The organism is Occallatibacter sp. (genome assembly GCF_049582745.1).
Classification (GTDB): domain Bacteria; phylum Acidobacteriota; class Terriglobia; order Terriglobales; family Acidobacteriaceae; genus Telmatobacter.
In genome coordinates, this window is record NZ_JBAUUO010000153.1 from 1 (window position 1) to 57,671 (window position 57,671).

Here is a 57,671-nt window from a genome sequence, read left to right on the forward strand (position 1 = left end):
CCGGCACTTAGAAATCCATCCAGCGCGAGTCCTCGACCAAACCCGCCACTATCGGCGAGGGAATATCCCCATGTCCTCTGAAATCAGCCCTGTGGATTTACAGAATCGCTGTTTTGGACAAGAGTGGCTGGACCCCCAGATTCGCATCGAGAATCAGAGCGGCAACCTGCTCGGTCGTGGCGGATAGCAAAGCAGCCCGGTCGGGCCGCATTGCAATGTCGAAGAGAAAGCCAACCGCGTACAGGCGCTCATGGGCATCACCACCGGGACGCGTATGCATCAGCACGGCTGGGAGTATTCTTTCCACTTCCGCGGGCGAAACGGTGCTTAGAGAATCGCAAATCGCCAAGTACCGATCCTGTTCCACTTGGCGGTCGAATGGATGAGCGGACACACTGTTCAGAAAGCTATCGGCAGAGAGACTCTGGGCCAGCAGACAGTTTGCACTGCCGAGGAATAGTGAGGACACAACCATCATGTAAGTTGTAGTTCGTCTCAAAGTGGCTCTCTTCGATCGCGTCGCCTGTGCGGGCATCTTTCAATCAACATAGGACTGCGGACGACGGGAAGCTCAGCCTTCTTCCGCCTCTCGCAACTTCGCAATCACCGTGAAGTCTTCCAGCGTAGTCGTGTCGCCCTTGATTTCGCCGTGGGTGGCCAGCTCGCGCAACAGCCGTCGCATGATCTTGCCGCTGCGCGTTTTCGGCAGCGCTTCGGTAAAGCGAATGTCGTCAGGGCGTGCGAGCGCGCCGATTTCTTTTGCCACCCACTTGCGCAGCTCGTCCTTCAACGCTTCGCTGGGCTGGTTGCCGCTCTCGAGAGATACAAATGCCGAGATGGCCTGGCCCTTGAGCTCGTCGGGACGGCCCACCACCGCTGCCTCCGCGACCTTCGGGTGTGCAACAAGGGCCGACTCCACTTCCATGGTGCCGAGGCGGTGTCCGCTCACGTTGATGACGTCGTCGACGCGGCCCATCAGCCAGAAGTAGCCATCGGCGTCCATGCGCGCGCCATCTCCGGTGAAGTAGCAGCCGGGAACGTCGGACCAGTAGGTCCTCTGATATCGCTCGGGATCGCCGTAGACGGTACGCGCCATCGAAGGCCATGGCTTGCGAATAATCAACAATCCGCCCGAGCCCGCCGGAACAGCGTGAAACTTCCCTTCCGCATCGGGTTTCGTAATCACTTCAGGCTGGATGCCGAAAAATGGCCGCGTGGCCGAGCCGGGTTTCGTCGGAACAGCACCGGGAATGGGCGCGATCATGATGGAGCCGGTTTCAGTCTGCCACCACGTATCCACAATGGGGCAGCGGTTGCGGCCGATCTTCTCGCGATACCACATCCAGGCTTCAGGATTGATCGGTTCACCAACCGTCCCGAGCAGGCGAAGCGAGTCGAGCTTGAATTTTTCGACGAACTGGTCGCCCCACTTCATGAAGGCGCGAATCGCCGTGGGTGCGGTGTAAAAGATCGTCACGCGGTGGTCGTCGATGATCTTCCAGAAGCGCGAAAAGTCGGGCCAGTTGGGGGCGCCCTCGTACATCAGCACCGTCGCGCCATTCTGGAGCGGCCCGTACACCACATACGAGTGCCCGGTCACCCAGCCAACGTCGGCCGAGCACCAGTAGATGTCGTCATCGTGCAGATCGAAAACGTACTTCGTCGTGATATACGTCTGCACCGCGTAGCCGCCCGTGGTGTGGACCAGGCCTTTCGGCTTCCCGGTCGTGCCCGAGGTGTAGAGAATGTACAGCGGATCCTCGGAGTCCATCGGCTCTGCAGGGCATTCTGTCGGCGCATTGGCAACGATGTCGTGCCACCACCAGTCGCGGCCCGTAATCATGTGTACCGGCGACCCAGTCCGCTTGTAGACAATGACGTGGTTGACGGTGTGGCAAGCAGGCATAGCCTCGTCCACAGTGCGCTTGAGCTGAACTTCGTTGCCGCGGCGATAGCTCGTGTCCTGCGTGATGATTGCCACGCATCCACAGTCGTTCACGCGATCGGCAATCGCATTGGCGGCGAATCCGCCGAAGATCACGGAATGGACGGCGCCGATGCGCGCACAGGCCAGCACGGCGATGGCCAGCTCCGGCGTCATGCCCATGTACACGGCAACGCGATCGCCCTTCTTGATGCCGAGGGTCTTGAGGCCATTGGCGAAGCGCTGCACTTCGGCGTGCAACTCCGCATAGGTCAGGCGGCGAACCTCACCCGGCTCACCCTCCCACAGGATCGCCGTCTTGCCGGCACGTTCGCTGTGCACGTGGCGATCGAGACAGTTATAGCTCAGGTTGAGCTTTCCGCCCACAAACCACTTGGCCGACGGCAGATTCCACTCCAGCACCTTGTCCCACGGCTTGAACCAATGCAGTTCCTTCGCAATACCGGCCCAGAATTTTTCGGGGTCTTGGATGGACTCCTGGTACAGCTTTTCGTATTGCTCGAGGCTCTGGATGTAGGCGTGCTTCGAGAACTTCTCCGGTGGAGGAAAGACGCGGTTTTCGCGGAGAGTCGACTCGAGATCCTGACTGGAGAGGGATGAAACTGACTTGGGATCTGCAGGAACGTGCGCGGAAGACATGAATGAGTCCCTTCAGGGATTGAGCCGCCGCTCTAAAAGGCGCCGACAACACTGGGCACGCTGGCGGGCAAACGTATCGGAGCAACTTTATCGGGGGAGGGCCATAGAGAGCAAGTCAAGCGGATGGCGCAACGCACGGAATCGGAGGCATTTGTCCGCTATTCCGCCGAAGCTGAAGCTGTCAGAGGCGCGGGAACAGGCCATGTCGCCGGCTTTGTCGTCGCAAGCTCTTCCCAGATCAGCGTCCCGCGGCTTTCTTTCAGGAAAATCATGCCCACCACGAAACTGAGCGAAGCGACCGCAACCGGGTAGATCAACCCCGCGTAGATGCTTCCCGTTGAGGCGCAGAGGCTTACGCCGATCATCGGCAGCAAACCTCCGAAAACGCCGTTGCCGATGTGATACGGCAGAGAAACCGACGTGTAGCGTACCTTCGCCGGAAATGCCTCTACCAGATACGCGGCGATCGGAGCGTACGTCAGGATCGAAAACACCGTCTGCAGCCAGATGAGAAAGATAAGCGCGGACTGATTGGGATGGGGCGCCTCAGGTGCTGTATCGAGTTGGCCGCCGGAGGCGTCGCGCGTGAGGGGCGTAAGGTGAATGTCGCCTGTGACCCTGTCTTTGGTTGAGCCCACCGTCACAACATTGTTGCCCGCAGCCTGCTGCATGGCCTTGTATATGGGAAACGCACAGACAACAAACAACAGCAATCCCGCCATCATGATCTTCTTGCGGCCGATTCGGTCAGAAAGCGCTCCAACGATTGGATAGAGCGGTTGGGCTGCAATGATTGCCACGGCAACAATGATGTTTGACGTTTCTGCCTTCACGCGCACGATGTTCTGCAGGTAAAAGAGCGCGAAAAACATTCCCGTATACGAAACAACCGACTGGCCGGCGGCGGCACCGAACAGCGAGATGAGCACCTGTTTGAGATTCACCCACTTCCCGAATGCGTCTCTGATCGGCGCGTTGGAACCGCCTCCCGACGCCTTCATGTGCGAGAAGATCGGCGACTCTTTCATGCGAAAGCGGATATAGAGCGAGATGCCTACCAGCAGAATGGACAGCAGGAACGGCAGGCGCCATCCCCAACGCTGGAAGCTCTCGCCCGGCATCGACTTTTGAGTGGCGAGAATAACGCCCAGCGAGAGAACGAGACCAATGCCTGCTGTCATCTGCAGAAAGCTGGTGTAAAAGCCACGCCTCGTGTCCGGCACGTGTTCGGCGACGTACACCGCCGCGCCCCCGTATTCGCCGCCGATGGCCAGCCCCTGCAGCAGGCGGATAAGAATCAGCGCGATGGGCGAAAACCACCCGGCAGTATGGTATGTCGGTAGCAGCCCGATCGACGCGGTGGCCGTTCCCATGATGCCGAGCGTAGCGATAAACGCGATCCTGCGGCCCACCAGATCGCCGACGCTCCCAAAAAACAACGCGCCGAATGGCCGAACCAGAAATCCCACGGCGAACGTTGCAAGATAGGCGATCAGGGCGAACGTGTCGTTACCGGGCGGATAAAACTTGACGGCCAGAACCGAAGTCAACGAGCCGAAGATGTAGAAGTCGTACCACTCGATCAGGGTGCCGGTAGACGCACCGAGGATGATCTTGGCAAGCCCGCGCGGTGGGGCAGAGACAGTGCTGCCTACGGCCAGAGAAGACATTCGCTGATCGACCTCGCGAAGTGTCCGGCTTATCAGCGGGGGCGCGCACCGGGACTTCAACGCCAACTCTGCTGGCGCCACAGGACCGAAGTCAAGCAAATTCATCGCACAATCGTCTGCTCAAAAAGTAAGGCGCCACGGGAGAGCGACCTGCTGGCGCCTTCAGAAAACATCATTTCGTGCGAAAGGTTGAGATGCGCGTGCCGGTTAGGGAAGATCGATCTGTACGATCTGGCCTGTCCCCGGAGGCGCTGCGCCAAAATTCGAGACATAGAGCTTGCCGTTACGACCGAACGCCATGCCCGTCGGCACAACAAGCCCTGTGGCGACGTCCTCAATGCTCCCGTTGTGATTGACGCGGACCACTTTACCGGCGCCTGGGGTTGGAAATCCTGCAGCGTCGGAAAGTTCGAGCACGTAAAGCAGGCCGTCAGGACCGAATGCAACTCCAGTCACCGACGTAAAACCAGCTTTGGAATTCAGGATGTGCAGGTCGCGCGAGTAACCGCGATCCTCGAGACCCGGAGCAGGGACCTGGCTGCATTCTGCGCGGCCAAGCGTAAGAATGCGCGCTGCCGTGGGCACAATGGGAAACAGGTAGAGGTTGCCCAGGTAAAGCTGGCCGTCATGCGACGTGATCGACGTGGGAACAATGTGTCCCTCCGATGCCGAAACATCGAGCACTGAGTCCATCGAGCCATCTGTACCAATGGAAATAATCTGGCCGTGATTGGGCTCGACCGCATACAGCTTGTGCTCAAACTCAGTCATGCTGAAGAAAGTGCCATCCGGTTCGAAGTCCGGCAGGTTCGGATACTTCACCGGGTGCGTCTGGATGAACTTGCTGAGGTCGGCCACCAGGCTCCACGAGCCGTTTGACAGGTTCACTTTGTAGAGTCCATTGGGGCGGGTTCCGCCGTGGGAACATCCTCCGCCAGCTACAAGGGCATAGAGTGTTCCATCGACAAAAGCGACGCCGGCCACGCTGGATAAATCGCCTGTAGCCGCCACGGTTGACGGAAATCCGCTGGCAACAATTGTGCGCTTGCCGCTCGGGGTGATCTTGGAGATCTGTCCGGTATTGCCGCCAAGGTAAGGCCCGATGGGAGGAATGACCTGCGTGCAGGTTGTGGAAGTGGTCCCCCCCGTCCCGGCCTCGGCGACGTAGAGATTCCCATCAGGACCAAACGTGAGCCCGCGGGGACCGTTGAGGCCTGTAACCCAAACGTGCACATTGGAGGAGGGTTGCGCGGTAAGTGAATTGGGGAATAGGCTTGCGGCCAGTGCCGCAGCTGTCAGCAAAGCGACCTTGGGAATCTTCATATTGGAGTGACCTCGAGTGATTTGGCAGCATTCCGGATGGGCTGCTCAGAACCCAGACTCTAGGCATAAAGCAGAATTGTGATAAGTTCCGGCATGTAACTTACGGCCTTTTCCAGCACGTAACGAACGTCAATTTCTTGACATATTTAGAGGACGCAATGGAGTCGACGCAAACGCCTTCGGCGGAGGATATCCGGGCCGAACTGAATCGCGTGATTGCGTCCGTGCCCTTTGCCAACTCCCATCGCAGCCAGCGGTTTCTCCGTTTCGTTGTCGAGGCCTCCCTCAGCAATGCCGATGAGTCCCTGAAAGAATTTGCCATCGCGGTCGACGTCTTCGAGCGGAACGTCTCGTACGACCCATCCATCGACGCGACCGTGCGTGTGGAGGCGGGGCGCATGCGGGCCCGGCTCCGCGAGTACTATGCCGAAGCGGGCCGAAACGATCCGATCATCATCGACGTCCCAAAGGGCGGATACCACGCCAACTTCATCCGGAATCCTACAACGTTCGAAACGCCTGCACCTGCCGCACAGACACCTTCAACTGCCGTCGAGGCACCGCATTCCTGGAATCGCCGTCCCGTCGTCCTGGGAGCGCTCGCCGTTCTCCTTCTGATTGCCGTCGTTGGGACGATGCTGCTCAGAAGGCGGAACCCCGCTCAGGCCGCCTCCCGCGCGAACGGGCAAATTGTCCTGGCCGTCCTTCCCTTCTCAAACGAGACAGGCTCAGACTCGAACACTTACCTGACCGAGGGAATTACACAAACCCTGATCCGCCAGTTTTCGCAATTGCCTCGCGTGCGAGTTCTTTCGCGCGCGGCTGTAGAACGGATGACCCGCCAGAATGCCGCCACCCAATTCAGTGTCGGGTACCTGCTCACCGGCGCTCTGGTGCGCAACTCCGACGGCGATATGGTGCTCAACGCTGAACTGAGCAATGCCAAAGACGGCTCGGTTCTCATCAGCCGTCAATACATTCCAGACGAAGCGGATCTCAGGCCCATCCAGGCCGACATTGTGCAGGACGTGGTGAACGGGCTGGGCATCCAGCTCAATGCAAAGGATTCCGCTGGCGCACAACAGCCGCTCACCTCGAGTCCCGTGGCCTTCGCATATTTTCTCCGCGGCGAAATGCTGGTCCGGAAACGCGATGATCCCGGCAACCTCCATCGCTCCATCGAAGAGTTTCAAGCAGCCGTCAAACTCGACCCCTCTTTCGCTCTCGCATATTCGTCCCTTGCCGAGGCGCATCTGGAGTTAGGCGTGTACTACGAGTTGCCTCTCGATCACATGCCGCTCGCGCGCCAGTACGCCCAACACGCGCTCTCGCTCGATCCCTCCATCCGGCAGGCGCATGGAATTCTCGGCTTAATCGATCTTTTATATGACTGGAACCTGCCTGCCGCGCAGACCGAGCTCGCACAGGCCGATACCCGGGAAAACGCCATCTGGTCGCTGGGATGTACGGCGCATCTGCTGGCCACCAACGGCCGATATCGGCACGCAGAGGAAGACCTGCAGCGCATGCTCGAATTCGATCCCGACTCCTCCATGCTGATTTCCGAGCTGGGCTGCGTGAAATATTATGCCGGCCAGTATGACGACTCGATTCGCTATTACCGCCAGGCGATGGCCGTCGACTTCCAATCTGTACTTGGCTACTGGGGCCTGGGCCGTGCGCTCACCAAAACCGGCCGCTACAAAGAAGCCCTGGAGACACTTCGAGCATTCAAGCCCGCCAACGGCATCGAGCCGCCCATCATTACTGCGGAGATCGGATACACCGAGGGCGTCTCAGAAGATAAACAATCGGCGGAGGAGACCCTGCGCCAGCTCAAGGAGCAGGCAAAAAAGATTTACGTCGATCCGTACCTGATCGCCGTCGTCTATTTGTCGCTTGGTGACCATGGGCGCACCTATGTTTGGCTCAACAAAGCTTATGACGTACGATCCCCATTCCTGATTTCGCTTGCCAGCGACCCTAAGTGGTCCGATGAGATCCGCGATCCGCGCCTCCGTGCGCTGTGGGACCGCATGACCCATCAACAGGCAGTCGATGCCGTGCACGAAGTTTCTGCCAACGCACTCTGAAGTCTGACCAGTCTGCGCAATCCCACCGGCTCAGGATCGATACCGCTTCTGGTGCCACGCCCAGGCTGTGCGAACAATATTGTCGAGCTGCGTGTAGCGCGGTTTCCATCCCAGTTCGCATATCGCCTTTTCAGAGCTGGCAACCAGCACCGCCGGGTCGCCTGCCCGGCGCGGGTGCAGTTCCGCGGGAATGGGGTGGCCGGTGACGCGGCGGGCCGACTCGATGACCTCGCGCACGCTGAATCCCTTGCCGTTACCGAGGTTGAAGATCAGGCGCGCCTTCACCGCGGCATCGCTCTCGAGCGCCTTTAGCGCCAGCAGGTGTGCATCCGCCAGGTCTGCAACGTGGATGTAGTCGCGAATGCACGTACCGTCCGGTGTGGCGTAATCATCGCCGTAGATGCGGATCGATTTGCGGCGCCCCAGCGCAACATCGAGGATCAGCGGGATCAGGTGCGATTCCGGCTCATGATCTTCGCCGCGAGTAATGCCATCGGGGCCTTCCGGCGCGCCCGCCACGTTGAAGTAGCGCAGCGAAACGGAGAGCAGTCCGTGAATGGCATGGAACCAGTTGAGCATGGTTTCGACGAGCAGCTTTGATTCTCCATAAACGTTGGTCGGCTTGAGCCGCGCGCCTTCCAGGATGGGCACGGATTCCGGCTCTCCATAGACGGCGGCCGTAGATGAAAACACCACGCGATGCGGGCCGTCGGAGATCACAGCTTCAAGCAGCGCCAGCGTGGATGCCGTGTTATTACGAAAGTAGAGCTCGGGATGCACCATCGATTCGCCGGCTTCGATCAGCGCGGCAAAGTGGAGTACAGCCTCAAAAGGCTTTCCCTCTTCCTTGGCGGCCTTGAAGATATTTGCAAGTAGAGCCCGGTCTGCGAGGTCACCCTGGATGAAATCGACCCCTGCGGGAACCATCTCGCGGCGAGCATGACAAAGATTGTCAAAAACCGTGGGCTTGTGACCCATGGAGACGAGCAAGGATGCAACTGTTCCGCCGACATAACCAGCACCGCCGGTAACCAAAGTTCTCACAAAAAGACTGTCCTTCCAGAGCGGATTGGGTTACCGTGAGTCTATTACAGCAGGCAAGCAGGAACGGTTTGCGCCGTTCAACCTAAAGACCGCCTTTAAAGCGGCTTGCCCGAACTACGCAAAATATGAGCACAACAGGTGATCATATTTGGGGTTTGAGGATGGGTACATTCTGCTGGTGGAAGTTCCTTTGTGCCCCGCTCTCCGAAATGAGAATCTGCACCTTGGGTTTTGATGCATTTGGTTTTACCGGGGAGTGGTCCGATGGGTTCGGGTCGTGTTTGTAAAATTGGGTTTGCGGTCTGTTGCCGCAGTTTGGAGCCGAAAACCAATCGGGCTGGCGCTTGCGCCTCCAATTCCGATAGCATAGGGGGAGACATTCGCGTTCCTCCTGTCCCGAACGGGGAGGGTCAGCGTCAAAGACAGCACGCGGGTTTGAGAGGCGCTTCCACCCTCTGCCTTCAAACACCGTATAGCACGCAATGCTTTTCTTTTTGGAATCAGCCAGTTGCCAGAATCAGCGAGGAGTGCTTGCGGCAATTGAAAATGGGTTCTGCATGCCCTGAAGAGGTTGGGGGCAAAATGGCGAGATGGAGTCATTTTCAGGCGTCCCTCCTCAACGGTGTTTTGCCTGGTTCTCTTCAGACTGAAAACGCCCTCTCCGAGGCGAACCCCGAGGTATGAAGATGCAGATGAGTGGCTATCCAGATCGTATGACGTTTGGCTTGCTTCCGGAGCCTGAAGGCCGGTCCGCCTCGTTCTTCACGAGCGTGACCGTTAATATGATCATCCTGGGCCTGGTGATCTATGTCGGCATGACGGCCAAGCGCGTCATTCAGGAACACAAATTCGAGCAGACGGAGCTGATCTTCCCTACCACGCCGCCCCCGCAGCCGAAGTTCAAGACTCCTCCTCCGCCCAAGCTTCCCGATCTGCCCAAGCCCAAGCTTGAGATGCGGATGGAGCAGCCCAAGATCAACATGCCCAAGATCGAGCCGAAGCCGGCTCTGAAGCCGCTGGAGATGGAGAGCAAGCTGAATGCGCCGCAGATCAAGGCGGCCAGGCCGGCGATCATCCTCGCACCTCAGCCCAAAGCGGCGCTGACCGCAGCGATGCCTGCACAGAACAAAACGGTGAAGGCTTCAACCAAGCCTGTGCACCTGGGCGAAACCTTCGGCGTCACGCCGAATCCGAACGCGAGCCGGCCGGCGACCGTGGCCGCGATCGGCAATCCCTACGGTGGAATGGAAGGTCCGGCGGTCGCTCCTCACGGAGTGGTGGGCTCGGCCGGAATCGGCAATGGATTGAAGTCCGGTTCCAACGCCGGCGTCGTCGGCAAGGTTGCGCAGGCTGGAATCCCCGGCGGAACGGGAACCGCAACGACGGGTTATGCGACGGGCGGCAAAGTTGCAGCCGCGGGAATCCAGACACAATTGGCGACCGTTCCCGCGATGCAGCATTCGCCCGGTGAGGTGGCGCCCACCAACCTCGAAGTACTGTCAAAACCTGCAGTGCAATACACTCCGGAGGCACGTCAATTGCGGGTTCAGGGCGACGTGATTCTGCGCGTAACGTTCACCGCCGCGGGACAAGTCATCATCAAGAGCGTCGTTCACGGGTTGGGTCACGGACTGGATGAAGAAGCCCGCCGCGTGGCTGCGCAAATTCGTTTTCGTCCCGCCACACGCAACGGACAGGCAGTGGATTTAACGACCAACATCACCATCACGTTTCAGTTGGCATAGCGTCCAATTTGCACCAATGATCACGACAGTGCGCGAGCAGAAGCAACAGACTCTGACACTGTCTTAGAAATGCAAGATCGAATCATCCTAGGAGATGACATGAAGTACAGAAAGATCGCCCTAACCCTCCTGACCATGGCGCTTGGGACATCCGGGGCGTATGCGAAAAAAACTCCGGTCTACGAGCAGGCCCACCAGTTGACCCCGGATCAGGCCGCGCTTGTGCAGAAAGCCATCGGGCAGGAAAAGATCCTGATCAAGGCGATCCAGCAGCGCACTCCGCTTGTAGAGACCTACATCCAGAACACGCGCCCCGATGTGAAGCTCTACCAGGTGCCCACAAGCGATCAGTACACGCTCAGCCGCGTTGACTTCGGCAAAGGCTTCTTCGACAAGACCTACGAAGCGAAGGATGTCAGCGGCAAGAAGGGCTGGTTCAAGGGATCGTTTGGCGCCATCACCGGGCTCACGAAGGCCCTGGGTCTCGATAAGCACTTTACCTATAACCCGACCGGCTTCATGCAGATGATGTTCCTCGATCCCACGGGGTTCGATCAGCAGCACTACGTGTTCAGCTTTGTGCGCCGCGAATTCCTCGGCTCCGTGCGCACCTGGGTCTTCGACGTGCATCCGAAGGTTAGCGGCATGGGCCGCTTCTACGGCCGCATCTGGATTGAGGACCAGGACGGCAACGTTGTCCGCTTCAACGGAACTTACACCGGGCCGCGCTCCGAGGATGATTCCCGCTACTACTTCCACTTCGACAGCTGGCGCATGAACGTCCAGCCGGGCATTTGGCTGCCGGTTGCCATCTACGTTGAAGAATCGAACCGCGCCGGCGAAAAGGATGAAGGCCTCAAGGCGCAGACCCACTTCTGGGGTTACAGCCTTAAGCTGCCCACGCGTGACAGCGAGAGCGTGAGCATGAAAGTGGAAGACGCCGAGGACAAGAGCGACGACTCGCAGGACGTGAGCCCGCTGCAAGCCTCGCGTCAATGGGTTCTGCAGGCCGAAGACAACGTGATCGACCGCCTCGAACAGGCCGGCCTGGTTGCGCCTCTCAGTCCCAATGGCTTTGAGCAGACGGTGCTCGATCAGATCGTCACCAACCTCGTGGTGCCGAACAACATTCCCCTCAGCATGCCCGTGCACTGCCGCATCCTGCTTACCGACACCATCGAGACCACCACCGTCGGCAACACCATCCTCATCAGCAAGGGCCTCATCGATACCATGCCCCGCAATGAGGCAACCATCGCCTCGGTCATCTCTATGGAACTGGCGCACATCGCGCTCGGCCACCACATCGACACCCGCTACGCCTTCAACGACCGGCTCATGTTCCCCGATGAGGCTTCGTTCCGCCGCGTCAACATGAACCACACCGATCACGACAATCAGGAAGCGGCCGCCAGGGCCCAGCAGTACCTCGACGCGTCGATGTACAAAGATCAGTTGTCGACCGCCGGCCTCTTCTGGGAGCAGCTAGCCGATCGCGGCCAGGTTCTCAAGGCGCTCAACACGCCGAAGCTTGGCGACTCGTTGCTGAAACTCGACGGCACACCGTGGATGACGACGCTGGCCCACAGCGCCCCCAAAATCAACTGGGACGACCTGGCGCAGATTCCGGCTCTTCCCCTGGGAAGCTGGCTGAAGACCGATCCGTGGGATGACCACGTGCACCAGTTGAACGCCAAGATGTATGCTCCGCTCAACCCGCGCGACAAGATGCCGCTCGAAGTGACGCCGGTTTACTTCAGGCTGCAGCGGTACGACGAAGCACAATCGCAGGCGGCAAATGCGGCGGCTGCGGCCAAGCCAAAAGCGGGCGCAGCAGTACAGCCCGCGGCCGGCGATCCGCCTCCCGCCGCTCCGCCGGCCGGACAAACCACCGGTGGAACGCCGCCTCCCGTCGCTTCAGACCAGCCGGCGCCTTCACAGGCTGAGGGCCCCCAGCCACAACAGACACCCAGTACGCCGAACCCGCAACAGCCAAACCCGCAGCAGTAAGTTCAATTTCATCGGGCTCAGGGTCGAATAGCAGAATCCCGCTATCCGCCCTGGGCCTTTATACTGAGTGCCGATTTCGAGTTGTATGGTCAACCGATTCACTGCGAGGAGTGAACCATTTCCCTTCCCATGAGAAGAATTGCAGTTTCTGTTTTCATCTTTTTGATTTGCGCTGCTGCTTCTTTGCATGCGCAAGTGGCGCCCTCGGCATTTCGCGGCCAGTTATCGCTGACCGCGGGCGGAATGGGCTCCGTTTTCCAGCCGGACTATGCGGGCGGCGGCCTGCCCCAGTCCAGTCCGCAACGCCTGTTCGGATTCGGCGCTTACGCAGACCTGAAGATGACGCGCTGGATCCAGATCGAAGCAGAAGCGCGCTGGCTGCGTCAGAATACCTACGTCGACATCAACGAAGACAACTACCTCATCGGGCCTCGCGTGCCCATTCATGAATTCAGGCGGCTCGGCATTACGCCCTACGGCAAAGCGCTCGTCGGACTGGGCAGGATGAACTTCGAGTACAACCAGGCCTACGGCCGCTTCACCGATATCGCTCTCGGTGGCGGTGTCGACCTGAAGCTGAGCAAGCACTTCGTCGTCCGCCCCTTCGACTTCGAGTACCAGTTCTGGCCCAACTGGGTCAACAACGACGTGCTGAAGCCCTATGGCGCCAGTGCCGGCATCGCCTACAAGATCTTCTGAGTGCAGAGTTCAGATTTCGTAGTTCAGGGTTTCGAGTTCCGAGGTCTTGGCTATTTGTGATTTAGTGAGATTGTCATCAAACGTAGTCGCTTCGGGCCCGCGAACGAGAATCATCGGGGGTAAGCGGAGTGAAGGACCTGCTTTTCGTGTGGTGGCACTCGGCCTTGGTAGCTCGGAGATCTTTTATTTCTCGCTGCTACAGTCCTTATCGCTGACGCAGCACTTCCGGCAGCCCGATCAATACAGGATTTGAGAGCCGAGTTGGCGAAGAAGATTGCCTGGTTCATCGGCTCTGATCCGCCGAATTCTGTGTACGCTTCGGTTCGAGGGGAGCTATAGTTTTTGGGCAAGCAGTTTTGTCCCTGAAACTCGTCTCCACAATCCGATCCCAACAACCGCCAGGATGCCAAGTGTCATACCATCAGTTCCTGAAAGGCCTCAGGAGGAGTCAATGTCCGATCCCACGAAATCACCGCGCTCTTCACCGGAAACTCAAGATGAAAATCACGGCATCAGCCGCCGCGGCTTTCTGAAGGGCGCCGGGTTGACTGCCGCCGGAACAGCTTTGCTCGACGGAGTTCAGGCATTCAGCCGTGAGACAGCGGCGACAACGAACCCGGGTGTCACAGAACTGGGACCCGGTCCAGTTCCCGTTCGCCTCAAGATTAACGGCAAAGAGCACGGCTTGGAGATCGAGCCCCGCACCACGTTGGCCGATGCGTTGCGGATCCATCTCGGCATGACGGGAACCAAGGTCATCTGCGATCGCGGAGCCTGTTCGGGGTGTACGGTCTGGCTCGACAAGATGCCGGTGAACAGCTGCATGACACTGGCGGTGGATGCGATCGGTCACGAGGTGACGACGATCGAAGGAATTTCCGCCGACGGCGAGCCACATCCCCTACAGGCCGCGTTTGTGAAACACGATGCCATGCAGTGCGGCTTCTGCACGCCGGGCATGGTGATGAGTTGTGCGGCGCTTCTCGAAAAGAATCCCCGTCCTACGGAGTCAGATGTGCGTCACGCGATTTCAGGCAATCTGTGCCGATGCGGAACCTACCCCAAAATATTTGCCGCTACTCTTGAAGCAGCCGGAAACACGCGAAAGGCCTAACGGAGGTGATCATGCCGACTCATCGGAATGAGGAATCGATGCTCCAGCAACCCGATGCCGCAGCGGGTGGAAAATCCGACAAGAAAACCGTAAATGTGCCGGTGGGCGTGCCCGATTACACGCTGCACGATGAGCCGCGCGAAGTGCCGGTCACTGAGCCTCCGGTCTGGCCGATCAATAAGGATTTGAAGTATGTCGGAAAATCTCCCGAGCGATGGGATGGTCTTGCCAAAGCCACGGGGCGTGCGCGTTACACGTCTGATATACAACTGCCGGGAATGCTCTACGCGAAATTCGTGAATGCCAACGTGCCTCATGCAAAGGTTGTCTCCATCGACACCTCTGCAGCGGAAAGTCATCCGGGTGTCCGCGCCGTTCACGTAATTGAGCATGTGCTGGGCAGTGCCTCTTTACGCGATCCGTCGCTTGAGCACTCGAATTTTCCAGTGGTGCGCTATGCAGGGCAACCGATCGCGGCCGTTGCGGCCACCAGCCCCAATGCAGCAGAGGAAGCGGCCGCTCTCGTGAAAGTGAAATACGAGTCGCTTCCCTTTGTCGTGGACCTCGACAAGGCGCGCGCTGCGGACGCTCCGCTTGTTTTTCCGGGCGCTGCAGACCAGGGAGGTACTGCGGGAGGTGGTGGTGGCCCACATGGTGTGCCTCAAACCGGCAATGTGCATGGGCCCGCCATCCGCAAGGTTGCGGATGTCGAGCAGGGCTTGCGGGACGCCGATGTAGTTGTCGAAGGGCATTATGTTACGCAGGTGCAGACACATTCGGCCCTCGAGACGCATGGCGTAGTAGCCGATTGGAAGCCGGAGTTGTTGACCGTTTGGGCCTCGACCCAGGGGGTCTCCGGTGTGCGCGAGGAACTTGCAGGGTTCTTCAAAATCCCGATGACTCAAGTTCGCGTCCTCACTGAGTTCATGGGCGGAGGATTCGGGGCGAAGTTCGGAGCCGGCAATCATGGCGTGGTCGCAGCGACTCTTTCAAAGAAGGCTGGAGCTCCGGTCCGCCTGATGCTTGACCGTGCGGAGGAGCACCTCTCGGTTGGGAATCGTCCGAGTTCCGACCAGATGCTGCGCATCGGCGCGAAGAAGGACGGTACGCTTACCGCAGTTCACCTGGTCAGCTACGGCACCGCAGGTTGTGGGACTGGAGCGGGATGCGCAGGTCCGGCCTCGAATCTCTACAAGTACGCCTCGCTCCACACTGAGGAGAATGACGTATTCACCAACGCGGGTCCGGGGGCGGCCATGCGGGCCCCGGGACATCCGCCGGGTGCTTTCGCGCTGGAGCAGACAATCGACGAACTTGCAATGAAGCTGAATCTTGACCCGCTCGATCTCCGCGAACGAATCGACCTGCATCCGGTGCGCAAAGTTGAGCGCCAGGTCGTCCGCGAAAGCGCGCTTTGGAAATCACGAAACCCAGTGGCCAATGCGGATCGCGGTCCCATAAAACGCGGCGTGGGATTTGCGCAGTCGGTGTGGTATCGCTTCGTGAACATGGATTCAGCGGCGGAGGTACGCGTCCACAAAGATGGATCGATCGAAGTGCTCTCCGCGGTGCAGGACATCGGTTCCGGCATCAAGACTGTAATGGCGCAGATGATGGCGGAACAGTTTGGAGTGCCACTCGATAAAATTGCGGTCAAAGTCGGCGACACGAATTATCCCGTAGGACCGAGTTCCGGCGGCAGCATGACCACACTCTCGCTCACGCCTGCCGTTCGCGATGCGGCATGGCAGGCTTCGCAGAAATTTCTGGAGGAGATTGCTCCTGCATTCGGAACGACAGGCAGCGAGCTGGAACTGGTGGACGGAGAGGTTCGCAGCAAGTCCGGGAAGATGCAGCCTGTCAGCTTCAAACGTGCAGCGGCCAAAATGAAGACCGATCAGATCGCGGTCCAATCCAAACGCGTTCCCGACTACGATCGCAGCAAATATCTGACCTACGGCGGTGTCGACGTTGCGGAGGTCGAGGTTGACGCAGAAATCGGGCGCATTCACGTCAAGCGGATTCTTTCCGTGCACGACTGCGGGCGCCCGATGAATCCAGCGCAAGTAATCAGCCAGATCAATGGTGGAGTTCTTCAAGGAATCTCGTACACCTTGTTTGAGAACCGCCTGCTCGATCCGGATTACGGTCTAATGGTGAATCCGAATCTGGAGCAGTACAAGATCACCGGCTCGCGCGAAACACCTGAGATCGATGTGCGGCTGGTGGAGGCGTATATCGGGCAGAGTTCCACCGATGCATCGGGAATCGGCGAGGCGGCCGGCATCGTCTCCGTTGGAGCCGCAATCGGCAACGCGGTTTATAACGCACTCGGCGTGCGGATTCGCCAGACGCCAATGACGCCCGCGGTGGTTTTGGCCGCGTTGAATCAGCCTGTATCGGGGAGGAGTTTGGCATGAACAGTTTTGCTGTAGCAGATTGCACAACCGTTGACGCGGCCTTGTCGCAGTTGAAGGATGGAGCGGTCATCAAGGCCGGCGGTGTCGATCTTCTCGCACGGATGAAAAACGGTACGATTCAGCCGTCGAAGCTCGTGAATATCCGCAACGTTTCGTCGCTGCGCGGAATCCACGAGACAGAGAACGGCCTCAGCGTCGGCGCGCTTGCCACGCTGGGTGAGATCAGCGACCACCCTCTCATTCGCGAGAAATATCAGATTCTTTCCGATGCCTGCGGGCACGCAGCAACACCCCATATCCGGAACATGGCGACGGTGGGCGGGAACTTGCTGCAACCCGTTCAGTGCTGGTATTACCGATCGGCAGACTTCCAATGCATCAGGAAAGGCAAGGAGTTCTGTTTCGCAATCACCGGGCTCAACCAGTACCACGCCATCATGGATTACGGCACTTGCCCTGCGGTAGCGCCGTCCTCGGCTGCCGTGGCGCTGCTCGGACTCAATGCCAGCATCGAGCTTACCTCCGCGAAGAATGGCAAGCGGACCCTGGCGATCAAAGACTTCTATGTTCAGCCCGATGCAAACCCGACGAAGTTCAGCGTCATCCAGCCCGATGAACTGCTGACAGCCGTGACCATCCCGAAGCTCGCTCCTGGCACGCGCTCGGCCTACCAGAAATACGGAGAAAAAGAGAGCTTCGACTGGGCAATTGCCGATGCGGGAGTGGTGCTGGAGATGGACGGAAACGTCTGTCGCAAAGCCGTGATCACGATGGGCGCAGCATCCCCGGTCGTTCGCCGTTCAAGTGAGGCGGAAGCCGTGCTTACGGGCAAACCGATTAACGAAGAAACGGCGCGTGCGGCGGGCAAAGCCGCTATGACAAACGTGCAGCCGCTCTCGATGAACGCGTACAAGGTCGAGCTTTTCCCTGTCGCCATCTATCGCACCATTCTGCTGGCTGCCGGACAAATGGACCGCGACCCGAGCGCGGCAGGCTAGGAGATACCTTATGAACACAGTCGATACAAAACCGCTTCCCTGCCAGTGCCTGCGAACCAAAAACCCCTACGGCTCCACTCCGTCAGACGCGGAGTCCTGGCTTCCCGGCGTTCACTCGGCCTCAAGCTACTGGTGCCTGCGCACCATGGGCCCGGCAGGTCCCGATGAAAACTACGTGCATCTCGCCCGCTGTGTACCGGGGCGCAAATGCTATGAAGTGGCGGACGAATAGAACCGGCCACTTTCAGACATAAATGGTTACCGGGATGCCGGCGGAATTTGGAGCGTGAGACATCCCGTCGCCCTACAATCGCTGCGCCTCGTCTTGCCCCAGTTCGACGAGGCGCAACTTACAAGCGATAGCGGGTTTGGTTATCGCTTGACGATTCTGGCCAGGCGCGGATCGGGCCATAGCGCTGCAAACTCCTGATCTTTGTAAACTCTGGCGAGTTCGGGGAAATGGCCGTTCTTGGCCCGCGTCAAATACTCAAGAGCTCCGTCGAGATTGCCGCGCTTGGCATAGGCTCTCGCGATCAGGTAGGAAACACGGGCACGTTGCTCCGGCGTGGTGATCTGCGCCGAAATTCCATCCTGACTCTCGGCCAGAATGTCCGCGTCCAATTCAAGTGCTCGGCCGTACTCGGTCATTGCATAATCGACCTCGCCCATCGCCATCCAGGCCTCCGCGAGGTTGAGATGGGCAGGAGCACTGGTTTCATCGAGTTCCAGCGCCTGCTTGAAGTACTTAACAGCCGGCTTGTATTTTTTGTTGAGAAACGAGACGGCTCCAAGATTGTTGAATGCCGATACGTTTCTTGGATCGTATTTCACTGCCTGGCTGAAGTGCTTGCGGGCCGGACCCCTATCGCCCAATTTCAATTCGGAGATACCAAGCTTGTTGAGAAGCGTTGCATTGTGCGGATCCGCGTGCACAGCCTTCTGATAGTAGCCGACCGCCAACACATAGTTATTGTGAGCGCGCGCCAGATCCCCTTTTAATTCTGCGGTCTTGGCTACCTCTTGCGGCGCGGTTTTGGATAAGTCAAGAAAGGAATCTGCCTGCACATACGGAACTGCACAAATCACCAAACTTGTTGCTGCGAGAATCATCCTGAGTCGCTGCATGGTAGTTACCTCCTCCACGACGGAGCGTCTCCCGAAGCAGCATTTGCGTATTCGGATCTGCTCACGTCAAAACCTAGTAGAGGCCTCGCTGCTTGAGCAGACAACGCTATACCGGCTACTTAGCTGTTATGACGGGGTTACATTTTCAGAGAATGTTGACGTATTCCTCATTGATTGCGGGACTTGCGAGGCTGGCAGATCCGAGTTGGCGACGCTTCAAGAAGGCGAGGTGGAGGGTTTACATGCCGTTACATGCGCTCTGGTTCCACTATCTACACCGTTAAATCCACCCGGCAACAATAAAGTGGAACTAAGATTAGGCGTACTTCGAATATGAGAGTGGGCCTCGGAGCAGAAAGCGTCGCAAGGTGACGATAGAAGCTATAGATTCGACCGAACTTGAAGCGCGGCGGGCAGAGTTGCAGGCGCTGCTTCAGTCGACGCACTTCACCCGCGCACCCAAGCTCGCATCTCTATTGAGTTACTTATGCGAAAAGGTCTTTGCTGACGAAGCCAATCAGATCAAGGAATATTCCATCGGGCTGGAAGTCTTTCACCGGGGAGCCTCGTTCGACCAGGATTCCGATTCCATCGTGCGGGTTGAGGCTAATCGGCTCCGCCGGAGACTGGCCGAGTACTATGCTGGAGAAGGCTCATCGCACCCCCTCCGGATCACCATTCCGCTGGGACAGTATGTCCCCCGATTCGAGCCGCGCGCTGAGCAGTCAGCGGGGAAAAAGCCCATCTCCGCAGGTTCTGATCCTTCGCCATCTCAAATTGCCCCCATATTCCGTAGCATGTGGTGGCTCATCGCAACGCTTGCGCTTCTGGTCGTGGCTCTCAGTGGTATATGGATTCATTTCCGTCCGTTGGGGCACCCCACGGGGTTGGTCCGGGAGAACGAACCTGCCCTTATGCCCGCGGAATCGCAGTTCGGACCGCCCGTGGGCCAAGAGATCAGGATTCTGGCAGGCGCACAGCGTAGTTTTGTCGATCATGCGGGCAAACTATGGAACGCCGATAGCGGCTATTCCGGAGGCACAGCGGTCAAAAGCAATGTACAGAACATATGGCGAACGCAGGATCCATGGTTTTACCGAACCAGTCGTCAAGGCCAGTTTCGCTACGACATACCGCTGAATAAAGGAATCTATGAACTCCGCCTCCACTTTGCAGAGATGACGTTTGGACCGGAATCCACGGGAGCTGGCGGCGAAGGAAGCCGCATCATGACAGTGCGCGCAAACGGAACGACACTCCTGGCCAACTTCGATGTTGTCGCGGACGCAGGCGCCAGCCGAACCGCCGACGTCAAGGTCTTCCCTGATCTTGCGCCCGCAGCAGATGGCATGCTGCACCTTGAGTTCTCCGGCGACGACGGGAAGCAAGCCACGCTGTCAGCCATAGAGATCTTGCCTGGTGCTCGCCATCACATGCGTCCGGTGCGCATCCTGACGCGACAATCGCCGTACTATTCCAACGAAAGCCAGTGGTGGAGTCCAGATAACTATTTTCAAGGTGGACAGCTTGCCACGTACGCGCCCCCTGTGGGAGGAACCGACGATCCTGAACTCTACGAAACTGAGCGATGGGGTAATTTCTCCTACGCGATTCCTGTCTCGCCGGGAAAATACTCTGTAACACTCCGCTTCGCTGCGCGCCACGGAGATTGGGATCGTCCTTCATCGGGCGGTCACGAAGAAAATGTGGTCGCCCATACATTCAACGTCTTCTGCAACGGTAAAGTCCTGCTCCAGAATTTCAATCTCGTGAAGGAAGCACGCCAGTCCGACGTTGTGACACGCAAATTCATCGGCCTCGAACCAAATGCGCAAGGGAAATTGCTTCTGGAGTTTGTTCCGGTGGATGGCTATGCAACCGTAACCGGAATTGAGGTCGTAAGCCTGTAGCTCGCCGTCGTCCAGGCACTCGGGGAGCGAACTGCACCGTCCTCCAGACTTCTCCTCGTTTTCACAGCGTTCTCCCCGAAGTCCAACTCGCTGCACGCCCTCCCGGCTAAATCGATTCGGCAGCCCGCGGGGTGTGCGACTACCATGGTGTCGAGCCAAAACCTGCCAGTCCAGCGGCTTCAAAGCAATTGCATGGACCGACTCAGGAGACAGCTAATCGGGTCTGCCGAATCAGAGAGCAAAATCCTCGATTCTTCAAGGCAGATGCGGTTTGCCCGGCGCGCACTTTTGCCCGAGCGCGACTCACGGAGAATAGATGACGACATCAAGAAGAGATTTTCTGAAGACAACGGCGATTGCGGGTGCGACCGTCGCCGTGGATGGATTATCGGCTTTCGGCGAACCCGGAGGAACGATGGAGGCGGCAACATCCTCTTTGACAGTGCCTGCCGGGGCAACTGCGAAACCAATGGAATACACGCGCGGCGTCGGCGTTTATCCCGGAGAGCCCGCGGCCCACTTCGGCCCCACCCTCATATCCGACACAACCAATTACCGCAATCTCGCCCTGCTGCGCCCCGCCTATCACTCCAGCAGTTACGACTACAACCTTACGGCCCAGCTTGTCACCGACGGCATCAAGGCGAGCAATCTGCCCCAATGGATCGTCGTCTCCGACACGCTCCAAGGCCCGATCTCCAAAGAAAATCGCGAAGTCATCGTCGACCACGCGCCCATGAACACCATAGAACTCCGCGGATCTCCTGCCCATGTCGACATCCAGCTTGCCGGCGGCGATGCCGCACCGGAAATCGACCGGATCCAGCTCTTCGTCGTTTCGCCATTTCAGGCGTCGCCCGCTACGCTCACCTTCACCGTATCGGTCTCTGAAGATGGTCGCTCCTGGCAAGTTGCGGGCACCATTTCGGCCCCCAAGCCATCTTCAACAGCCGGTTATCCGCCGGAATTCGCTTCTCCCAATCACTTCTTCACGCCCTCTATTCCTCTCAATGCCGTTAGCCGCAGTCGCTTCTATCGAATCGAATGCGCAATGGGCGACGGCAGGACCGCGTCAGCCTTTGAAACAACGTGGCGGCTGGGCCAGGTGGCCTTCTTCAAGGGCGACCAGCGCGTTGAGGTCGGCGGTCCATACAGTTTCACCAGCGCCTGGATGAGCGCCGGTTCAGGCATGGAATGGGTCTATGTCGACCTGGGCTCGCTCTGCCAATTCGACCACGTCGAGCTTACATGGATCGCCCGCGCCGCCGAAGGCTCCGTGCAGGTTTCCGACGACGCGGAAACATGGCGGGATCTCGTATCTCTCTCCGGCAGATCGGGTGCCGTCGATGTCTTGAAACTGCCGCAACCGGCAACCGGCCGCTACGTCCGCGTTCTCATGACCCGCCCGTCCACGCCTTACGGCTACATTCTCAGTGAGATCGAGGTCTTTGGCCACGGCGGATATACGGCCAAACCCGCGCCAGCTCCTGCAGTCGGTTCGGATCACAGGCAGCTTCTCGCCGGTGGATCGTGGCGGATTCAAAGGGCAAACTTCGTTCAGGACGCGGGAGAGGCCCTTTCCAAGCCGGGCTTCCACGATGCGGACTGGCTGGTCGCCACCGTGCCCGGAACCGTGTTGACCTCCTATGCAAATGTCGGCGCAATTCCCGACCCCAATTTCGGCCAGAATCAGCTCCACATCTCGGACTCCTACTTCTACTCCGACTTCTGGTATCGCACGGAATTCAAGGCTCCGGCGAAAACTTCCGAGCAGTTCGCGTGGCTCAATTTCGACGGCATTAACTGGAAAGCCGAAGTCTATCTGAACGGCGTGAAGCTGGGCCGGATTGAAGGCGGCTTCATGCGCGGCCAGTTCGATGTATCGCAAAAGATTCTGCCGGGCCAAATGAATGCGCTCGCAGTGCGAATCGAGAAAAATGCAACCCCCGGCAGTTGCAAGCAGAAGACATACGAGGTCTGTGCCAAAAATGGCGGCGGCCTCGGATCGGACAATCCCACCTATCACGCCTCCATTGGATGGGACTGGATCCCGACCATGCGCGGGCGCGACATTGGCATCTGGGGCGATGTCTCTCTTTCCGTGACAGAAGCAGTCACGATCGAAAATACCTTCGTTTCCAGCAAGCTCCCGCTTCCGGATACGTCCTCCGCGGACCTCACAGTTCAGACCGACCTCATCAATCGGCAGAACCATCCTTTCGACGGCACACTGCAATTCCAGCTAGGCGATATCAAGGTGCAGCAGCGCGTCCAACTCGCAGCAGGCGAGCGCAAGACCATCACGCTTGATCCGACCACGAATTCCGCGCTCCACCTGAAGGACCCGAAACTGTGGTGGCCCGTCGGCTACGGCGATCCGCACCTCTACGACGCGCAGATCTCCGTCGAGGCTGGCGGAAAGCAGATCGACAAGAAGGCATTCAAGGCCGGCATTCGCTACATGACCTACAGCGAAGACGGTGGCGCTTTGCGCATCTGGATCAACGGCCGCCGCTTCATTGCACGTGGCGGAAACTGGGGTTTCGGCGAATCGATGCTCCGCTATCGTGCGCGCGAATTCGATGCCGCTGTTCGCTACCACCGCGAAATGAACTTCACCATGATCCGCAATTGGGTCGGCCAGATCGGCGACGAAGCATTCTACGAAGCCTGCGATCGCCACGGAATCGTTGTCTGGCAGGACTTCTGGCTCGCCAATCCATGGGACGGCCCCGAACCGGATGACAACGAACTGTTCCTCTCGAATGTGAAGGACCTCGTCCTGCGCATCCGCAACCATCCGTCCGTCGGTCTCTATTGCGGTCGCAACGAGGGCTTCCCTCCTCCTCCACTCGAGCAGGGCATCCGCAAGATTCTCGGCGACCTGCATCCGGGGTTGCACTACATCCCGAGTTCTGCCGACGAGGTGGTCAGCGGTCACGGGCCGTACTGGGCAAATCCCGCAGGCTTCTACTTCGCAGTCGCCGACAAAAAACTTCACAGCGAAATCGGCGCGCCGAATATTCCACCCCTCGACAGCGTGCGTATGATGATGCCCAAAGATGCGCTCTGGCCGCAGGCACTCGATTGGGGCCTGCACGACTTCTGCCTGCAGGGCGCGATGGGTGGCGCCGGATTTCGCACCATTGTTGAAAACAGCTACGGCGGTGCGACGAATGCCGAAGAGTGGATCCGCCTCGCTCAGTTCATCAACTACGACACCTACCGTGCCATGTTTGAAGCGCAAAGCCGCTACCGCATGGGCGTCTTGCTGTGGATGAGCCACTCCTGCTGGCCGTCGTTTGTCTGGCAAACCTACGACTATTTTTTCGAGCCGACAGCCGCCTACTACGGGTGCAAGAAGGGTTCAGAGCCGCTGCACATCCAGTGGAACTGCGCCGCGGAAACCATCGAAGTGGTGAACTACAGCGCAGGCAAGACCGCAGGCCTCACCGCAAGCGTTGAAATCCTGAACATGGATGGAAAGCAAGTGGACGTGAAGACCGCCGCTCTGGACAGCACTGAGGACTCGACAACTACCTGCATCGATATGAAGTACCCAGCCGGGCTGTCTTCGGTTCACTTCCTCCGCCTGGCGCTCAAGCGGGGGACCGAAACGCTCTCAACGAACTTCTACATGCGCGGATTGCAGCAGAATGATTTTCGCGCCATCCGCCAGTTACCGGCGCCCAAGTTGGCTGCCACAACCAGCGTGCAGCAGAAGGGAGATCGTTGGGAGATGTCCACCAACGTTCACAACACCGGAACGTCGCCCGCCTTGATGGTGCGTGTGAAGGCCGTGCGGCAAAAGACAGGTGATCGCATCCTGCCCGCAATCTACTCCGACAACTACATCGCTCTGATGCCCGGCGAATCCCGCACCATCGTCACCGAGGTCAATGAAACCGACACCCGAGGAGAAAAACCTACAATCGTGCTGGCTTAAGTCACCGAATCCACAAAGAAGGCCAGTTGCATTGCTGCGACTGGCCTTCAATTCTTGATTCAATCCATCGTAAAGCGTCGCGTTCAGAACGTAAACCGCGATCCAAACTGGAACTGGCGCGGACTATTCACAGTGTTCGTGATCTGACCGAAGACCGCCGCAACGTCGGGCTGCGTCTTTACATCGAAGGCGCTCGGCACGCCCGGCATTCCAAGTTGCGCCCGGTTCGCGATGTTGTATGAAGATATCTCGAAGCGAAGATTCCTCTCGCCGCCCAGCGAAAAGCTCTTATACAACGAGATATCGAAGTCATTTGCGCCCATGGTGCGAACGTGATCGAGATATGCAGGTGCAGTCCCAGGTACAAACGGGTTCGCCGGAACGGCGAAGCAGTCGGGCTTGAACCACGTGTCGGCCGTATGCGGCGCCCCTTTGCCGGGGTCGCAAACCATGTCGGCGCGTTGGTTGAAGTAGGACGGCGATAGTCCTGAACCAGGCGAGGTCACTGGAATGCCGGTGCTCAGATAAGCGATGACGTTCGCCGTCCAGCCGCCGAGAACGGCATCTCCAACGCCATTGAGGTTCACGGTTCTTCCACTGCCGATCGGCAGGTCGTAGGATGCCTGTCCGGTGAACTGATATTTCACGTCCTGCGGGCTGACGGAGTGCTCGAATCGCAGATCTCTCCAATCCTGCGCCGCGCCTCCGTGCGAACCTACGAAGCTCAACGGCGGATTGCCATCATCGGTCATCAACTTGGCCCATGTAAAGCTCGCCAGCGCGGTGAAATGGTGCGTCAGTCTCTTCTGCACCTTTGTTTGAAGAGAGCTGTAGTCCGAATCGCCGCCGGGATAGCCGCTCACATTCACTCCATTTCCGCCACCATAGCTGCCATTGCCGAACTGGGGATATTCCTGGAGCGAGACCCACAGCGGGACCATATCGGCGCCATAGTTTGAGTTGGTGGCCGGTAGGATTCCAGCCCAGGTGTTCGGAACCATCTCGCACGCCGGATCGGAGGGATCGACGCAAAGAGTTGCGCCGTATTTCGCAATCGTTTCGAGGCTCAGCTGATTCAGATCAACCCCGCCGAGCGGCAGGAAAAGTCCGCGGCTACCCACGTATCCCGCGCTCACAATCACCTGGTGCGGAAGCTGGTACTCCAGGCCAAAGTTGAAGTTGTACGTGGTGGGGGTGCGCTGAGAGTGAAGCATCGTTGCCAGGGAATTGCCAAGATTGTTTCCCAGCCCTGATGGAGAGCTGATGAGAGGAACTACACCTTGCGGAAATGGGTTGCTCAAGGAATAGATACCCGTATCGCTGGGCGCCGGGTCACCAGGAGATGCTCCCGCGCAGGCCGATGTGCCGTTATATATGGTGTTGCCGTCAGCGTTATAGCAGGTTGCGTCCCAGTTTGTGACCGACGCAAAACCATCGCTGTTGAGCGATGCGCTGCCAACCATTTGCGGACTGGGACCGTAGTAGAAGCCGGCCCCTCCGCGCACCACCAGCCTGTCAACTGGCTGCCACGAGAATCCCAGTCGAGGTCCGAAATTCTTCAGGTCTGTGGTGAAAGGTGAACGATTCCCGCCGTTAACATAGACTTCCGCGCCCTTGTACGAGACGCCATTGACCGTGTCTGTCGCATTCGGATCGAAGTATTCAAGCCGATTGTGCCGCTCCGTGCGTCCTCCGAAAATGTCCCAGCGCAAACCGGCCGTGATCGTGAACGATTTGGATGGGTGAAACGTGTCTTCCACGAACGACGCATAATACGGACTGGCTTCCGCCACGAAAAGGTCTTTCGTGAAGTCATATCCTTCGCTTCCAGGCGTCGATCCCATTCCGATCAGGAAGGACGCAAAATCGCTGCCTCCTCCTCCGTCAGATACACTCTGATCCGTTGCCGTGACGTCGAAAGCGTAGGCTCCGGAAGGCGCCGGCGGCTGGCCCACGTTCAACAAGCGCTTCATAAATTCAAACCCGGCGCTGATCTCGTGCTTGCCCAAAACCTTCGTGATGCTTGCGCTCGCGTCATTGTTCTCGCTGGCATATTTGAATGTGTTCCAGTTGGCCGTACCGCCAATACCGCCGCCCACATCCCAGAAATTGACGTACGGCAGGGTTTTGTAGACCTCCTCTGCCGCCAGGGACGATGGAAAACCGAGCGATGTGAGGTCGTATCCGATCTGCCGCGGGTCGCCGCCCTGGTTCTCGTTGTGGCGCACGAACGAGTAGCGCAGTTGCAGAACCGTCGAAGCATTCAACGTCAGGTCGTCCGCCAGAAGGACGTTGCGACCGTTCGTCGTGTTCTGTGCATAGTTGAGATCCCACTCATTGCCGAATGCGTTCACCAGTGAGAAGAAGAGCCGGTCAAACGAGAATCGGCCGAAGATGCGCTGTCTCTCGCTCTTCGCCCAGTCCATGCGAATGTCAAATTTCTGCGCGGTCAGCGGGTCCAGCCCGGGCACGCGCAGGTTGTTCGAGGCTCCGGTCGTATCTGAATCGCAGTTCGCCGGATAGTTGCACTTCGGAAACTCGGAAAGAAACTTCAACGCAATGGGATTCGGATCCGAGATCACATTATTCGGGAAAGGCTGGCGCGTGCCATCCGGATTGTCCGGCAACCGTGGATCGTAGATTGTAAAGTCGTCGGCCGAGAAATCCCCGGTGCGTTCCGCCGTGGTGGGCACCGTGAAAACGTTGGATCCATCAAATTGCTTCTGCTGGGTGGCCTCGTAGTCGGCAAAGAAAAACAGTTTTTCCTTCTTGATGGGTCCGCCGATTGCCCCGCCCTCCTGGTACCGGTGGAATGCCGGAATTTGGTTCGGCGCTCCGCTTGCCAATTGTGTCTGCTTGTTAAAGTATTCGTTTGCCGCCATCACGTCGGGGCGGAATACACCGAATACGTCTCCATGGAACTGGTCGGTGCCTGACTTTGTGACCAGGCTGATTACACCCGCGCCACCGCTTTGATAAGAAGCCGGAGTGTTCTGTGTCTCGACGCGTGTTTCCTGCACGCCATCTTCAGGAATCTCGAGCGCGGGAATAATGGCGCCCGCATTGTTTTCCGCGATGCCCAGCGGACTTCCATCCACCATGTAATAGACCGAACCGATAATGGCGCCGTTGATCGTGTACGAAGAGACGTCAACGCCAGGGCGACCGCTGGTAATGCTGGAGATCTGCTGCGAACTGGAGGAATTTGGTGTGCCATTTGCAGGCGTAACGCCGGCGCTGAGTTGCACCAGGTCAAAGACGTTGCGCGTCAGCAACGGAACACGGTCGATGGTATCGGCCGAGATGAGTTGTCCTACCGTGGAATTGGTGGCTTCAACCAGCGCCGTGGCCTCATTGACGGTCACCACCTCGCTCACTGAGCCGATCTTGAGCGCCAGGTTCACTGTCGAACCCTGGTCCACCGAAACCGCAATGTTCTTCTCCACCAGCGTATCGAAACCCCGGGCAGTGCCGGTGACCTGGTACATTCCCGGAGCCAGCGACACAAAGGAATACAACCCGGAAGCCGACGACACCGTGGATAGCTTCACACCCGTCGCCTGGCTCTGGGCCACCACCTTCGCTCCGGGAATAATCGCACCTGTCGGGTCCGTGACAAGTCCACTGATTGAGCCTCTTCCGGCCTGGGCCAAGGCTGCGGAAATAAACCCGATAATCATGCAAATGACAAAAATGGACCGCATATACGCAGTCCGCGCACAGAGGACGTTCATAGCCACCCCCGGGTCAAACGCCTTATTCAAACGTTTGAATCTTCTGACGAATGAATGTAAGATTGTTCCTTCTGCTATGTCAAGCAGAAAGTATTCTGCCGGCCTGGTGGCAACCGCCGGCGTCATTTCACCAAAACAAGCCGACTGGCCTCTGTGACAAAATGGCGCTGGATTCCCTGGCGGCAATCCGCGCGAAAGGAGACGAAACAGTGCAACGCAAATCCGGTCACGTGACGCTCCTCGATATCGCAAAGGCCTGCGGATACTCCGTTTCCACCGTCTCCATCGTGCTGAGTGAAGCGCCGTTGTCGCAAAACGTCGCCGCCTCCACGCGTGACCGAATCCGGAAGATGGCGCAGCAACTCGGTTATCATCCCGATGCGTATGCCCGGTCTTTGCGCAGGCGCCGCAGCCAGACAATCGCGGTGCTTGCCTACGATCTTTCCGATCCGTTTTGTATCCCGATCGTCCATGGCATTCAGGAAGGCCTGCACCCGGCCGACTATCTGCCTCTCCTGGTCGATGCGCAGACGCAGCGCAAGCTCTTCGACAGCTATTTGAAGATGATCCTCGAACGAAGAGCCGAGGGCGTCATCGTCATCGCAAGCTGGATCTTCCAGGAAACAAATCTGCTCGAAGACATCGAAAAGAACCGTGTACCCATTGTGATCGTCGGCCGCGACCTGACCAACAGAAAAGTCAGTTCCCTGCTCGTGGACAACGAGGCCGGAGGAGCGCTTGCCCTGTGCCATCTCATCGAACTCGGTCATCGGCGCATCGCAATCGTCCGCGGTCCCGAAGAACTCTTCGACACCGAACCGCGCTGGGCCGGAGTACGGCGGGCCGCGGCCGAGAGCGGGATCCAGATCGATCGCAAACTGGTGTTTCAACTGCCCAACCTCATGGATTCAACATCGGGCTTTGAAGGAGGGCTGCGCTTTTCGAAAGAAATGCTGGCATCGGGACGCCCGTTTACCGCGGTGCTTGCGTTCGACGATCTCACCGCCCTTGGAGTTCTGCGCGGGTTGACCGAGGCTGGTCTGAAGGTTCCCGATGATTGTTCCGTGGTCGGTTTTGATGACGTACTGCCGGCGGCCGTTTCCACACCGGGCATCACGACCATCCGTCAGCCATTGAAAGAAATGGGCCTGCTCGCCGCCGAGTGGACCCTGCGGGCGATCAACTCCCGCGACCAAAACGCAGACAAGCCGGTGAACCTATACAAGGCCCCGCCCGAACTCGTTGTGCGCATGTCCACTTCGCGGCATGTTCCGGCCATGCGCCGCGCCGGCCCTGCAAAATCGCGCTTGACAACCTAGTCCGCGCAAGCGATATTCCTTGATTCAAACGATTGAATTAATCCAAACAACCGCAAACACCTCGAACAAGATCGCGCTCCAGCAAAGAAACGCCAGGTGCCTATGAACCCGAAAGCCATTCTTCTCCCTCTTGCCTTCCTCGCTGCAACCGCTTCGATGACCGCGGAAAACACGACGCCTCTTCGCGATAACTGGCAATTGATGTCCGCCTGCAAGGCCACGGACTCCGGCGAAGTGATCTCGACCCCGACGTTCAAAGCTGATAGCTGGCTGAAGACGTCGGTTCCGAACACAGTGCTAGCTGCGCAGGTCAAAGCGGGCGTCTTCCCCGATCCCTACTTCGGCGACAACCTCCGTCGCATTCCCGGCGCCAGCTACCCCATCGGCCACAACTTCGCCAATCTGCCCATGCCTGCCGATAGTCCCTATGCCTGTGGCTGGTGGTACCGCAACGAATTCACGGCGCCCGCTCTCTCCACAAAAGATCATCGCCTCTGGCTGCACTTTGGCGGTATCAACTATCGCGGCGAAATCTGGATGAACGGCCACAAGATCGCGGATTCAACCACAGTAGCCGGTGCCTATCGCACCTACAACTTCGATATTACCGACGTCGCTCTTCCAGGCAAGCTGAACATCCTTGCCGTTAAAACCACTGCGCCATCAGAAAAAGATCTCGGCATCAACTGGGTCGACTGGAATCCCTGCCCGCCCGATAAGGACATGGGCCTGTGGGGCGAGGTAAATCTCGTGCAATCGGGCCCTGTCACCGTCCGTTCGCCTTTGGTCGTTACTCACTTCCCTGATGCATCATTGAGCCGCGCCGATCTCACCGTCTACGCAGAGCTGCACAACGCAACCGGCAGCCCAATCAAGGGAATCGTCTCGGGAACCGCCGTCGGCGTGAAGTTCGAGAAGCCCATTGAACTCGCAGCAAATGAGGATCAGACCGTCGTCTTCAGTCCCGAACAGTTCCCTGCCCTACGCGTGCAGAATCCAAAGCCTTGGTGGCCCCGCCAGATGGGCGAGCCGCACCTCGAGCACCTCACCGTCAGCTTCACCACGGACGGACACATCACCGACGAACAAAGCGCGAACTTCGGAATTCGCGAAATTACATCCGAACTCACATCCAACGGCAGCCGCCTGTTTCGCGTAAACGGCAAACCGATTCTGATTCGTGGTGCGGGTTGGTCGCAGGACATGCTTCTCCGCACCGACGACAATCGCCTGCGCAACCAGTTCGATCTCGTCCAGGACATGAACCTCAACACCATCCGCCTGGAGGGCAAGCTCGAAACCGACGAGTTTTTCCGTCTCGCCGACGAGCGCGGCATTCTCGTCATGCTTGGCTGGTGCTGCTGCGATCACTGGGAACACTGGAAAGAATGGACTCCGCAAGATCTGACGATTGCTACGGCATCGCTGCGCTCGCAGATGCTCCGCCTGCGCCACCACGCCAGCCTGCTGGTATGGCTCAACGGCAGCGATAATCCTCCGCCTCCCGACGTAGAGAAGGACTATCTGCAGGTCGAATCAGAGACGCACTGGCCAAATCCGATCCTCTCCTCCGCAACCCAAGCGCCGACAACCGTGACCGGTGAAAGCGGAGTGAAAATGACTGGCCCCTACGACTACGTCGCACCCAGTTACTGGTACTTTGGAACTCACTACGGCGGCGCCATTGGCTACAACACCGAGACCAGTCCCGGCCCGGCCATTCCCTCTCTCGCAAGCCGCAAGCTCTTTCTACCGGACCCCGAAGCGTGGCCGCCTTCTGCCGACTGGAGCTTTCATTTCGGTAGCGGAGAATTCGCAAACCTGAAGGTCTTCGACTCCGCCATGGAAGCGGTCTACGCCAAGCCCAACTCCGCCGCTGACTACGAGCGCATGGCACAGACCATGGAGTACGACTCGGAACGCGCGATGTTTGAGGCCTACAGCAGAAACAAATACACCTCCACCGGCGTCATCCAGTGGATGCTCAATAACGCATGGCCGTCGATGATCTGGCACCTCTACGACTACTACCTCGACACCGGTGGCGGCTATTTCGGCACCAAGAAAGCCTGCGAGCCGCTGCACATCCAGTACTCCTACGATGACCGCGCCATCGATGTGGTCAACAGCACCTACGCAGACGCAACGAATCTTCGCGCCACCGTTCATGTGTACGGCTTGGCCTGGAACGAACTCTACACCGCGCAATCAGCCGTCGAGGCCGGCGCCGACAGCGTACAGCGCGTATTCACGATTCCTGAGAAACTCTACTCCAGCCCAGAAAGAATCTTCTTTATCGATCTGTCGCTCGCAGACTCCAGCGGCCGCGTCGTGAGCCATAACTTCTACTGGGTTCCCGGAACCCTCACCACGTTCGATTGGGAAGCCACCGATTACACCCACACGCCCGCAGCACGCCATGAAGACCTCACCGCGCTCACGCATCTCCGTCCCGCAAAGGTCGACGCGCACGCCGAAATCGAAAACACTGCTCACGGCCGCGAACTTCGCGTCCATCTTTCCAACCGCTCCAACGCCCTCGCATTTCAACTTCGCGCTGCGGTACGTACGTCGTCCGGTGGACTGATCGCCCCCGTATTCTGGTCAGATAACTGGATCGAACTCACTCCAGGCGAGAGCACAGTGCTCACGGCAAAATTACCTGAAGGCGACAACAACTCCATCCCCACCATAAAAATCGATGGCTGGAATGTCGCACCCATTTCGCTCACGCCCACCACCACTTTCGCAGCACGTTAAGGATTGGAATGGCCGCCACCTCCGGCTCCGGCACACAATCCGAAACGATCGGACTCAAGCGCACTCTGCGCTTCCGCGATCTGATCCTCTACGGAATCATCCTGATCCAGCCGACCGCGCCCATGCCCGTCTTCGGCGTGCTCTATCAGGAGTCGCACGGTCACGTCGTCGCCGTTATCCTGCTGGCCATGGTCGCCATGCTGTTCACCTCGGTCAGCTATGGCCGCATGGCGCGCGTCTATCCGCACGGCGGCTCTGCCTTCCTCTATGTCGGCAAGGAAATTCATCCCAGCCTCGGCTACATCACCGGCTGGTGCCTCGTTCTCGACTACGTCATCAACCCGCTCATCTGCGTCATCTGGTGCAGTCGCGCCGCCATCAATTTCGCGCCGGAGATTCCCTACGTCGCATGGGCCATCTTCTTCGCCGCACTATTCACGATCCTCAACTGCAACGGCGTCGAAACCTCCGCACGCATAAACGCCGGCATGGCCGCAGCGCTCGGTGTTGTCATCGTTCTCGTGCTCATCGCTTCAGTTCGCTGGATCATTCACCTCTCGCATCCCACCGCCGGCCTCTTTCTCGATCCTCTGTACAATCGCGCCAGCTTCAACTCCAGCGCAGTTCTCCACGGCACATCCATCGCGGTGCTCACCTACATCGGCTTCGACGGAATCTCCACTCTCACCGACGAAGCCAAAGACCCAGCGCGCAGCGTTCCGCGCGCCATTGTGCTCACCTGCCTGATCACCGGAATTCTGGCCAGCATCGAAGTATATTTCGCGCAGCTCGTCTGGCCTCGCGGAGCAGCTTTTCCGGATGTGACCACGGCATATGTTCATGTGTCAGGGCGCATGGGCGGCCCGATCCTGCTGGCCATCGTGAACGCCTCGCTGCTTCTGGCTAACATGGGCTCGGGGATGGCGTCGCAACTCGGCGCCGCCCGGCTGCTGTATGCCATGGGGCAGGATGGCGCTATTCCCCGTCGCTTTTTCGGCGCAGTCAGCTTGAAGAATCGCATTCCCAGAAACAACGTACTTCTCATTGGATCCGTCTGCCTCTTCGGAGCCCTGATCCTGAATTACGACCTTGGCGCGGAACTGTTGAATTACGGTGCGCTTTTGGCCTTTATCGGAGTCAACCTCGCGTCCCTCTTGCGCGGATGGCGTCACGGCCGCTGGTCGCAGACACTGCCCATGCTCATTTCGCTGGCCGGCATGGCTACCTGCGCCGTGCTGTGGTGGAACCTCAGCCCAAAAGCAAAGCTCGTCGGCACGTGCTGGGCCATCGCCGGCATTCTCCTCTGGCTCGCACGCCGCCGCTATACGGTGCTTCCGGATGCAGCCGCATAAGCGTTCCCCGACGCATATTATGATTGCCCCATGCCGGCTCATCATTCATGTGTTTCTCCGCTCGCTGCGATGTGTCTCTTGCTTCCCCTCGTCACAACGAGCCATGCGCAGCGCGCAACCGCACATCCCGACCCCGACAAATTCCGCCCTCAATTCGAATCGATCTTGAACCAACACGGCGTTATCGGCGGCGGGTTCGCGCTGGTGCGCGGTCAGGGGCCAGCACAAACCATCGTGCTCGGCGAAGCCCGCGCCGAAACCCATCGGCGCATCGACGACGCGACGGCCTACAACTGGGCCTCCATCACCAAGACCATGACGGCCATCGCCATCCTGCAACTCCGCGACCGTGGCAAACTCTCGCTCGACGATCCGGCCGTTCGCTATGTCCCCGAGTTGCGCGAAGTACACGACACCTTCGGCAGCATTGACGCCATCACCATCCGCCAGTTGCTCACGCACAGTGCGGGCTTTCGCAACCCAACATGGCCGTGGGATTGCGACGACCCCTCCAACTGCGACTGGCAGCCGTTCGAACCGACCCGGTGGTCGCAAGTTGCCGCAATGCTCCCCTACACCCATATCGCCTTCGCCCCCGGCTCACGCTGGAGCTACTCGAATCTCGGCTACGTCTTCCTCGGCCAGATCATCGAGCGCCTCAGTGGCGACGATTTCGAAGTCTACATCGACAAGAACATCCTCAAGCCTCTCGGCATGACCGACAGCTACTTCGACGTTGCGCCATATTTCCTCGAAGACCACGTCTCCGCTAGCTATCTGCGCGCCGGGCCGAAGCTCACCCCGCAGCCTTTCAATTTCGACACCGGCATCACCACGTCCAACAGCGGACTCAAAGCCCCCATCGCCGACATGGCGAAATACCTCCGCTTCCTCATCGGAGATCCCGCCAACCCACTCTACGAAATTGTCCTCAAGCGCACTTCGCTTGAAGAGGCATGGACGGGCGTGTTGCCGGCCATCGAACCCGGCCAGCCTGCAACTGCATACACCGCCGGACCGCATGGCAGCCAGCCGAAGATGGGCCTTGGTTTCTTTATCGTTGAAGTCAGTGGACACCGCTACATCTATCACGATGGCGACCAGGGCGGATTTTCATCCGAATTGCTGATCGATCCGGCGAACCACTGCGCGAGCATTCTCGCCGTAAACACAACGGATACGGGTGCGCCGCCACCAACGCCCGAGTTGCACCCGCAGTCCAACACCGAGCCCGATGCCAAAACCGACCTGCGCCAGACATTGCGCACCATTCTGATCGAGCAGATATTTCCGCCAGCGAATTGAGCCACACTATCGAGTCAGTCAGACCCCTTGCCGATATCCATCGAAGGCGAGATGGGATTTCGCTCGTCGATATACTCCTCGATGCACTTGTGCAGAATGCCCTTGGCCTCGAGAATGAATTCAACCGCATCGCGACCCGCGCCATATCCGCCCGCGTTCGGCGTCACATAATGCGCCTCGGCCTTCACCTGCTGACGCGCGTTCGCTACCGCAACCGCAAAGCCGCATTCACGCATCACCGGAAGATCGATGACGTCATCCCCGACATAAGCAATCTCCTCAAGCGTCACGCATTCCTTCGCCATGATCTCGCGGACCGCCTGCATCTTGAACGCCTGCCCCATGTAGACAAATTCAAGCTTTAGATCGCGGGCACGCGTCGTCACGGTCTCGCTCACGCGCTTGGTGATCACACCGCATTTCATCCCGCCCAGCCGTGCCAGCGAAATCGCCGTACCATCGTGTGCGCTGTAGCCCTTGGCCTCCATCATCGTTGCCGAGTGAACTCCGAAACCAACCTGCCCTTCGTGCTTCGAGAGATGCGACTGCGTATCAGTGCTGCCCGGGCCCGGGTTCGGAGCAGGTACCAGCCAGATGGTGCCATCGGTCAACACACCATCCACATCAAAAAGAATAATCTTGATGCGGCGGGCGCGATCTTGCGCGGTCAATGTCATGATTCGATTCTAAATGTGGGCCGCTGCGCTGGGCGAAGGCTGCAACGTATCAACGAATGCCGGTCTGAGAGAATGCAGGAATGGATGGCGATGCTCCCCCGAAGCCGACAGTCCCGGCCCAGCAACTTGACCCCGAGGACTTCTACTTCGACGGCCCGTACATGGTCTTTACCGCCGCGTACCTGCTGAAGCGCGGAACATGCTGCGGATCGGGCTGCCGCCATTGCCCCTATCGCGGCACGGAAAAGGATAGAAACCCGCCCGCCTGATTGCCTTCATATCTCGTCCTGGACAATCCCCTCTTCAGCAGCATCGGAAGTTTCTTCCTCCGCGGATTCCGAATCGCGATGCTCTTCCACTTCTGCTTCCGCCTCGTTCGAATCCCGGCCAACAGCCAGTTCTTCGCTCGCAGAAATCTCGGCGCCGGCTGATTCTTCTTCTTTATGTCTCAATCCCGGCTGTTCCAGGATGAAGAGCACCATTCGCGCAAAATCCTCCGGCTCCAGAGGATATCCGGTTCCTTGAGCTCCCTCCCGCGCGATCTCCCAGCGATGATGCAAACCGGTTTTCACTAGCCCGGGCTGAATACAGGAAACCAGAACTTCGCTGTCGACCAGCTCCGCCGCCAGCGCATCTGAGAGCGCCTCAATTGCCCGCTGCGTCGCCGCATACGGAGTTGGCCGCACGCTGCTGCCAAGGACGCTCGACACGTTCACCAGGTGACCCGCTCCTTCGGAAACAAAATGCTTCACAAACACATAAGCAACCCGAAACGAACCCTCCACATTCACGCGCACCATGCTGCTGAGCCGTTCGATATCGACGGTCTCAATAATTCCCGCCTCGAACAGTGCCCCGTTGTTGAAACAGATATCGCATCGCCCAAACCGGTCCAGCGCAGCATAGAGCAGCGTCTCCGGCAGCGACTCATCGCTCAGATTGCCCTCGACCACCGTGCAAGGCCCCTTGAGCTGCGCAGCCAGGGCGCTCAGCTTGTCCATGGAGGGCGCAGTCAGGACAAGCGAGTAGCCGGCCCGGGAAAGAGTACGCGCGACCGCCGCGCCCACGCCTCCCGTAGCTCCCGTAATCACTGCCACCCGCCCTGTTGTGTCGCCGTTCATTTCGCCCCTCCGCTCCAGAATACGCGGAACGGCCAATCCGAACTGTTGCAGGATTTGAGTCTACTTCGTCCCCACCGCGCCGGAGCCCGATGCGGCGGAGGCGGGCACCGTGGGAGTCGCATTTGCGGCGGGTTCGCGCACCAGCACAGCAAAACGCGGGAACGCAAAACTCCCGCCCGCGTCGTCAATCACATTCAGCTGGCACACGTACGATCCCGGTTTCAGCCCTTTCAGCGGCACATCCAATTCGACGGCCACCGCGTCCCGGCCTTCCACATTCACCGCTTTCGCCTGCACCAGCGGCGTCTCGTAGACCTTCGTCGAGCCCTGGATCAATTCGAGGCTGCTCAGCACATCGATCCCAGCTTTGGTTCCCTTAGGCTGACCCTGCGCGAGTTTTTCCTTCGTAGGACCATACACTTCGTAGAGCAAATAAAGATGCTGATTCTGGCGGAAAACGTGGCTGATGTTGGGGATGTATTCTTCGCCCGCGCGCACCAGCGGCGACGTCTTTTTGCTCGCCTGCCGCGTCGAAGCCAGCACAATCGAGCTCATCTTGAGCGGCTGCTTCTTCATATCCGGCAACGTGATATCCGCTTCGAAGGAACCCATGCGGCCTGTCTGGTTCTCGCGCACCACAAACTTCAGATGATATTTTCCCGGCGGCAGGTTGAAGCTCGTGGTGTACTCGATATTCTTTTGCCGCGCCTGCAAAGCCGGGTCGAGATTGAGCTTCACCGTCTCCCGCGCGCTTCCGATGGGCCGCTTCACCTCGTCAATCACTTCGCCAATAATGTCGAGCGTGGCCTTGTCCTTGTCTCCACCCTTGACAAAAGGAATCTGCGATCCCGGCACGATCAGCGAAACCGGCACGAAGAATCGATTCTCGTCCAGCCGGAAGTACATCGCGTCGAGATAGACGGCTACGTCAGTAGCGGGCAGATCGCTCGCCAGTTCTTCCTCCAGTTCGCGCTCGCGGTCTTCGCGGCCTGCATGCTTGAAGTCCGCAGGCGCATAGTAACCAGGCCGGTATTCGAGCTTCATGCCGGGCCGATTGATCTTGATGGTTAGCTTGCGATACTTGCCATCGCGCGCCGGATTCGATGAGTGGAACCCGATCGCGTAGTAGGCCGAAGTGTCCCGCTGCACCTGCGCAAATGCCGGCGCAAAATCGTTCGAGTCAAAAAACGCCTTGCCGCCCGTATCGGAACTCAGCGTCGCCATCACTTCCTGCGTGGCGAAATTGGCGCTCATGTTGTTCGCAAGCGCGGCACCGTTGAATGCTCCGGAACCCCGGGTGCTACCCGTCGATGCATCCCCAAGCGGCGAAATCGCCTGCAAACCGCGCGTATCCACGCTGTAGATCGAAAGATTGGCGCGCACCGCAGAATTAATAGCCGCCCGCAGCGACGCCTGGTTCTCGATGCCGTCCCGCGAAACGCCGCCCGAAAAATACAGCAGCGACTTCTTCTCCGTAATCCGTTCGAGCGATTTTGAAATTGCCCGCAGCGCAAACAATTCGCGGTCTGTATTTAAATCGTTGTACTCGCTCTCGTCCGGCGTGTAACCTGTCGTGTCCTCCACTTGGTTCGAATTCGCCGTTGCCCCTTCCGCGAAGCCCTGCCCCTCCGTGCCGTTATAGATCCCGACCTCATTGGCGAGCGCTGTCTTGTCCGAAGTAAAATCCTGGTCCACCTTGAGCGTTTGATCCAGTGAAACCAGCGCAACCAAGTCTGCCGGCTGCATCTTGTTCGTCAGAAAATCGCGCGCCGCCTTGACGCAGCGGTCCACGTCCTCAGGTTGCATTGAGGTCAAATCGAAAAACATCACAATCAACCGATGGTTGAGCAGATCTTCGGGCTTAGCGACAACGGCGGCCTTCGTTCCCGGTCCGTTCACACCCGCCGCCAGCCCCATGACTGTCGCTTCCTTGAGCGGCGTCGCCATATCCACCGACTGAAAATCGAATGTCGATATCTGCTGCGGTTTTCCGTTTTCGAGAACTTTGAAGTCGCTCTGCTTCAGGCCGCGCACAAACTCGCCTGTCTTCGCATCGCGCACCACTACATTCGTCAGAACCAACTCCGCATTGGCCTTGAAAACATAATTGTCCTGCCCCGCTCCTTTCGCCTCCTGTGCCGGCGCAATCTGCCCGCCCGGGAGTGCAAGCGCGCATATCGCCGCCAAGGCCGCCATCTTCCGCTTCCAATGCGCCATCAGAACCTGAACCTCGAAGTGAATTGGAACGACCGCATGGAGCCCGCGGATGTCACTTGTCCAAATGTAGGTGAAGCAACATTGGCATCAACGCCCGAATACTGAACAGTATTGAATGCGTTGTTCATCGTGGCGCGAATCTCCAGGCTCCGCGTCTCGCCCAGTTGCATTGTCTTCGAGAGAGCCATGTTGTTCTGCACCGTCCCTGGCCCGGTGATGAAGTTTCGAGGCGCATTCCCGAACACGCCGCACGGGAACTGCTGGTTCGACGCCGGTTCGCTGAATGCTGCAGGGTTGAACCATTGCCGGCCTGAACTCAAATTCAATGGTGTTCCCGTAAGATTCGGCCGAAACGTTCCGCCGGTACCGCAAGCCACGCTGCTCTCAGCCGCATCGAAAACAGGCGTGAGCGGTGTCCCGCTCGCAAACGTAAAGCTGCCCGAAGCCGAGAATCCCTCCAGAATGTGCGAACCCGAACCGGTCGTCATCCAACGCTTATCCTTGCCGAAAGGCAATTCATACAGGTATGTTCCGCTCACCTTGTGGCGTTGATCAATCGTCGAGTCGCCCTCTTCAGCGGCTAGATCTGTCCAGTTCTGCGCCCCCACGCCGCCAACGCTGCCCAAAGCGCCCGCATCATCGATCGAATGCGAATATTGATAGTTAGCTCCCAGCGCGATTCCGTTCGACATCCGTTTGTTCAAGCGCAGAGTGCCTGCATTAAATTTCGAGAACGCTGCCGCCTGTTCGTATCGAAAAATCAGATTCGTCGGATCGGTATTCGGGCTGAACGCAAGTGCGCGCGGCGCCGTAACAATATCCAGATGGTTCCCCTTCGAACCGTTATAACCGACATTCAGCATGATGCCCCACGGCAGCGTCTTCTGGATGTCGAGATTCCAAACCTGCACGTAAGGCAATCGGAAGTGCGGATCGAGCGCATAATTCCCAACCGTTGCCGGAGCCGGAAATCCCTGCGCCAGGGTAAGACATGTGTCGCTTTGCGCGCATGTCGAAGTCGGCGCTCCGTTCGCATCGGTCTCCTGGTTCGTCTGCTCATTTGCAAAGGGCGGTTGATGCGCCATCGTCGTCGCAAATGATGAATACGAGCCAACTGTGTAGTTCATCCCGAAGCCCGCTCGAATCACGGTCTGTTTCAGCTTCGGCACTCTCCACGCAATCCCGATCCGCGGAGCAAGTGCCTTGCCGTACGGATCGACCAGCGACGCCGGCAGCCCATTCTGTCCGGACTGCACTTCTGTCTGCGAAGTAAACCCCTCCATGGGATTGGTGGCAACCTCGGCAAGCCGCCCAAACTTCTCCGTATAGGGCGCGAAAAATTCATACCGCAGACCGTAATTCAACGTGAGGCTCGGCTTCCAGCGCCAGTCATCTTGCCCAAAACCGTCCAGCACGTTATCCCGCAGATAGCTCTTGTCGCGCGCCGCATTGAGAGCAGTCTGCTGCGGAAGCCCCAGAAGAAAATCTGCGAACGAGGAGCCCGTGTTTGTATCGGTTGGGGTGTCCTGCGTGAACAGCCCTGTAAATGTAAAACTCCCCGTCGCATTCGAGCTGGAAAGAAAATCGTTGTGCACCCGCCGATAATCCCCGCCAAAGCGCATATTGTGTTTGCCGTGGATCCAGCTCACCGTCTCTGAAACCAAAATCGTCTGCGCAACGGCCACTCGGGGCTGCTGCTCATTCAATCCCGAAATATCGCTCAGCACCACGCTCGGCAATCCGTAATTCAGCGGCGTCGAATTCAGCGGATCCCCATCCGGCCCAAGAATGCCAAGTTGCGTCTCGATGTCCGGCCCATTGGTGAAGAAATTGATCACATTGCTGTCCGAACGATTCCAGTTCACGTTGAAAATATTCGTGAACTTCTTGTAACCCAGCGTGTACCCGGCTTGCAGCGAGTAAGAGTTGGACGCAGTCTTTCCACCCAGTTGCGGAAATAGGTTCACGTTGTCCGACGCCGAGTGGCTCCAGTTGTAGTTGGCGTTCACGCTCTGCCGCAAGCCCTGGCTCTGCTGCGCACGCCGCCCGCCGCCACCACCTCGGCCGCCCATGCCGAATGGCGAAGCATTTGCCCCGATGCTCCGCATGTAGCGAATTCCCGCCTGCGTCGAATTCGACTGCTCCGTCGAAAGCAGGTGATAGTTCTGAATCGAATTCGGAATATTCGGTTCGGGAAAATACTTAAGCAGCGCTTTCGCCTGTTGTGAAATGCGCTCGGCGGGAATAGCATTCCCCACGCCGTTCGAGGTGAACTGCTGAAGCGTGGTCGGATCGAAAATCGCCGGCAGCCCGGCAGCCGAAAAATCTCCCGCACGTTCAGCATCCGTCGGCACCGTCGCATATTCATCCAGCGGGTTCGAACTCCGCGACCCTGACAGCGTCAGAAACACCGTATCTTTCCCGCTCGGTTTCGTCAGTCCCGGAATATAAGGCGCGCTGATGAATGTGAGCCCGAATCGATTCGTTCCCGAAGCCGGTTGCTCCTGCGCCTGGCCACGCAGGCTGAACGGCTCGGCATTCAGCGCTGAGTTGCTCCCCATCCAGAAGATTGCGCCGTGGGGCTGGCCCGGATTGAAACCGCGGAAATTCCCGCGTCCACCAAAGCCCCCGCGACCGCCCCCAAAGCCTCCGCCCCCAAACCCTCCCGGCCCAAATCCACCGCCAAATCCTCCACCGCCAAACAACCCGCCGCCCGGCCCTCCACCATTGAAGCCACCTTGCGCGCGCATCGTCTCCATCGCATCGCGCAAGCGATCCATGTCCACGCCTGCCAGCGGACTCACCGATCCCGCCTGGCCGCTGATGGCAACCGATTCATCGCTGAAGTCGGAGTTTTCCGCAATCGATGGCAGCGCCGCACCACTCGTGCCTGCGGCTCCGCCCTGCGTCTCTGTATCCCCAGCCAGTGCGCTCACAAGGTTCAGCGCCTGCGCACCGCTTCCCGCCAACTGGCGAATCGCCTGCGACACCTGTCCTGACTGCGCTACTTCGCGCTGTTGCTGCTGGGCCGCCCGCGAAGCCAGCATCAGTTGAAAATCGACGGCCTGATCATGATTGGCCGCATTCAGCAAAGCTTCCTGATCGCCCTGCGCAAATGCCGCAAACTGGGTGCGGATCACGTACCGCCCATTCTGCGGAATCGTCAGCGACCACGCGCCGGTCACGTCCGTCGTCGTCGAATAGCGCTTTCCTGTGAGCGTGTTCTGCGCCGTGATCGTCACACCCGGCAGCGGAATCGCCGCGCTCTTCACAGTTCCGTGAAGCCTGCCGCCCGTTACCGGCATTGGAGCATCAGGAGTGCGCGCGGAAGTCGAGCCTGTCAAATTCACCGCGGCACGGGCAGCCGGTGCCGGAGGCGTCGATTGTGCTCGCGCGCCAACACCTGCGACCACACACATTGCCGCGGCGACAGCCCGGCATATTGCCCCTCGCCTCATCCATGCTCCCAGACTCGAACCTGTACTCAGACAGACGAGCAGCGCACCATGAAGGTTTACGCCGACAGCAATCTAAGTGCTTTGTCGACTTCGGGAGTTCCGCACCTGCCTCAGAACCAGCAGAAATCGAAAAAGTAACCCGATCGCAACCGAAGCACTGTTTCCTTCTTGGTTTACATCATGGTTACTCCGGTTATTTCATCTTCAGATTTCCGCTTGCGCTCTCTGTGATGCCATGTTTACTCTTACGCCAATAACTCAGTGGTAGCTACCGTGAGCTCTTCCTACGCACGGAAGCGGGAAAGGCAATGGCGTGATGAAGATCGGCACCACCATCCGTGCGCATCGGCTGCAAAAGGGGCTCTCCCAGGGGGACATCGAAAAGAAAACCGGCCTGTTGCGCTGCTATCTGTCGCGGGTTGAAAACGGACACACCGTTCCTTCCCTCGACACGCTTTCTAAAATCGCGCTTGCGCTCGACCTGCCCATTGCCCAGTTTTTTGCCGAGGATTCGCTCAACGGCGGCGTAAACACGCAACACCTCAGCGACGAGGAACTCCGATTTCTTACCCAGATTCGCCGCTACTCCACAAATCTCAATGACAGCGATCGCAAGTTGCTGCTCGCTATGGTGAAAAAGTTCGCCTCAACCGCAGTTCGATAGTTCTTGTTTCAGGCCGCGCGGGGCTTTGGGCATCATGGCCAGTGACGCACCAAGCCCCGGTGCTAGACATCATTCCCCAGGTGAAAGATAGGCTCGGCGCCATGCGCGCCTGCCAATAGCGCCTGTTCTTCATGCGGCTCCAGCGGCTTGTAGTTCTGCGCCACATCCATCGCCAGCCTGAAGTAGCGTTCATCTCCCGGCGGAATCGCCGCCGCGATCGGGTGTCCCAACGTCCAGCGCAATCCCATTGAAGCCTCATCCGGAAAACTCGCCGGCTTGTACCAGCACTTCGGCTCCGGATGGTCCTTCTTCTGATCATCCGGCCACACCGTCTTTGCCATGCTCTTCAGCGCCAGGATTCCCATCTGCTTTTCCTGCGCCTTCTTTAAAATCTGCGGCCCGAACCCCGCCTGCGTGTAGAGCACGAAGTTCAGTGGAAAGAGAATCGTGTCGAAGTTATACCGATCCATCGCCGCCACCGCGGTCTCCGCCGAGTGCACGCTGAATCCGATATAGCGGATCTTCCCTTCCTTCTTCGCCGCCTCCATCGTCTCCATCGCTCCGCCCGGACCAAGCACCTTGTCGAGTTCCGCCATCTTCGTCAGCGCATGGAATTGATACAAATCCACGTGATCCGTTCTCAGCAGCCGCAGCGACTCTTCCAGTTGCTTGCGCGAGTCGTCCTTTGTGCGGCCTTCCGTCTTGCACGCCAGAAAACAGTTTTTGCGATACGGGGCCAGCGCCGGGCCGAGCCGCTCCTGGGCGTTCCCATAGCTTGGAGCAACATCGAAGTAATTGATTCCGCGATCCACGGCTTCTGCCACAATATTCGACGATTCACCGGTGCTTTCATTCATCACCACGATGCCAGCGAAGGCAATGATCGAAAGCTGCTCACCCGTTCGCCCCAGCGTGCGCCGGACAATTGGATTTGCGGGAGTTTTCGCTTTAAGTTGGCTTGAGGCAGCAATGGCGGCAGCAGTTACGGCAGCCTGTTTCAGGAATTCTCGACGCCTCACGGTCTTCCTCCAAGGATGGGATTAGACGAGCAGCGGTCCAACTAATTTTCGCACGATCCACGCCAGGAATTCACGAACGGACTGAAACGGTCTCTACGCCGTCACGATCGTGATAAAGAACCCAAATAACACCAGGATGCCGACGATCATACCGACGGCAATCTGCAGGCGCGTCTGGAAAACATTTCGGGGATTCCCGATGCGGGGCACCATCGGCGCGGCAAACAGCAGTCCGCACAGCACGCCGCCAAGATGCGCCGAGTTATCGATGCTTATTCCAGTGCGCGACGAAACAACATCCCAGCTGATAGCAAGACCGATCACCAAGTTAATCGCGGCGAAGTAGATGACCGACTTCCGCAGCCTTTTCAACTCCATCGGTGGCACCGGAAGACGATCGGACTTCAACAGCACGATGAGTGCGCCCGCAATGCCGAACACAGCGCCCGATGCTCCAGCGCCCGGTGAGAAATAGTTCAGTGGATAGAATGCCTGATGCTGCAACTGTTGGTCGAACAGACTCACGCTCAAATGCCGGGCGTTCCAGAACACAGAGAGCAGGTTGCCGGCAGCGCCCGTCAGGATGTACACAGCCGTGACTCCGAATGACCCCATGAGCGGTTCGGCCAGCAGACCCAGGTTCCACAAACACCACATGTTGGTGGCCAGGTGCAGGATGCCCACGTGAACGAACATCGCGGTGATAATCCGCCACCACTGGTCGCTAATCAGCACTGAGCCAGCATTATTCGCTCCCCAGAACATCAACTGGTCGGCAGTCGGACCGAGCGCGCTCACCCCATGCATCACCATTGCCAGAAACACGGCGCAGTTAATCCCTACCAGCACGTAGGTCGCCGGAGCCGTGGCCCAGAATGACCGCCGCCTTCGCACCATCGGTTGCGGAGTCGGAATGTATCCCTCGGCCGGTCGAAGAATCTCCGGCTCAACATTGGACTGACTGCTGAGGGACCCAGCCCCCGGGGGCGATGGGGGAACACTGCTCATATCATCACTCTACTTCATTACATGCATCGGGTTACGCACCGCAGAAGCCCTCCCTGCGGTGCAAATCACCGCACAAATCCCGCCCGGCCTCTCGTTGTAGTCTGTTCTTTGGTCTTCGCACCCTGCGCCCTTTCGGCGCGCTAATCCATCAACCGAAGATCGCCAGGAGCGCTACCGTGAGTTCTTCCACAAGTACGGTCAAAACAATTCGCCGGGCACTGCTCAGCGTTACAGATAAAACCGGGCTCGTTGAGCTTGCCAAAGCACTCGCCGGCTTCGGCGTCGAGCTGATCTCCACCGGCGGCTCGGCCCGTGCCCTGCGTGATTCCGGACTGACCGTGAAGGACATCAGCGACCTTACCGGCTTCCCCGAGATGCTCGATGGCCGCGTCAAGACCCTCCACCCGCGCGTGCACGGCGGCCTGCTCTACATCCGCGGCAATGCCGAACATGAAGCCGCCGTGGCTGCTCACCAAATCCAGCCCATCGACATGGTGGTTGTGAACCTCTATGCCTTCGAGAAAACCGCCGCGCAGCCCGGCGTCTCCTTCGGCCACCTCATTGAGAACATCGACATCGGCGGTCCATCGATGGTCCGCTCCGCCGCCAAAAACTTTGAAGACGTCGCCATCGTCACCCGCGTTTCCGATTATCCCGCTCTCATCCAGGAACTCGTCAGCAATCACGGTGCCATCACACGCGAAACACGTTGGCGCTTGGCAAAGCAGGCCTTCGCCACCACCGCCGCCTATGACTCCGCCATTGCCAACACCCTCGACTCGATCGCCACCGCGCCCGCTCCGGCAAATGCCGCTTCTCCAGACACAAATGCCTTCCCATCGACGCTACGTATCAACATGCCTCTCGCTCAATCGCTGCGCTACGGCGAAAATCCTCATCAGCGCGCGGCGCTCTACAGCGACGGTTCCGGACTCGGTGTAGCCGGCGCCACCCAACTTCAAGGCAAGGAACTCAGCTTCAACAACCTCGTCGATCTCGATGCCTGCTGGGAACTCGTGCAGGAATTCGACGATCCCGCCGTCATCATCGTGAAACACACCAACCCATGCGGTGCCGCAACCGGCCACTCTATCCTCGAGGCCTACCTGAAAGCCCTCGCCTGCGATCCGGTCTCGGCATTCGGGAGCGTCGTCGGCATCAATCGCGCGGTAGATGCTGAAGCCGCCGCCGAAATCGCAAGACTCTTCGTCGAAGCGATCGCCGCGCCGGCCTTCACCCCGGAAGCCCGCGAGCGTTTCGCCGCCAAGAAGAACCTTCGCCTCGTCGAAGTCCGCAACGCCCCAACCCGTCCCGTCGTTAAGCACGTATCCGGAGGCTTACTCCTGCAGGACGCCGATACCGGCCGCGTCACCGAAGATGAGCTCAAAGTCGTCACCTGGCGTCCGCCCACGGCCGAAGAACTCCGCAGCCTCATCTTCGCCTGGCGCGTCTGCAAGCACGTCAAATCCAACGCCATCGTCTACGCGCGAGACGGCCAGACCGTCGGCATCGGCGCCGGCCAGATGAGCCGTGTTGACGCCGCCCGATTCGGCGCCCAGAAAGCCGTCCTCCCGCTTAAGGGAACCGTTGCCGCCTCCGACGCATTCTTCCCGTTCCCCGACGGACTTGAGACCGTAGCAGCCGCCGGAGCCACCGCCGTCATTCAACCCGGCGGATCCGTGAAGGATGACGACGTGATCGCCGCCGCCGACCGCCTCGGGATCGCCATGGTCTTTACCGGAATCAGGCATTTCCGCCACTGATCCCGAGCCTATTTCACGACGTAAGCCCTATGCGCGCAGGCTCAAGCCGGGTTCGATGGATACAATCTCACGGCGGATCGGCTTTTCCGCCCGAAATATATCCGTTACCAGGCTGGCGAAATCCCGCGAATCGGTTAGTTCCCTGCGACTATTCACGGGTAAAATCGTCTTTAACAGCAGGCGGGCTGGCCGGTACGCCGTCGGCATCAAAGCTCTTGACTGGCCAGACAGGTGGGGTATCTACCTAGCCTGAAACTGACACACTGGATCCCCGAGGATCATGAAAATAAAAACATTATCGCCATTCCTATGGCTGCCGCTTGTCGCTTCTCTGGTTGCAGCGACCGCCGTGTCGGCACAATCCGATGCCACTCCGCCCCACAGCACTCCGCCACAGCCGGCTTCGCCGCCAACGGCCAGCGCTACCAGCGGCAACGCCGACCAGAAGCCGGCATCTGCTTCACCTTCCACGGCCGTCCCTGACCGCGCCCAGTCGTATTACCACTCTGCCCTCGCGCACATTTACGAGGAGCAAGCCATCGCCTCCGGCCGGCCCGAATACATGCGCCACGCCGTTGAGGAATACAAGACCGCGCTGAGCGCCGATCCCAATTCGCCCGAATTGAATGACGAACTGGCAGATTTGTATCTCCGCACCGGGCAGGTGCGCGATGCCGAGTCGACCGCCCGCGGCCTGCTCAAGAGTTCCCCGAACGACATTGATGCGCATCGTCTACTCGGCCGCATCTATTTGCGTCAATTGAGCGAAGCGCAGAACGCGGTATCCTCTTCGTCCCCCAACGGCAACACCCTGGACAAGGCCATCGGCGAATTTGAAACGATCGTTTCGCTGGATCCCAGGAGTGTGGAAGATCGCATGGTGCTCGGCAAGCTCTACACGGTCAAACACCAGAACGAAAAAGCCGAAGCGCAGTTCAAGGCTGCCCGGGACATCGATCCCGATTCGGAAGATGTGGTTCTGAATCTCTCCCGCCTGTTTGCCGAGAACGGCGACCTTGCCCACTCCGCGAAGGTCATCGAGTCGGTCGCTGTGTCCGAACGCACTCCCAAAATGGAGTTCGCGCTGGGAGCGGTCTATGACCAGTTAAAGCGTCCCAAAGACGCGATTGAGGCATACAAGCGCGCCACCGATCTGGACCCCGATGACGTGCATACCATGGGGGCACTGGCGCAGGCGCTGCTCAACGACAATCAGCTCGACGCCGCTCTCAAGGAATTTCAGCAAATCGCAGCGGCAGACCCCGAAGACGCAGGCGCCACGATTCACATCGGCGAAATCCTCCGCCGCCAGGGCAAGTACGAAGAAGCGCTGACGACCGTGAAGAAAGCCGTGAAGAAGGACCCTGATTCGCCCGAGGCCGGTTACAACGAGGGACTGCTCCTCGACGTTCTTGGCCGCTACGACGAGTCGGCGCAGGTCTACGAACACATGGTCGACCTGACTTCTCATGCCAACGGCGCTTATACCGCGGACGAAAAGAACAATCGCGCCATCTTTCTTGAGCGGCTGGGTGCGGTTTACCACGAGCAGAACAAGGTCGACGAAGCCATCGCGACCTATCAGAAAATGATCGAACTCGGCGGCGATTATTCCTTGCGCGGATACCAGGGCGAGGTCGACGTCTACCGCGACGCAAAGATGTTCGATAAGGCCATCGAAGTTTCGCGCAAAGCCGTCGAAACCAATCCAAAAGATCGCGATCTCAAGCTCATGCTCGCCGGTGAGCTTGTAGACCAGGGCAAGGAGGAAGAGGGCGTTGCCATGGCCAAGGGCATGCTCAAGAATACCTCCGACGATCGCGAGGTCTGGTTGGCCCTGGGACAAATCTACACCCGCGTCCACAAGTGGAAGGAAGCGGAGGATGCCTTGAACAAGGCGACCCCGCTAACGACCAAAAAGGATGACAACATTTACCTGTTGTTCCTCAAGGGCGGTCTGGCCGAGCGCCAGAAGCACACCGAACAGGCCGAACAGTACTTCCACCAGGCGCTTGAACTCGATCCTAACAACGCGGCTGTCCTCAACTACCTCGGCTACATGCTTGCCGATAAGGGTACTCGGCTGCCTGAAGCGCTCAAGATGATCCGCAAGGCCGTTGAAATCGAACCGATGAACGGCGCCTACCTCGACTCGCTCGGCTGGGCCTATTTCAAGCTCGGCCAATATGAGCTGGCCGAGGAGAACCTGCGCCAGGCCGTTGAGCGTGATCAGACCGATCCCACGGTCCACGACCACCTCGGCGATCTCTACGAGAAGACCGGGCGCATTCGCCTCGCTGCGGCGCAGTGGGAGCTTTCCTTGACCGAGTTCTCGAAATCCGCGCCTCCCGATGTGGAGCCGACCGAGGTGGCCAAGGTGCAGAAGAAACTGGAAACTGCTCGCGTCAGACTCGCCAAACAGGAAAATACAACAAACCAGAACAAACCCGAGTAGCGAAAGACACGCTGAATGCCTGGGAACAAGAAGGGCGGCCAATCATCTGGCCGCCCTTCATGTTTACCGCCGTTGGCTGAGGAAGCCCGGCACGGGCTATGCAATTCCTGCAAAGCGGGCCGTTTCGCTTGTGGGCAATGGTTCAGCCGGGGGCGGGAGCGTTTTGTGATGCGTCAATGAGCGCTTCACAATAAAAACTTCATCTAGATAAATCCGTGCATTCCCTTCCAGATCGAGAAAACCTGTATTGCTGTCCCTGCAGAGGTTCTGCGCCTCCTCCGTCAGAACAGGAGCTATCAGAACCGGCGTTGTCTCGCCGGGGAATCGCGCATGCAGCGTTCGCAACTGCAGAAACGTGCGCTGCAGTTCGATTGGGGAGCAGTCGCACACCAGCTTGCAGACCAGTCTGTGCGCATGTCCATAGATTTCGACATGGGCAAGGATGGTGCTATCTCCGCGATGCCGATGCGATTCCGTCTTGATTTCCTTGATCTTCACCACGGAAATCTGACTCAGGGTCTGCCGCAAAGCTTCTATTGCTTCATTCTCTAGTTGCTTTTTCATAGAAACCACGCTTTCGTAGCGGAAAAATCCACCGTCCTGCTCACTCTGATTTATAAACGGCAACTAAAGGGCGGTTGATCCCGCAAAAAATCATGCTGCCACAGCTTTTTTCGGCAGCTCAAACCCGTACCATTCACACTGACGAAAGCGGCCCCATGCCGAACATGCTGTCTTCCTTTTCGTTAGACGGACGCAGCCTGAATGCGTTGTTTCCGGCTGGGGTCATCGCCAGCCGGCGATCGTTATGTGCGCCAACCCGGTGGGAGACCTTGGAGTTAAGCCATACACAAAGACGTGGATCGTGGATCTCCGGTTCCCCGCGCCAGAATTCCGGAGACAAGCCGCATTGAATCTCTAGATGATCCAATCGCAGCTCAATGACTCGAATGCTCTTCGGAAAATATCGGCGCACGTTCCGTGAGCCGACGCACAGTCCGGTGACTTCGGTGCCCGTCAATTGTGTTTTGACCACCATCGCTCGCCTCGCATTCTTTTCCCGGAATTGAGCGTATCGAGCCCGGTCAATCACCACATTGACTGCTTGCACAATCCCAGCAGAGAGTCGCGGAACCACGCAGAACAGCCCATTTGCTGCTTATGTTGGACCCATTTTCGTGCCACGTCAAGTGGCCCTCACGCAGCTTTGATCAGATATTCTTGGAATCGATTTACCGTAGTGTTTATGCCGTTCTCAAATCCATCCATGCAATTCTGCTTCCACAAAAAATGCTGCAGCTTCCAATTCTGTGAAGCTGCCGCCGACTCCGATATTCAGTTCGCCAAAAGACTGCGATCTTTGCCTGTGCACTCGCTACTGGTGTGCCGCTGCCGATGCAATGTACGCATCGACATTACGCTTGTCCACGAGCGATGTGCCCGTATCCACAAATACTGGGAATGGAGAAAACGCATCCTGGCTATAATCCGTCGTCAGCGACGGCGGCGGAGAATGGAATATCTCATCCAGCGAACGTAGGCCGACATAGCCCATGGTGAATGGCTTCTGCGCCACCGTTGCGTTGATTGTCCCGCTCTTGATTCCATCCAGCGTATCCTGGTTCACGTCCCAGGCAATCAGCAGCCTGTCGGTTTGGCCGGTTCTCTTGATCGCGTCCGACACCATCTTGCCCGAGGCTGATTCAAGGCAGACAAATGCGTCGATCTTCTTGGGTCCCGTCAGCGCCATCAACTGCTGCGTCTTGTCGAAAGCCGTGCGCGCATCGCTCTTGATGTCGATCACGTCAACAACATGAATATTCGGCCGAGTGTCCAACACATCCTTGAAGCCCTTCAGCCGCTCTTCCATGTTCGGCTGTCCTGAAATCGTGAAGAAGACCACGTTGCCGGAGCCGCCCAATTGCTCAATGACGCGGTGGCCACCCATCCTGCCGGCTTCCAGATTGTTGGTGCCGATAAAGAAAAGCCTCTTGCTGCCCACCGCATCGGAGTCGATCGTAATCACCGGAACCCCGGCGCCGATCGCCGCATCAATCGCAGGCCCCAGCACTGAAACATCGGCCACGGAAATCAGGATGCCGGCAGGCTTTGCCGCAACCGCCTTCTGCAGTTCAGTCAGTTCTGCCTGCGGATCGTAGTTCTCAGGTCCCACAACCTTCGCGGTCACCTGGTACTCTGCTGCCGCCTTGTTAAACCCCTTTGCGGCTGTTTGCCAATATGGCAATGCCATGTTCGACGAAACCAGGTAAAAAACTTCCTTTTTTGAATGCCTGCCGCAGCCTGTCGTGAATGCAACTCCAAGGGCCACGAGGGCCAATCCAACACATTTCATCGTCTTCATTCTTGCCTCCTGTGCGAATGTGAAGAATTTCGGAATGCGCGAAATTTCGACGCCTGCCCGCGCACTTTCTAAAATCGGCAGGATCGTACTCCCGGACCCGGGCGATTGTCCAATTCTGCCGCAGCATGGATTCTATAGCACTCCACATGGTGCAGCATCGTGACTATCAACACGTTCATCGCAATTTCTCGACAGAACCTGTCTTGATCTGTCTCACAATCCCAAGTCGCCGTGCATACGCACCCTCCGCTGCGATATAACCAGACCAAGACCAATTCCGGATGAATTCTCGATCCAAACAAAATGAAGCACTGCCGCCCGACATTGCCGTCGACCAAAACGGCGATCTCGCTACCCGCATTCATCCCGAGCCGCCGCATCCCTATCGGTCTGCCTTCGCCCGCGATGGCGCCCGCATTCTTCACGCCCGCGCATTCCGGCGGCTGGCAGGAAAAACCCAGGTCTTCTCCCGCCTCGCGCGCAATCTGCCCGGCGACCACTCCCGCAGCCGGCTAACCCACACGCTTGAAGTAGCCCAGATCTCCCGCACGCTCGCCGCCGCTCTCGGCTTGAATCGCGAACTCGCCGAGGCCCTCGCCCTTGCCCACGACATCGGTCATCCCCCCTTCGGCCATGCGGGCGAAAAAGCCCTCGATACCGCTTTGCGGCAGCATGGCCTCGGCTTTGACCACAACCTGCACGCTCTCCGCATCGTCACCTGGTTTGAAGAGCGCTATCCGGCCTGGCGCGGCCTCAACCTCACCCTTGCGGTGCGCGAAGGCATCGTCAAGCACTCGCGCGACTACTCCAGCGCCACTCATCCTGAACTCGCGCCGTACTTCCTCGATCTGCGTCCTCCGCTCGAGGCGCAAATGATCGACCTCGCCGACGAAATCGCCTACCTCACCGCCGACTTCGACGATGGCCTCGACTCCGGCATCCTCACCGTCCAAGGCGTCTGCCAACATGTGCCGCTTTTCCGTCGCTTTTACGACGAGGTAACAGCGCAATATCCCCATGCACTGTCTAAGCAGGCTATTTACGAAACCCTCAACCGCATGCTCAACGCGTTGGTCACCGATCTGATCGAAGAAGTCCGCAATCGCGTGGCCGCCATCGGTGCCACTACGCTCGACGACATCCGCCGCGCGCCCAACAGAATCGCAGCGCTCAGTCCCGCCATGGAAGCCGAACGCGCCGCCGCCAAGAGCTATCTCTATACCCACTTTTACAACTCGCCCGGAATGGAAGAAGAGCACGAACGCGCCGCCCAGGTCGTTCAGGGACTCTTCGCGGCTCTGATGGCCGATCCAACGCTTCTGCCCGCCGACCACCAGTCACAGATTCCAAGCGAAGGCCTGGCACGCACCGTAGCCGACTACATCGCAGGCATGACCGACAGCTACATCGAGCAGCTGTGGCTACGGCATTGCCAGTCATAGGGCAGCCGCAGACCTCGAACTCGACTATCATGATGCTGGTCCCGATATGCGCAAATATCTGTTCGCTTTAGCAGCCATTGCCTTATGCGTGCCAAAGCCTTTAAGTATCGCGGCCCCCCGAACGCAACGAACCCCGGCCGCCGAAAATGCCGAAAATCCTCAATCTCCAAACGAACCGGAGTTCACAACGCTCCGTGTCACTACGCGCGAAGTCCTGGTCGATCTGATCGCACTCGATCGCCGCAACCAGCCGGTCCTCGATCTTAAGCCCGCCGAACTTCAGGTGTCTGAGGCAGCAGAATTCGAAACAACTAAAAAGCGAAAACACCGGGCATTTCGCTCCATCGCATCGCAATCCTCCGAGCCCATCAGCAGTTTTTCCATCGTAGACCCCACAAAATCGCCCTCTTCCAAAAACGATGCAGAGACCGGCGTCCGCATTGCCACAAGCTGTCTTGAGCGCTCCACAGTCCACTATCTGCTCGCATTCCATCCCGGGCCAGATGGGTGGACGAGCGGTCATCACCGTATCGCGATTTCCAGCAGTCGCCCTCGAATCAAACTCTTCTACCGTCACGAATACTACGTTGGGCTCGCCGTGCCGCCCCCCGATGCTCCCGTTCTAAAAAAAGAAACAATAGATCAGATTCTGCGACAATCGGCCTGCTATTACCCCGTCACTCCACTCTCCTTCACGCTTCAGGCCAGCCTCGTCAACACCGGGCGAACCGATGTGTTCCGTTACCTCGTTACCCTCGACGCCAGTTCGCTTTCTTTTCTCACACTCCATAGCGATCCAGAAGATAGAGGTTTTACGGGGATCGATCGCAGAGTCGATCTCGATTACGGAATCTGCAATTTCGATGACACTGGACATCCCATCAGCTATTACCATGCACCGCTTGAGAAAATCCTTACCTCGGCCGATTATGCTCGCACCCTCGATCGCGGGTTTCCCCATCTGCTCGAGTTTCCCGCGTCAAAGCGCATTGCTTTGACGCGTGTGGTTGCCCGCGACCGCGCAACCGGCAATCTCGGAGCCGTAGACGTTACACTCGCTCAGTCCGAGACTGCGCCGGCCTCGGAGGGTTCATCTGCCGACTCGCAAACCGCCGCCGATCTCAAAACCTATCAGGATCGTCTGAATATTGAATGGGGATCGGGTACTCACAAACAACCTTCGGCCTGGATACATGATGTGGCTGGACCGATCGGTTCCTTCGGCTCCATCGTGGCGTCCCCACACTCTTTCTGCGGGGACGTTTATGAATTGCCGGATGCCTCCGCCCGTCTTCCCGACTTTCGTGCGCTCGATCCAATCGGAGCAATCTACACGTCGTCGCTTGATGTCCCCAACCAGACCTTTTCAAACACGAGCGGCATACCCGGCGTGACTCCACGCACAAACCTCTTCGGAATTGACTATCACGCAGCATTCTGGGTGCAAGATGCCGGCGAGTACCAATTCCTGATGGCTTCAGACGATGGGGCAATTCTCCAAATCGACGACCAAGCGGTCATCGATCTCGACGGACTCCATTCCGTAAACGCGGGCGCCGCCCACGTTCAACTTGATCAAGGTCTCCACACCATCCACGTGCCCTACTACCAAGGCGCGGTTGATTCTGTTGCCCTCGAACTGTGGGTAAGAAAACCCGGAGCAACAGACTGGGTCCTCTTCAATTTGAGTGATTACAGCGCACCAGGTTCCAAAGCGAACTAACCCATCAGCGAAGCGGCCCTCTCTCCAGGCGCCATGTTCTCCCTCGTCAACAGCGACGAATAGCAATGATGCGATCTGTGGACTCCCGAGTGCAAATCACGCGGGGAGAACAGACCACTGCTTCACCGTTTCACTGTTCACTGTGTTTTCACTGTTTCACTGTTTCACTGCTTCACTGTTTCACTATTCACTGCACCGTCCCCTGCGGCCTCAGCCGTCGCAGGTCCAGCGCACACTCCACCGCATTCTGCGCGTACAGGCGCAGATTGTCTGAAGCCGCCCACAACCACAGGCGCGACGATTCATTCGCATTGCGCGGACCAGGCTCCAGCCGCAGCCGCACCAATACATCGTTCTGTCCCGTTGCCGTCAGGTTTGAAGGCGAATCCGTGTCTTCAAGCACCAGGTCGACATGATCTCCGCTCAACGCATCCTCCAGCGCCGACACATCCACCGGCCGCTCCAGCTCCGCAAAAATCGAGAATCCATGACCGTGAAATACCGGCGCGCTGATCGTCTGTATTGCCAGAGCCGGCAGCCGTCTTCCCGCCAGGGCCGCATACTGCCGCCGAATCCTGCCGTCTATCGCAAGCATGCTCGCCTTGGCATTTTCGCCAAACCCGCAGAGCAGGTTGTACGCCAGCTGCGCATCGAACGTCTCCCGCGGAATCGACTGGAAGCTCAGCAGGTTTACAGTCTGCTGATGCAATTCATCCATCCCCGCGCGCCCGAATTCACTCGACGGCAGTAGCACTGTCGCCGCAGCCTGCCGCACGGGCGCTGCCTGCTGCAGCCGCTCCATCAACAGCGCCAGGGCCAGTGCCGCTGGATGTGCCGGCACAACCGCCGGTGTAAACAGATCGGCCGCAACCTCCTGTGCCCCCACCCAGGGCGAGCGCACCAGCACTCCCGTCTCCTGGTCCAGTGCTCCTGAGAGATCCAGTACCGTCGATCCCGCCCGCAGCGCTTCGCGCCAGTGCTTCCGCGTCAGGCTCTCGGTGCCGCAAAAGAATGTGAAGTCCAGGTGCTCGAATGAGTCCGCGCCGATCGCCTGCACAAACGTGACCTCGTCGCCAAGTTGATCGAGTTGGCCGAGTCCCTCGTCCTCATCAAAAAGCACGATCTCGTTCGCAGCGAGTGAGGACTCCGTGAGAGCATCCTTCAGCTCCTTACCAAGCAGCGTCGCAGCTCCAACAATCGCAATCTTGTACACAGGCTTCCTTCTTGTCGTTTGAACTTATGTGTGATGCGGATCCAGATCAGCGTTCGGGCCCTCCGGCAGTCTCGGCGCTTCCGTTTTCTGCCCACGCCGCCGTCGCCGCGACCATCCATACGCCGCCCGCGCCCAGATCCCAGAAAACATGTAGATCAGCGCGATCGAAAACAGTACGACCTCTGAGAACCTGATCATCATATAGAGCACGATTGCCATCACCAGGATCAGTCGGAAGGGATGGCTGCGGCTGAGATCGATCTCCTTGCCCGACCAGAAGCGCCACGTGCTCACCATCAGAAATCCGGCCAACCCGACAAGTCCAAGCCACAGGCAAGACACCCACCACGCCTGTACTGGAATCCCCCCGCAGAAATGCACAGTCGCTGCCAGCAACCCCGCCGCCGCCGGAATCGGCATTCCTACAAAATACTTTCGGTCCGGCCGTCCCGGATTTCTCGGCTTCGGATCCTTACTGATGTTGAAGCGCGCCAGTCGCGATGCCCCACCAATCAAAAACAAGAAGCAGATAAATGGCCCGGCTTGTATCAGGTGCAGCCGCAACTGCGGATTGATGGTGTCCGGCAGAAAATAAAATCCCCACACATACGCCAGCAAGCTCGGCGCAACCCCAAACGTGATCACGTCCGCAAGCGAATCGAGTTCCCGGCCAAAATCGCTCGCCGTGTTGGTCATGCGCGCGATCCGTCCGTCCAGCGAATCAAATGGAATAGCCACAAGGATCGCGATCGCTGCCAGATCAAGATGCGTCAGCGTGCGATTCGCCATCGCGTTGCCGCTGATGGCCGCAATCGTCTGCGTAATCGCAAAATACCCCGCGCCAATATTCAGTGCTGTAAAGAAAGAAGGCAGAATGAACATCCCGCGACGCAGCCGCGCCCGGTTCTTCGCTTTGGCAAGCGCCGCGTCCCCGGAGTTCAAGCTTCGTCTCCCTCTTCGAATGCCGGCTCCGCGCTTGCGCTTGCTGCCTTCCGCTGGTTGGTCACGCCCACCGCAAGTTCCGACTCCGGCAGTTCGGCGATGATCGAGGCCCCGCCCTTGACGCGCTCGCCGGTCTTCACGCGAATCTCTGCTTCCGACGGCAGAATAATGTCCGTCCGCGACCCAAACTTGATCAGTCCCACGCGCTGTCCGCGCTCCACGCGGTCGCCTTCGCGATGGTTGAAGACAATGCGCCGCGCAATCAAACCCGCAATCTGCTTGAAGACGATCTCCATGCCTTCGCCGTGCACGGTCACAATATTCTGTTCGTTGCGCTCGGCGGACTCCACGTTCATCGCATTCAGAAATTTTCCCTTCTGATAGCGAACAGAAGTCACCTCACCCGCGATTGGCGAACGGTTCACATGCACATCGAAGACATTCAGAAAAATGCTT

At 58.4% G+C, this 57,671-nt stretch carries 39 protein-coding genes (1 of these 39 running past the window's edge); 21 read left to right on the top strand and 18 right to left on the bottom strand.

From position 1 onward, the window contains the following. A partial coding sequence (locus tag WCA10_RS21885; RefSeq protein WP_472824656.1) for a hypothetical protein occupies positions 1–187 on the top strand: 187 nt, incomplete at its 5' end. Positions 188–571: 384 nt separating this feature from the next. Here the strand turns inward: WCA10_RS21885 and acs are convergent. From acs to WCA10_RS21900, 3 genes are all read right to left on the bottom strand, one after another. Beyond that, entirely contained in the window at positions 572–2,584 is a 2,013-nt protein-coding gene (gene acs / locus WCA10_RS21890) for an acetate--CoA ligase (protein ID WP_472824657.1), read from the bottom strand. Positions 2,585–2,742: 158 nt separating this feature from the next. Continuing rightward, the gene (locus WCA10_RS21895) at positions 2,743–4,254 is read right to left on the bottom strand and encodes an MFS transporter (protein ID WP_472824658.1); all 1,512 of its coding nucleotides are present in this window, start codon (positions 4,252–4,254) and stop codon (positions 2,743–2,745) included. Positions 4,255–4,461: 207 nt separating this feature from the next. Continuing rightward, a complete protein-coding gene (locus tag WCA10_RS21900) occupies positions 4,462–5,577 on the bottom strand; it encodes a ScyD/ScyE family protein (RefSeq protein WP_472824659.1) in 1,116 nt (371 codons plus the stop codon). A gap of 158 nt (positions 5,578–5,735) precedes the next feature. Between WCA10_RS21900 and WCA10_RS21905 the strand changes: the two genes are divergently transcribed. Further along, positions 5,736–7,670: a tetratricopeptide repeat protein gene (locus WCA10_RS21905; RefSeq protein WP_472824660.1), complete on the top strand. Its 1,935-nt coding sequence runs from the start codon at positions 5,736–5,738 to the stop codon at positions 7,668–7,670. 30 nt (positions 7,671–7,700) lie between these two features. On the opposite strand, the gene galE is transcribed toward WCA10_RS21905, so the two are convergent. After that, complete coding sequence (galE, locus tag WCA10_RS21910; RefSeq protein ID WP_472824661.1) at positions 7,701–8,714, bottom strand: UDP-glucose 4-epimerase GalE; 1,014 nt, start codon at positions 8,712–8,714, stop codon at positions 7,701–7,703. Between the two features lie 692 nt (positions 8,715–9,406). Here galE and WCA10_RS21915 point away from each other — a divergent pair. The 7 genes from WCA10_RS21915 (at position 9,407) to WCA10_RS21945 (ending at position 17,932) form a co-directional block, all read left to right on the top strand. Then, positions 9,407–10,459 (top strand): energy transducer TonB, encoded by a 1,053-nt coding sequence (locus WCA10_RS21915; protein WP_472824662.1) that lies wholly within the window; start codon positions 9,407–9,409, stop codon positions 10,457–10,459. A 99-nt stretch (positions 10,460–10,558) separates the two neighbouring features. Next, positions 10,559–12,469 (top strand): M48 family metalloprotease, encoded by a 1,911-nt coding sequence (locus tag WCA10_RS21920; protein ID WP_472824663.1) that lies wholly within the window; start codon positions 10,559–10,561, stop codon positions 12,467–12,469. Positions 12,470–12,598: 129 nt separating this feature from the next. Next, the gene (locus WCA10_RS21925; RefSeq protein ID WP_472824664.1) at positions 12,599–13,168 is read left to right on the top strand and encodes an outer membrane beta-barrel protein; all 570 of its coding nucleotides are present in this window, start codon (positions 12,599–12,601) and stop codon (positions 13,166–13,168) included. Between the two features lie 451 nt (positions 13,169–13,619). Beyond that, complete coding sequence (locus tag WCA10_RS21930; RefSeq protein ID WP_472824665.1) at positions 13,620–14,282, top strand: (2Fe-2S)-binding protein; 663 nt, start codon at positions 13,620–13,622, stop codon at positions 14,280–14,282. Positions 14,283–14,293: 11 nt separating this feature from the next. Continuing rightward, positions 14,294–16,702, top strand: a complete 2,409-nt coding sequence (locus WCA10_RS21935) for a xanthine dehydrogenase family protein molybdopterin-binding subunit (protein WP_472824666.1) — start codon at positions 14,294–14,296, stop codon at positions 16,700–16,702. Then, positions 16,699–17,700, top strand: coding sequence for an FAD binding domain-containing protein (locus WCA10_RS21940; protein ID WP_472824667.1), 1,002 nt, complete (start codon positions 16,699–16,701; stop codon positions 17,698–17,700). Before WCA10_RS21935 ends, WCA10_RS21940 begins: the two co-directional genes overlap by 4 nt. Positions 17,701–17,710: 10 nt before the next feature. After that, positions 17,711–17,932 carry a hypothetical protein gene (locus WCA10_RS21945; protein ID WP_472824668.1) on the top strand — a complete coding sequence of 74 codons (222 nt, stop codon included), beginning with the start codon at positions 17,711–17,713 and terminating at the stop codon, positions 17,930–17,932. A 140-nt stretch (positions 17,933–18,072) separates the two neighbouring features. On the opposite strand, the gene WCA10_RS21950 is transcribed toward WCA10_RS21945, so the two are convergent. After that, entirely contained in the window at positions 18,073–18,810 is a 738-nt protein-coding gene (locus WCA10_RS21950) for a tetratricopeptide repeat protein (protein ID WP_472824669.1), read from the bottom strand. 383 nt (positions 18,811–19,193) lie between these two features. Between WCA10_RS21950 and WCA10_RS21955 the strand changes: the two genes are divergently transcribed. Then, the gene (locus WCA10_RS21955; protein WP_472824670.1) at positions 19,194–20,735 is read left to right on the top strand and encodes a malectin domain-containing carbohydrate-binding protein; all 1,542 of its coding nucleotides are present in this window, start codon (positions 19,194–19,196) and stop codon (positions 20,733–20,735) included. A gap of 316 nt (positions 20,736–21,051) precedes the next feature. Next, positions 21,052–24,681, top strand: coding sequence for a glycosyl hydrolase 2 galactose-binding domain-containing protein (locus tag WCA10_RS21960; RefSeq protein WP_472824671.1), 3,630 nt, complete (start codon positions 21,052–21,054; stop codon positions 24,679–24,681). Between the two features lie 83 nt (positions 24,682–24,764). On the opposite strand, the gene WCA10_RS21965 is transcribed toward WCA10_RS21960, so the two are convergent. Next, positions 24,765–28,415: an outer membrane beta-barrel protein gene (locus WCA10_RS21965; RefSeq protein ID WP_472824672.1), complete on the bottom strand. Its 3,651-nt coding sequence runs from the start codon at positions 28,413–28,415 to the stop codon at positions 24,765–24,767. A 209-nt stretch (positions 28,416–28,624) separates the two neighbouring features. Here WCA10_RS21965 and WCA10_RS21970 point away from each other — a divergent pair, with 209 nt between their 5' ends. The 4 genes from WCA10_RS21970 (at position 28,625) to WCA10_RS21985 (ending at position 35,151) form a co-directional block, all read left to right on the top strand. Next, entirely contained in the window at positions 28,625–29,734 is a 1,110-nt protein-coding gene (locus WCA10_RS21970) for a LacI family DNA-binding transcriptional regulator (protein WP_472824673.1), read from the top strand. Positions 29,735–29,836: 102 nt separating this feature from the next. Then, positions 29,837–32,494 (top strand): glycoside hydrolase family 2 protein, encoded by a 2,658-nt coding sequence (locus tag WCA10_RS21975; protein ID WP_472824674.1) that lies wholly within the window; start codon positions 29,837–29,839, stop codon positions 32,492–32,494. A gap of 8 nt (positions 32,495–32,502) precedes the next feature. Next, on the top strand, positions 32,503–33,846 hold the full coding sequence (locus tag WCA10_RS21980; RefSeq protein WP_472824675.1) for an APC family permease: 1,344 nt from the start codon (positions 32,503–32,505) through the stop codon (positions 33,844–33,846). A 78-nt stretch (positions 33,847–33,924) separates the two neighbouring features. After that, positions 33,925–35,151 (top strand): serine hydrolase domain-containing protein, encoded by a 1,227-nt coding sequence (locus tag WCA10_RS21985; RefSeq protein ID WP_472824676.1) that lies wholly within the window; start codon positions 33,925–33,927, stop codon positions 35,149–35,151. 14 nt (positions 35,152–35,165) lie between these two features. Here WCA10_RS21985 and WCA10_RS21990 read toward each other — a convergent pair whose 3' ends face one another. Then, on the bottom strand, positions 35,166–35,828 hold the full coding sequence (locus tag WCA10_RS21990; protein ID WP_472824677.1) for a KdsC family phosphatase: 663 nt from the start codon (positions 35,826–35,828) through the stop codon (positions 35,166–35,168). A gap of 80 nt (positions 35,829–35,908) precedes the next feature. Here WCA10_RS21990 and WCA10_RS21995 point away from each other — a divergent pair, with 80 nt between their 5' ends. Beyond that, positions 35,909–36,097, top strand: a complete 189-nt coding sequence (locus tag WCA10_RS21995) for a DUF5522 domain-containing protein (RefSeq protein WP_472824678.1) — start codon at positions 35,909–35,911, stop codon at positions 36,095–36,097. Between the two features lie 6 nt (positions 36,098–36,103). On the opposite strand, the gene WCA10_RS22000 is transcribed toward WCA10_RS21995, so the two are convergent. From WCA10_RS22000 to WCA10_RS22010, 3 genes are read right to left on the bottom strand one after another with little or no spacing between them, the layout of a single operon-like run. Beyond that, a complete protein-coding gene (locus tag WCA10_RS22000) occupies positions 36,104–36,949 on the bottom strand; it encodes an SDR family oxidoreductase (protein WP_472824679.1) in 846 nt (281 codons plus the stop codon). Between the two features lie 60 nt (positions 36,950–37,009). After that, the gene (locus tag WCA10_RS22005) at positions 37,010–39,166 is read right to left on the bottom strand and encodes a VWA domain-containing protein (protein ID WP_472824680.1); all 2,157 of its coding nucleotides are present in this window, start codon (positions 39,164–39,166) and stop codon (positions 37,010–37,012) included. Then, the gene (locus WCA10_RS22010; RefSeq protein WP_472824681.1) at positions 39,166–42,624 is read right to left on the bottom strand and encodes an outer membrane beta-barrel protein; all 3,459 of its coding nucleotides are present in this window, start codon (positions 42,622–42,624) and stop codon (positions 39,166–39,168) included. The genes WCA10_RS22005 and WCA10_RS22010 overlap by 1 nt, the downstream gene beginning before the upstream one ends. 316 nt (positions 42,625–42,940) lie before the next feature. Between WCA10_RS22010 and WCA10_RS22015 the strand changes: the two genes are divergently transcribed. Next, a complete protein-coding gene (locus tag WCA10_RS22015) occupies positions 42,941–43,288 on the top strand; it encodes a helix-turn-helix domain-containing protein (protein ID WP_472824682.1) in 348 nt (115 codons plus the stop codon). A 62-nt stretch (positions 43,289–43,350) separates the two neighbouring features. Here the strand turns inward: WCA10_RS22015 and WCA10_RS22020 are convergent, their stop codons facing one another. Both WCA10_RS22020 and WCA10_RS22025 read right to left on the bottom strand, forming a co-directional pair. Next, on the bottom strand, positions 43,351–44,307 hold the full coding sequence (locus WCA10_RS22020) for an aldo/keto reductase (RefSeq protein WP_472824683.1): 957 nt from the start codon (positions 44,305–44,307) through the stop codon (positions 43,351–43,353). 93 nt (positions 44,308–44,400) lie between these two features. Further along, on the bottom strand, positions 44,401–45,315 hold the full coding sequence (locus WCA10_RS22025; RefSeq protein ID WP_472824684.1) for a rhomboid family intramembrane serine protease: 915 nt from the start codon (positions 45,313–45,315) through the stop codon (positions 44,401–44,403). Positions 45,316–45,491: 176 nt separating this feature from the next. On the opposite strand from WCA10_RS22025, the gene purH reads away from it, so the two are divergent. Both purH and WCA10_RS22035 read left to right on the top strand, forming a co-directional pair. After that, positions 45,492–47,078 carry a bifunctional phosphoribosylaminoimidazolecarboxamide formyltransferase/IMP cyclohydrolase gene (gene purH, locus WCA10_RS22030; RefSeq protein WP_472824685.1) on the top strand — a complete coding sequence of 529 codons (1,587 nt, stop codon included), beginning with the start codon at positions 45,492–45,494 and terminating at the stop codon, positions 47,076–47,078. A gap of 280 nt (positions 47,079–47,358) precedes the next feature. Continuing rightward, a complete protein-coding gene (locus WCA10_RS22035) occupies positions 47,359–49,533 on the top strand; it encodes a tetratricopeptide repeat protein (protein ID WP_472824686.1) in 2,175 nt (724 codons plus the stop codon). 96 nt (positions 49,534–49,629) lie between these two features. On the opposite strand, the gene WCA10_RS22040 is transcribed toward WCA10_RS22035, so the two are convergent. The 3 genes from WCA10_RS22040 to WCA10_RS22050 all read right to left on the bottom strand — a co-directional run bounded on the left by WCA10_RS22040 (position 49,630) and on the right by WCA10_RS22050 (position 51,895). Next, a complete protein-coding gene (locus tag WCA10_RS22040) occupies positions 49,630–50,097 on the bottom strand; it encodes a hypothetical protein (protein ID WP_472824687.1) in 468 nt (155 codons plus the stop codon). Between the two features lie 133 nt (positions 50,098–50,230). Beyond that, positions 50,231–50,572, bottom strand: a complete 342-nt coding sequence (locus WCA10_RS22045; protein ID WP_472824688.1) for a hypothetical protein — start codon at positions 50,570–50,572, stop codon at positions 50,231–50,233. A 336-nt stretch (positions 50,573–50,908) separates the two neighbouring features. Next, a complete protein-coding gene (locus WCA10_RS22050) occupies positions 50,909–51,895 on the bottom strand; it encodes a substrate-binding domain-containing protein (protein ID WP_472824689.1) in 987 nt (328 codons plus the stop codon). Between the two features lie 281 nt (positions 51,896–52,176). Between WCA10_RS22050 and dgt the strand changes: the two genes are divergently transcribed. Together dgt and WCA10_RS22060 are read left to right on the top strand one after the other, a co-directional pair. Beyond that, a complete protein-coding gene (gene dgt, locus WCA10_RS22055) occupies positions 52,177–53,337 on the top strand; it encodes a dGTP triphosphohydrolase (RefSeq protein ID WP_472824690.1) in 1,161 nt (386 codons plus the stop codon). A 46-nt stretch (positions 53,338–53,383) separates the two neighbouring features. Beyond that, on the top strand, positions 53,384–55,060 hold the full coding sequence (locus tag WCA10_RS22060) for a PA14 domain-containing protein (RefSeq protein ID WP_472824691.1): 1,677 nt from the start codon (positions 53,384–53,386) through the stop codon (positions 55,058–55,060). Between the two features lie 187 nt (positions 55,061–55,247). Here WCA10_RS22060 and WCA10_RS22065 read toward each other — a convergent pair whose 3' ends face one another. The 3 genes in view from WCA10_RS22065 to WCA10_RS22075 are tightly spaced (at most 24 nt apart) and all read right to left on the bottom strand, a layout consistent with a single transcriptional unit that may run on beyond the window. Then, complete coding sequence (locus WCA10_RS22065; protein WP_472824692.1) at positions 55,248–56,273, bottom strand: Asd/ArgC dimerization domain-containing protein; 1,026 nt, start codon at positions 56,271–56,273, stop codon at positions 55,248–55,250. A 24-nt stretch (positions 56,274–56,297) separates the two neighbouring features. Continuing rightward, the gene (locus WCA10_RS22070) at positions 56,298–57,215 is read right to left on the bottom strand and encodes a CDP-alcohol phosphatidyltransferase family protein (RefSeq protein WP_472824693.1); all 918 of its coding nucleotides are present in this window, start codon (positions 57,213–57,215) and stop codon (positions 56,298–56,300) included. Then, positions 57,212–57,671, bottom strand: the 3' portion of a protein-coding gene (locus WCA10_RS22075; RefSeq protein WP_472824694.1) for a phosphatidylserine decarboxylase family protein. The gene runs 242 nt beyond the window's last position; 460 of the gene's 702 nt are visible here — the last part of the coding sequence; its start codon lies beyond the right edge, outside the window; its stop codon occupies positions 57,212–57,214. The genes WCA10_RS22070 and WCA10_RS22075 overlap by 4 nt, the downstream gene beginning before the upstream one ends.

What these genes read in the sequence shown, in the direction of transcription:
- WCA10_RS21935 (WP_472824666.1), top strand. Translation starts at nt 14,294, where the DNA reads ATGCCGACTCATCGGAATGAGGAATCGATGCTCCAGCAACCCGATGCC.
- WCA10_RS22005 (WP_472824680.1), bottom strand. Translation starts at nt 39,166, where the DNA reads ATGGCGCATTGGAAGCGGAAGATGGCGGCCTTGGCGGCGATATGCGCG.
- WCA10_RS21920 (WP_472824663.1), top strand. Translation starts at nt 10,559, where the DNA reads ATGAAGTACAGAAAGATCGCCCTAACCCTCCTGACCATGGCGCTTGGG.
- WCA10_RS21980 (WP_472824675.1), top strand. Translation starts at nt 32,503, where the DNA reads ATGGCCGCCACCTCCGGCTCCGGCACACAATCCGAAACGATCGGACTC.
- WCA10_RS21945 (WP_472824668.1), top strand. Translation starts at nt 17,711, where the DNA reads ATGAACACAGTCGATACAAAACCGCTTCCCTGCCAGTGCCTGCGAACC.
- WCA10_RS22050 (WP_472824689.1), bottom strand. Translation starts at nt 51,895, where the DNA reads ATGAAGACGATGAAATGTGTTGGATTGGCCCTCGTGGCCCTTGGAGTT.
- WCA10_RS21905 (WP_472824660.1), top strand. Translation starts at nt 5,736, where the DNA reads ATGGAGTCGACGCAAACGCCTTCGGCGGAGGATATCCGGGCCGAACTG.
- WCA10_RS22000 (WP_472824679.1), bottom strand. Translation starts at nt 36,949, where the DNA reads ATGAACGGCGACACAACAGGGCGGGTGGCAGTGATTACGGGAGCTACG.
- WCA10_RS22045 (WP_472824688.1), bottom strand. Translation starts at nt 50,572, where the DNA reads ATGGTGGTCAAAACACAATTGACGGGCACCGAAGTCACCGGACTGTGC.
- WCA10_RS21990 (WP_472824677.1), bottom strand. Translation starts at nt 35,828, where the DNA reads ATGACATTGACCGCGCAAGATCGCGCCCGCCGCATCAAGATTATTCTT.
- WCA10_RS21975 (WP_472824674.1), top strand. Translation starts at nt 29,837, where the DNA reads ATGAACCCGAAAGCCATTCTTCTCCCTCTTGCCTTCCTCGCTGCAACC.
- WCA10_RS22060 (WP_472824691.1), top strand. Translation starts at nt 53,384, where the DNA reads ATGCGCAAATATCTGTTCGCTTTAGCAGCCATTGCCTTATGCGTGCCA.
- WCA10_RS22015 (WP_472824682.1), top strand. Translation starts at nt 42,941, where the DNA reads ATGAAGATCGGCACCACCATCCGTGCGCATCGGCTGCAAAAGGGGCTC.
- acs (WP_472824657.1), bottom strand. Translation starts at nt 2,584, where the DNA reads ATGTCTTCCGCGCACGTTCCTGCAGATCCCAAGTCAGTTTCATCCCTC.
- WCA10_RS21940 (WP_472824667.1), top strand. Translation starts at nt 16,699, where the DNA reads ATGAACAGTTTTGCTGTAGCAGATTGCACAACCGTTGACGCGGCCTTG.
- WCA10_RS21950 (WP_472824669.1), bottom strand. Translation starts at nt 18,810, where the DNA reads ATGATTCTCGCAGCAACAAGTTTGGTGATTTGTGCAGTTCCGTATGTG.
- WCA10_RS22025 (WP_472824684.1), bottom strand. Translation starts at nt 45,315, where the DNA reads ATGAGCAGTGTTCCCCCATCGCCCCCGGGGGCTGGGTCCCTCAGCAGT.
- WCA10_RS21900 (WP_472824659.1), bottom strand. Translation starts at nt 5,577, where the DNA reads ATGAAGATTCCCAAGGTCGCTTTGCTGACAGCTGCGGCACTGGCCGCA.
- WCA10_RS21915 (WP_472824662.1), top strand. Translation starts at nt 9,407, where the DNA reads ATGAGTGGCTATCCAGATCGTATGACGTTTGGCTTGCTTCCGGAGCCT.
- WCA10_RS21995 (WP_472824678.1), top strand. Translation starts at nt 35,909, where the DNA reads ATGGATGGCGATGCTCCCCCGAAGCCGACAGTCCCGGCCCAGCAACTT.
- WCA10_RS21930 (WP_472824665.1), top strand. Translation starts at nt 13,620, where the DNA reads ATGTCCGATCCCACGAAATCACCGCGCTCTTCACCGGAAACTCAAGAT.
- WCA10_RS21960 (WP_472824671.1), top strand. Translation starts at nt 21,052, where the DNA reads ATGACGACATCAAGAAGAGATTTTCTGAAGACAACGGCGATTGCGGGT.
- dgt (WP_472824690.1), top strand. Translation starts at nt 52,177, where the DNA reads ATGAATTCTCGATCCAAACAAAATGAAGCACTGCCGCCCGACATTGCC.
- WCA10_RS21925 (WP_472824664.1), top strand. Translation starts at nt 12,599, where the DNA reads ATGAGAAGAATTGCAGTTTCTGTTTTCATCTTTTTGATTTGCGCTGCT.
- WCA10_RS22035 (WP_472824686.1), top strand. Translation starts at nt 47,359, where the DNA reads ATGAAAATAAAAACATTATCGCCATTCCTATGGCTGCCGCTTGTCGCT.
- WCA10_RS22040 (WP_472824687.1), bottom strand. Translation starts at nt 50,097, where the DNA reads ATGAAAAAGCAACTAGAGAATGAAGCAATAGAAGCTTTGCGGCAGACC.
- WCA10_RS22010 (WP_472824681.1), bottom strand. Translation starts at nt 42,624, where the DNA reads ATGAGGCGAGGGGCAATATGCCGGGCTGTCGCCGCGGCAATGTGTGTG.
- WCA10_RS21965 (WP_472824672.1), bottom strand. Translation starts at nt 28,415, where the DNA reads ATGAACGTCCTCTGTGCGCGGACTGCGTATATGCGGTCCATTTTTGTC.
- WCA10_RS21895 (WP_472824658.1), bottom strand. Translation starts at nt 4,254, where the DNA reads ATGTCTTCTCTGGCCGTAGGCAGCACTGTCTCTGCCCCACCGCGCGGG.